The organism is uncultured Aquabacterium sp. (assembly GCF_913773725.1).
Classification (GTDB): domain Bacteria; phylum Pseudomonadota; class Gammaproteobacteria; order Burkholderiales; family Burkholderiaceae_C; genus Aquabacterium.
In genome coordinates, this window is the sequence record NZ_CAJYGK010000016.1 from 110740 (window position 1) to 167595 (window position 56856).

The 56856-nt window shown below is 69.4% G+C and carries 48 protein-coding genes and 1 pseudogene (2 of these 49 cut by a window edge); 27 read left to right on the plus strand and 22 right to left on the minus strand.

The features are described from left to right. The 5 genes in view from thiC to QZ709_RS01640 are tightly spaced (at most 19 nt apart) and all read left to right on the plus strand, a layout consistent with a single transcriptional unit that may run on beyond the window. Position 1: a 1-nt sliver of a phosphomethylpyrimidine synthase ThiC gene (gene thiC / locus QZ709_RS01620; protein WP_294635615.1), read on the plus strand. The gene continues 1916 nt to the left of window position 1, outside the view; only 1 of the gene's 1917 nt is visible here; its start codon lies beyond the left edge, outside the window; only part of the stop codon is in view: it crosses the left edge, with 1 base visible at position 1. 19 nt (positions 2 to 20) lie between these two features. Then, complete coding sequence (locus tag QZ709_RS01625) at positions 21 to 1193, plus strand: FAD-dependent oxidoreductase (RefSeq protein ID WP_294635616.1); 1173 nt, start codon at positions 21 to 23, stop codon at positions 1191 to 1193. Beyond that, on the plus strand, positions 1190 to 1420 hold the full coding sequence (locus QZ709_RS01630) for a MoaD/ThiS family protein (protein WP_294635617.1): 231 nt from the start codon (positions 1190 to 1192) through the stop codon (positions 1418 to 1420). Before QZ709_RS01625 ends, QZ709_RS01630 begins: the two co-directional genes overlap by 4 nt. 2 nt (positions 1421 to 1422) lie before the next feature. Next, complete coding sequence (locus QZ709_RS01635) at positions 1423 to 2241, plus strand: thiazole synthase (RefSeq protein WP_294635618.1); 819 nt, start codon at positions 1423 to 1425, stop codon at positions 2239 to 2241. Between the two features lie 19 nt (positions 2242 to 2260). Further along, positions 2261 to 3991: a bifunctional hydroxymethylpyrimidine kinase/phosphomethylpyrimidine kinase gene (locus QZ709_RS01640; protein ID WP_294635619.1), complete on the plus strand. Its 1731-nt coding sequence runs from the start codon at positions 2261 to 2263 to the stop codon at positions 3989 to 3991. 10 nt (positions 3992 to 4001) lie between these two features. Here QZ709_RS01640 and QZ709_RS01645 read toward each other — a convergent pair whose 3' ends face one another. Then, positions 4002 to 4487, minus strand: coding sequence for an AtaL-like protein (locus QZ709_RS01645; protein WP_294635620.1), 486 nt, complete (start codon positions 4485 to 4487; stop codon positions 4002 to 4004). A gap of 264 nt (positions 4488 to 4751) precedes the next feature. On the opposite strand from QZ709_RS01645, the pseudogene bioB reads away from it, so the two are divergent. After that, positions 4752 to 5696 (plus strand): annotated as a pseudogene (bioB, locus tag QZ709_RS01650) (biotin synthase BioB); the annotation flags it as partial. Positions 5697 to 5859: 163 nt separating this feature from the next. Beyond that, a complete protein-coding gene (gene ppk2 / locus QZ709_RS01655; RefSeq protein ID WP_294635622.1) occupies positions 5860 to 7035 on the plus strand; it encodes a polyphosphate kinase 2 in 1176 nt (391 codons plus the stop codon). A gap of 33 nt (positions 7036 to 7068) precedes the next feature. Here ppk2 and QZ709_RS01660 read toward each other — a convergent pair whose 3' ends face one another. The 9 genes from QZ709_RS01660 to QZ709_RS01695 all read right to left on the minus strand — a co-directional run bounded on the left by QZ709_RS01660 (position 7069) and on the right by QZ709_RS01695 (position 17495). Next, a complete protein-coding gene (locus QZ709_RS01660) occupies positions 7069 to 7563 on the minus strand; it encodes a DUF4442 domain-containing protein (RefSeq protein WP_294635623.1) in 495 nt (164 codons plus the stop codon). A gap of 79 nt (positions 7564 to 7642) precedes the next feature. Further along, on the minus strand, positions 7643 to 9019 hold the full coding sequence (locus tag QZ709_RS01665; protein WP_294635624.1) for a DUF1501 domain-containing protein: 1377 nt from the start codon (positions 9017 to 9019) through the stop codon (positions 7643 to 7645). A gap of 44 nt (positions 9020 to 9063) precedes the next feature. Further along, a complete protein-coding gene (locus tag QZ709_RS01670; RefSeq protein WP_294635625.1) occupies positions 9064 to 10665 on the minus strand; it encodes a DUF1800 domain-containing protein in 1602 nt (533 codons plus the stop codon). 333 nt (positions 10666 to 10998) lie between these two features. Further along, positions 10999 to 13320, minus strand: a complete 2322-nt coding sequence (gene metE, locus QZ709_RS01675; RefSeq protein WP_294635626.1) for a 5-methyltetrahydropteroyltriglutamate--homocysteine S-methyltransferase — start codon at positions 13318 to 13320, stop codon at positions 10999 to 11001. Between the two features lie 90 nt (positions 13321 to 13410). After that, on the minus strand, positions 13411 to 13611 hold the full coding sequence (locus QZ709_RS21275; RefSeq protein ID WP_366937132.1) for a PEP-CTERM sorting domain-containing protein: 201 nt from the start codon (positions 13609 to 13611) through the stop codon (positions 13411 to 13413). A 6-nt stretch (positions 13612 to 13617) separates the two neighbouring features. Continuing rightward, a complete protein-coding gene (locus QZ709_RS01680) occupies positions 13618 to 14190 on the minus strand; it encodes a hypothetical protein (RefSeq protein ID WP_294635627.1) in 573 nt (190 codons plus the stop codon). 99 nt (positions 14191 to 14289) lie between these two features. Then, a complete protein-coding gene (locus QZ709_RS01685; protein ID WP_294635628.1) occupies positions 14290 to 15006 on the minus strand; it encodes an ABC transporter ATP-binding protein in 717 nt (238 codons plus the stop codon). Next, positions 15003 to 16226, minus strand: coding sequence for an FtsX-like permease family protein (locus tag QZ709_RS01690; RefSeq protein ID WP_294635629.1), 1224 nt, complete (start codon positions 16224 to 16226; stop codon positions 15003 to 15005). Before QZ709_RS01690 ends, QZ709_RS01685 begins: the two co-directional genes overlap by 4 nt. Positions 16227 to 16235: 9 nt before the next feature. Next, positions 16236 to 17495 (minus strand): efflux RND transporter periplasmic adaptor subunit, encoded by a 1260-nt coding sequence (locus QZ709_RS01695; protein ID WP_294635630.1) that lies wholly within the window; start codon positions 17493 to 17495, stop codon positions 16236 to 16238. A 122-nt stretch (positions 17496 to 17617) separates the two neighbouring features. Here QZ709_RS01695 and QZ709_RS01700 point away from each other — a divergent pair, with 122 nt between their 5' ends. Further along, positions 17618 to 19102 carry an NAD(P)/FAD-dependent oxidoreductase gene (locus QZ709_RS01700; protein WP_294635631.1) on the plus strand — a complete coding sequence of 495 codons (1485 nt, stop codon included), beginning with the start codon at positions 17618 to 17620 and terminating at the stop codon, positions 19100 to 19102. A 12-nt stretch (positions 19103 to 19114) separates the two neighbouring features. On the opposite strand, the gene QZ709_RS01705 is transcribed toward QZ709_RS01700, so the two are convergent. After that, a complete protein-coding gene (locus QZ709_RS01705; protein ID WP_294635632.1) occupies positions 19115 to 20035 on the minus strand; it encodes a hypothetical protein in 921 nt (306 codons plus the stop codon). 57 nt (positions 20036 to 20092) lie between these two features. On the opposite strand from QZ709_RS01705, the gene QZ709_RS01710 reads away from it, so the two are divergent. Next, the gene (locus tag QZ709_RS01710) at positions 20093 to 20755 is read left to right on the plus strand and encodes a prolyl oligopeptidase family serine peptidase (protein WP_294635633.1); all 663 of its coding nucleotides are present in this window, start codon (positions 20093 to 20095) and stop codon (positions 20753 to 20755) included. Between the two features lie 54 nt (positions 20756 to 20809). Then, positions 20810 to 21721, plus strand: coding sequence for a LysR family transcriptional regulator (locus tag QZ709_RS01715; protein WP_294635634.1), 912 nt, complete (start codon positions 20810 to 20812; stop codon positions 21719 to 21721). An 11-nt stretch (positions 21722 to 21732) separates the two neighbouring features. Here the strand turns inward: QZ709_RS01715 and QZ709_RS01720 are convergent, their stop codons facing one another. Further along, positions 21733 to 22644, minus strand: a complete 912-nt coding sequence (locus tag QZ709_RS01720; protein ID WP_294635635.1) for a LysR family transcriptional regulator — start codon at positions 22642 to 22644, stop codon at positions 21733 to 21735. Between the two features lie 91 nt (positions 22645 to 22735). Between QZ709_RS01720 and QZ709_RS01725 the strand changes: the two genes are divergently transcribed. Genes QZ709_RS01725 through QZ709_RS01745 form a run of 5 tightly spaced genes read left to right on the plus strand, consistent with a single transcriptional unit; the run spans position 22736 to position 29706 of the window. Then, positions 22736 to 24856 (plus strand): 3-hydroxyacyl-CoA dehydrogenase NAD-binding domain-containing protein, encoded by a 2121-nt coding sequence (locus QZ709_RS01725; RefSeq protein WP_294635636.1) that lies wholly within the window; start codon positions 22736 to 22738, stop codon positions 24854 to 24856. Positions 24857 to 24883: 27 nt separating this feature from the next. Further along, a complete protein-coding gene (locus QZ709_RS01730; protein ID WP_294635637.1) occupies positions 24884 to 26080 on the plus strand; it encodes an acetyl-CoA C-acyltransferase in 1197 nt (398 codons plus the stop codon). Between the two features lie 24 nt (positions 26081 to 26104). Beyond that, positions 26105 to 27304, plus strand: a complete 1200-nt coding sequence (locus QZ709_RS01735; protein ID WP_294635638.1) for an acyl-CoA dehydrogenase family protein — start codon at positions 26105 to 26107, stop codon at positions 27302 to 27304. A 14-nt stretch (positions 27305 to 27318) separates the two neighbouring features. Next, positions 27319 to 28476, plus strand: coding sequence for an acyl-CoA dehydrogenase family protein (locus tag QZ709_RS01740; RefSeq protein ID WP_294635639.1), 1158 nt, complete (start codon positions 27319 to 27321; stop codon positions 28474 to 28476). 36 nt (positions 28477 to 28512) lie between these two features. Continuing rightward, the gene (locus QZ709_RS01745; RefSeq protein WP_294635640.1) at positions 28513 to 29706 is read left to right on the plus strand and encodes an acyl-CoA dehydrogenase; all 1194 of its coding nucleotides are present in this window, start codon (positions 28513 to 28515) and stop codon (positions 29704 to 29706) included. A 15-nt stretch (positions 29707 to 29721) separates the two neighbouring features. Here the strand turns inward: QZ709_RS01745 and QZ709_RS01750 are convergent, their stop codons facing one another. Continuing rightward, positions 29722 to 30372: a TetR/AcrR family transcriptional regulator gene (locus QZ709_RS01750; RefSeq protein WP_294635641.1), complete on the minus strand. Its 651-nt coding sequence runs from the start codon at positions 30370 to 30372 to the stop codon at positions 29722 to 29724. Between the two features lie 68 nt (positions 30373 to 30440). Between QZ709_RS01750 and QZ709_RS01755 the strand changes: the two genes are divergently transcribed. From QZ709_RS01755 to QZ709_RS01765, 3 genes are all read left to right on the plus strand, one after another. After that, on the plus strand, positions 30441 to 32084 hold the full coding sequence (locus tag QZ709_RS01755) for an acyl-CoA dehydrogenase family protein (RefSeq protein ID WP_294635642.1): 1644 nt from the start codon (positions 30441 to 30443) through the stop codon (positions 32082 to 32084). A gap of 144 nt (positions 32085 to 32228) precedes the next feature. Next, complete coding sequence (locus QZ709_RS01760) at positions 32229 to 32954, plus strand: MYXO-CTERM sorting domain-containing protein (protein ID WP_294635643.1); 726 nt, start codon at positions 32229 to 32231, stop codon at positions 32952 to 32954. Between the two features lie 107 nt (positions 32955 to 33061). Further along, positions 33062 to 36187, plus strand: a complete 3126-nt coding sequence (locus tag QZ709_RS01765) for a PAS domain-containing protein (RefSeq protein ID WP_294635644.1) — start codon at positions 33062 to 33064, stop codon at positions 36185 to 36187. A gap of 30 nt (positions 36188 to 36217) precedes the next feature. Here the strand turns inward: QZ709_RS01765 and dbpA are convergent, their stop codons facing one another. The 4 genes from dbpA to QZ709_RS01785 form a co-directional block, all read right to left on the minus strand. Further along, positions 36218 to 37669 carry an ATP-dependent RNA helicase DbpA gene (dbpA, locus tag QZ709_RS01770; RefSeq protein ID WP_294635645.1) on the minus strand — a complete coding sequence of 484 codons (1452 nt, stop codon included), beginning with the start codon at positions 37667 to 37669 and terminating at the stop codon, positions 36218 to 36220. 46 nt (positions 37670 to 37715) lie between these two features. After that, positions 37716 to 38594, minus strand: coding sequence for a transglutaminase family protein (locus tag QZ709_RS01775; protein WP_294635646.1), 879 nt, complete (start codon positions 38592 to 38594; stop codon positions 37716 to 37718). Between the two features lie 89 nt (positions 38595 to 38683). Beyond that, positions 38684 to 38965 (minus strand): DUF427 domain-containing protein, encoded by a 282-nt coding sequence (locus QZ709_RS01780; protein ID WP_294635647.1) that lies wholly within the window; start codon positions 38963 to 38965, stop codon positions 38684 to 38686. A 39-nt stretch (positions 38966 to 39004) separates the two neighbouring features. Continuing rightward, positions 39005 to 39286, minus strand: coding sequence for a cupin domain-containing protein (locus QZ709_RS01785; RefSeq protein WP_294635648.1), 282 nt, complete (start codon positions 39284 to 39286; stop codon positions 39005 to 39007). A gap of 94 nt (positions 39287 to 39380) precedes the next feature. On the opposite strand from QZ709_RS01785, the gene QZ709_RS01790 reads away from it, so the two are divergent. Beyond that, positions 39381 to 40136: a TerC family protein gene (locus tag QZ709_RS01790; RefSeq protein WP_294635705.1), complete on the plus strand. Its 756-nt coding sequence runs from the start codon at positions 39381 to 39383 to the stop codon at positions 40134 to 40136. Between the two features lie 30 nt (positions 40137 to 40166). Here the strand turns inward: QZ709_RS01790 and QZ709_RS01795 are convergent, their stop codons facing one another. Continuing rightward, a complete protein-coding gene (locus QZ709_RS01795) occupies positions 40167 to 40355 on the minus strand; it encodes a hypothetical protein (RefSeq protein WP_294635649.1) in 189 nt (62 codons plus the stop codon). A gap of 110 nt (positions 40356 to 40465) precedes the next feature. Beyond that, complete coding sequence (locus QZ709_RS01800) at positions 40466 to 41776, minus strand: TIGR03862 family flavoprotein (RefSeq protein WP_294635650.1); 1311 nt, start codon at positions 41774 to 41776, stop codon at positions 40466 to 40468. Between the two features lie 166 nt (positions 41777 to 41942). Between QZ709_RS01800 and QZ709_RS01805 the strand changes: the two genes are divergently transcribed. From QZ709_RS01805 to QZ709_RS01825, 5 genes are all read left to right on the plus strand, one after another. Further along, complete coding sequence (locus QZ709_RS01805; protein WP_294635651.1) at positions 41943 to 43493, plus strand: methyl-accepting chemotaxis protein; 1551 nt, start codon at positions 41943 to 41945, stop codon at positions 43491 to 43493. Between the two features lie 35 nt (positions 43494 to 43528). Then, positions 43529 to 44956 (plus strand): hypothetical protein, encoded by a 1428-nt coding sequence (locus tag QZ709_RS01810; protein ID WP_294635652.1) that lies wholly within the window; start codon positions 43529 to 43531, stop codon positions 44954 to 44956. Positions 44957 to 44964: 8 nt separating this feature from the next. Further along, on the plus strand, positions 44965 to 45777 hold the full coding sequence (locus QZ709_RS01815) for a hypothetical protein (RefSeq protein WP_294635653.1): 813 nt from the start codon (positions 44965 to 44967) through the stop codon (positions 45775 to 45777). A gap of 5 nt (positions 45778 to 45782) precedes the next feature. Then, positions 45783 to 48608: an ATP-binding protein gene (locus QZ709_RS01820; protein WP_294635654.1), complete on the plus strand. Its 2826-nt coding sequence runs from the start codon at positions 45783 to 45785 to the stop codon at positions 48606 to 48608. A gap of 210 nt (positions 48609 to 48818) precedes the next feature. Further along, entirely contained in the window at positions 48819 to 50084 is a 1266-nt protein-coding gene (locus tag QZ709_RS01825) for a pectin acetylesterase-family hydrolase (protein ID WP_294635655.1), read from the plus strand. Between the two features lie 22 nt (positions 50085 to 50106). On the opposite strand, the gene QZ709_RS01830 is transcribed toward QZ709_RS01825, so the two are convergent. Beyond that, positions 50107 to 50775 carry a LysE family transporter gene (locus QZ709_RS01830; protein ID WP_294635656.1) on the minus strand — a complete coding sequence of 223 codons (669 nt, stop codon included), beginning with the start codon at positions 50773 to 50775 and terminating at the stop codon, positions 50107 to 50109. Positions 50776 to 51039: 264 nt separating this feature from the next. On the opposite strand from QZ709_RS01830, the gene QZ709_RS01835 reads away from it, so the two are divergent. After that, positions 51040 to 52917, plus strand: a complete 1878-nt coding sequence (locus QZ709_RS01835) for a B12-binding domain-containing radical SAM protein (protein WP_294635706.1) — start codon at positions 51040 to 51042, stop codon at positions 52915 to 52917. Positions 52918 to 52998: 81 nt separating this feature from the next. Here QZ709_RS01835 and QZ709_RS01840 read toward each other — a convergent pair whose 3' ends face one another. Further along, positions 52999 to 53487, minus strand: a complete 489-nt coding sequence (locus tag QZ709_RS01840; RefSeq protein WP_294635657.1) for a PEP-CTERM sorting domain-containing protein — start codon at positions 53485 to 53487, stop codon at positions 52999 to 53001. Between the two features lie 258 nt (positions 53488 to 53745). Next, positions 53746 to 55611, minus strand: coding sequence for a phosphoenolpyruvate carboxykinase (GTP) (locus tag QZ709_RS01845; protein WP_294635658.1), 1866 nt, complete (start codon positions 55609 to 55611; stop codon positions 53746 to 53748). A gap of 483 nt (positions 55612 to 56094) precedes the next feature. On the opposite strand from QZ709_RS01845, the gene QZ709_RS01850 reads away from it, so the two are divergent. Further along, entirely contained in the window at positions 56095 to 56796 is a 702-nt protein-coding gene (locus QZ709_RS01850) for a hypothetical protein (protein ID WP_294635659.1), read from the plus strand. A 34-nt stretch (positions 56797 to 56830) separates the two neighbouring features. Then, positions 56831 to 56856, plus strand: partial view of a molybdenum ABC transporter permease gene (locus tag QZ709_RS01855; RefSeq protein WP_294635660.1) — the 5' end (the start) only. It continues 697 nt past the right edge of the window; 26 of the gene's 723 nt are visible here — the first part of the coding sequence; it begins with the start codon at positions 56831 to 56833; its stop codon lies beyond the right edge, outside the window.

Consider the following 56856-nt stretch of genomic DNA (forward strand, 5'->3'; position numbering starts at 1 on the left):
AGTGAACGCGGGGCAAGACGATGTCGAACTTCGCCTCTGACCGGCCCTGCCGCATCGGCGTGGCCGGCGCCGGCCTGCTGGGCCGGTTGTGCGCCTGGCACCTGAGCCGGCTCGGGCATGCGGTAAGCGTGTTCGATCCGGCCCCCGGCCCGGCGCCCCGGCACGATGGCCAGGGTGCTGCAGGCTTCACGGCCGCCGGCATGCTGAGCCCGCTGGCCGAGCTGGACGCCGCCGAACCCGACGTGGCCGGCCGCGGCTGGCACAGCATTCCGCGGTGGGCGGCCATCGCGGCGGAACTGGTTGCCGGAACGGCGGGCGAGCCACCCATGGCGCGCCGGGGCAGCCTGATGGTGGCGCACGGGCCGGACCTGGGCGCGGCCCGCCGGGTGCTGGCCCGGCTGGACCAGCCCATGCCGGGTCAGCCCGCCTGGGCCCACCCTCGCTCGCTGTCACCCGCCGAGCTGGCGACGCTGGAGCCGGATCTGCACGGCAGCGGCGGGCCGCTGCACGCCTGGCTGCTGCCCGGAGAGGGGCACCTGGACACCGTGACCATGCTGCAGGGGCTGCACGACACGGCCCCCTCGGTGCGATGGCACTGGGGCCAGCATGTGGCAGCCACCCAACCGGGCGCGTTGCAGCTGGCCGATGGCAGCCACCACCGCTTCGACCTGGTCGTCGACGTGCGGGGCACGGGCGCGCGGCCCGACGCGCCCGTGCGGGGCGTCCGGGGCGAGGTGGTGTGGCTGCACGCCCCGGGGCTGCAACTGCAGCGGCCGGTGCGCCTGCTGCACCCGCGTCATCGGGTCTACATCGTCCCCCGGTCGGGGCAGCGCGTGCTGGTCGGCGCCAGCGAGCTCGAAACCGAAGACCGCTCGCCCATGTCGCTGCGCACCGCTGTGGAGCTGATGGCGGCGGCGCACAGCGTGATCCCCGCGCTGGCCGAGGCCCGCATCCTGCGGCTGGACACCAACCTGCGCCCTGCCCTGCCCGACAACCGGCCGCAGGTCGTGGTCAACGACGGGCTGGTGCGGCTCAACGGCCTGTATCGGCATGGCTGGCTGCTGGCCCCCTCGGTGGTCGATGAGGCCCTGGGCCGGCTGGGCTGCCCCCCCCTGCCCAGCGCTGGCCACGAACCGCACCCGCCCGCCGCGGTTTCGGCGTCCCGCCCCCGACCCGAAAGGCTCGTGTCATGAGCGACCCAACCCATATCACGCTCCACACCGACCAGGGCCCGCTGCAACTGCCTTCGGGCAGCAGCCTGGCAGACGCCGTGGCGCGCCTGCTGGCGGGCACCGAGCAGGACCCCGTCAGTGTGGCCACGGCCGTCAACGGCCACTTCGTGCCGCGTCACGCGCGCGCCGGGCACCGTCTGTCCGACGGTGACACGGTGCTGTGCTTTTCCCCGATCACCGGAGGCTGAACGTGTCCCCCACTTCCACACTGGCTGACACCTGGCGCATTGGCGACACGGTGCTGCACAGCCGCTTTTTGCTCGGCACGGCCGGCTACCCTTCCCCGCAGACCTTGCAGGATGCCATCGAGGCCTCCGGCAGCCAGGTGCTCACGCTGGGGCTCAAGCGCACGCTGGCCGTGCCGGGCGGCGGCGACAACGGCTTCGTGCAGATCATCCGCGACACGGCGCGGGCCCGCGGCGCGCACCTGCTTCCCAACACCGCCGGATGCCGCAGTGCGCGCGAGGCCATCACACTGGCCCACATGGCGCGCGAGCTGCTGGACACGCACTGGATCAAGCTCGAGGTCGTCGGTGACGAGCAGACCCTGCAGCCCGACCCGTTCGAACTGGTGACCGCGGCACGCCAGCTGGTCGCCGATGGCTTCGAGGTGCTGCCTTACTGCACAGACGACCTGGTCAGCGCCCAGCGCCTGGTCGATGCAGGCTGCCGCATCCTGATGCCCTGGGCCGCCCCGATCGGCTCGGGCCTGGGCCTGCTCAACCCCTGGGCCTTGCGCACGCTGCGGGCCCGCCTGCCTGACCTCACGCTGATCGTCGACGCGGGGCTGGGCGCGCCGTCGCATGCGGCGGCGGCGATGGAACTGGGCTTCGACGCCGTGCTGCTGAACTCGGCCGTGTCGCAATCCAAGGACCCCGTGCGCATGGCCGCCGCGTTCCGCGACGCTGTGGCCGGCGGACGCGCAGGCCACCTTGCCGGACTGATGCCCACCAGCGACGTGGCCATCGCGACCACGCCGGTGGGTGGGCAGCCCTTCGTGCTGCTGTGACCTTTCGCCCCCTAAGCGCATGACCATTTCGCAGCCCCTCTCCGCGCCTGACGCACCGGCGCGCCCCGTTGTGTGGAGCATCGCCGGCCTGGACACGTCCGGGGGTGCGGGCCTGAGCGCCGACCAGCGCGCGGCCGACGCGCTCGGCGTGCACCTGTGCCCGATCGCGGCGGTGCTGACCGCACAGCATTCGCGCGGCGTCGAAGCCCTGTTTCCGGTTCCACCCGAGCAACTGCAGGCCCAACTCAGCGCCCTGGCCACCGACCTGCCACCACGGGTGATCAAGACCGGCCTGCTGGGCAGCGTGGCCGCAGTGCAGATCGTCGCGCGCTGGGTCGACCACTTCCGCGCCAGCACCCCACCCGGCCTGGATCCGCACCGGCATCTGGCCCTGGTGATCGACCCGGTGCTGGGCGCTTCGGCGGGTGGCACGCCATTCAGCACCGAAGCCGTGCTGGAGGCGTACCGGCAGTGGCTGTTGCCACGGGCCACGGTGGTGACGCCGAACCGCGCCGAGGCCCGCAGGCTGTTGAAGCGTCCCGGCGGACATGGCGCGCCGCGTCAGGATCTGCCCGCGCTCGCGGTCGACCTCATGGCGCTGGGGGCGCGCAGCGTGGTCATCACGGGTGGCGACGCCCCGCATCATCACCCGACGGGGCCGGCTTCCGCAAGCTGGTGCGTGGACTGGCTGGCCACCCCGCAGGCCCATGGCTGGCTGTGCGCCCCGCGCATCGACACGCCTCACCACCATGGCACCGGCTGCACCTTTGCCACCGGGGTGGCGGGCGCGTGGGCCCGGGGCCATGTGGATGCCGACGCCGTGGTGCTGGCCCACATGCTGACCCGCGACGCCCTGGCCGGGGCCCATGCGGCGGGCGCCGGGGCCGGGCCCGTGAAGGCCCGGGACGGCTTTGCTTTACCGGGCCGGGCCGGCCTGCCTTGGCTGGGGCTGGGCGACGAGTTGCCATGGCAGTTGCTTCACGGCGCACCGACCTCGGAAACAGCGCCAGCCGACGCGCTTCGCATCCCGCCGTTGTTTGCCCCATTCAGGGCCCCTTGCGACGGGCTCTACGGCATCCTGCCCGACGGCGATGAGCTGGGCCACGCGGTGGCAGCGGGCCTGCGGCTGGTGCAACTCAGGCACAAGCCCCGTGACGGCCTGGATCATCACCTGGCTCAGAGCCTGAGCCACTGCGCACAGCACGGCGCCCAGCTGTTCGTGAACGACCACTGGCGGGATGCCTTGGCGCTGCCCCCGCGGGTGTCGGCCGAACCGGGTTTTCGCCTGGGGCTGCACCTCGGGCAGGAAGACCTGCTGGCCCTGAGCCTCGACGACCGGCAGCGGCTGCTGGCCGAGCGCGACCGAGTGATGCTGGGGCTGAGCTCGCACAGCCTGTGGGAACTGGCCCGCGCGGCCGGCTGCGGCGCCAGCCTGATCGCCTGCGGCCCCGTGATGCCCACGACCACCAAGGACATGCCGTGGCGCCCCCAGGGCGAGCACAACCTGCGCTGGTGGGTGGCGCACAGCCCCGCGCCGGTGGTCGCCATCGGCGGGCTGCTGACGGCGCAGGATGTGGCGCGCTTTGCGGCCTGCGGCCCGGCCGCGGTGTGCGTCGTGCGCGGCCTGGGTCAGGGGGCGCACGACATGGCCGGCCGGATACCGCCGCTCAGGGCGGCCGCGGCCACGCCGCAGGACGGCCGGCCGGCACCGGCCTTGCCAGAGCCGGTTCTGGACACCGGCCCGGGCTGAAGCGCCAGGTTCAGCTGTCCAGCGGGCGCAATTCGCCGCCTTCGAGCCACTCGCGCAGGGTGGTCACCATGTCGCGGTCGTTGTGCAGCCAGGCGCTGTGCCGGTAATCGTTGTAATAGGCTTCCTCGTCTGTCTGCGCGCCCAGCGCCTCGTAGACGAAGCGCAGCACCATCTGGCGGGGCTGCGGCTCCTCGATGCAGATCGTCAGGCGGATGGGGGCGGTGTCGCCATGGGCTTCGGGCGTGAACACCAGGCTGTCCTCGGCGGCCACGCGAACCTGGTCTTTCAGGGTGTGCGGACCGAACCGCAGGGTGCGGGTGATGAGCCCAGGCTCGGACTCGGCCCAGTCGCACTGCTCCGGCCCGTTGGGAAAGCGCTGCGGCGCCTTGACCCGCTGCATCAGCCCGAGCCACAACTGCGCCCGGGTGAAGCTCAGCGTCATGGCGCTGTACGCGGGATCGGGGGAGTTGATTTCGATGAGGTGTTCGAATCGCATGGCCCGAGCTTAACGCCGATGCGTCAGGCAGACTAAACTTCGCCCTGGGGCCCACAAGGCCCCGCTGCTTTTGTCTGTTCACACCTGCCGCGAACCGGCGCGGCCCGCCCCATGTCCCAGTGCGCCACCTCCTCCACCGCCGCCCCCGTGTCCGAACCGGCCGCCCAGCCCGTTCAGATCGTGCCCCGCAAGGCGGTGCTCAACAGCCACGGCTGTGGCGGCGACTGCACCGACCCGAACTTCGACAACGGCCGCTGGCCGCGCTCGAAGGTGCTGGCGCTGTTCAATCTGCCCTTCAACGACCTGCTGTGGCAGGCCCAGCAGGTGCACCGCCAGCACTGGGACGCCAACGAGATCGAACATGCCACGCTGCTGTCGGTCAAGACGGGCGGCTGCCCCGAGGACTGTGGCTACTGCCCGCAATCGGCCAGCTACGACACGGGCGTGGAAGCCAGCAAGCTGATGTCGCCCGAGCAGGTGCGTGAGGCCGTCGTGGCCGCGCGTGACGCGGGCGCCAGCCGTTTCTGCATGGGCGCAGCCTGGCGTGCGCCGAAGGACCGCGACATCGAAAAAGTGGCCGAGCTGATCGGCGTGATCAAGGAAGAAGGCCTGGAAGCCTGCTGCACGCTGGGCATGCTGACCGACACCCAGGCACAGGCCCTCAAGGACGCCGGCCTGGACTACTACAACCACAACCTCGACACCGCACCCGAGCTGTACGGCGACATCATCACCACGCGTGACATGCAGGACCGCCTGGACACGCTGGCCCACGTGCGCAACGCCAGCATCAAGGTGTGCAGCGGCGGCATCGTCGGCATGGGTGAAACGCGCGAGGGCCGCGCCGGCCTGATCGCCCAGCTGGCCAACCTGCCCACCTATCCCGAATCGGTGCCGATCAACGACCTGGTTCGGGTGCCCGGCACGCCACTGGCCGACACGCCGCAGCTCGACCCGCTGGAGTTCGTGCGCACCATCGCCGTGGCCCGCATCACCATGCCCACGGCCCGCGTGCGCCTATCGGCCGGACGCCAGCAGATGAGCGAAGCGGTGCAGGCGCTGTGTTTCCTGGCCGGCGCCAATTCGATCTTCTACGGCGACAAGCTGCTGACCACCGGCAACCCCGAGTTCGACAAGGATCAGGCGCTGATGGCCAAGCTGGGCCTCAAGAGCGGCAAGGCCGTGACGGCCAAGGCACAGGCCGCCTGATCCCGACGCATCCGGCCGACATGCCCGAAAAAGGGCATCCGGTCGGATGTCACGCCTCCGATTTGATCTGGCTCAGATCGAGGGGAACATGCGGGCTGCACGCCATTGCAGCCCGGCCCGCATGAGCGTACGTTCGATTGTTTCAGAACGATGACACACGCTCATGGACAAACCCGCCAAGCCTGCCTCTTCCCGCTCTGCCGCCACACGCACCACGCCGCGCGCCGCATCCCGGCCGGCGCGCACCCCGCGTCGCGCCGTGGCAGGTGACGTCATCCACAGCACCCGCCCCGACCACATCGAAGCCGCCGTGGCCCGCGAGGCCACCGAGGCCCGCCAGTACGCCCAGGTGGCGGCGCTCGACGACATCGTGCGGCAGACCCCGCCGGAAGAACTGGCCCGCGCGATCGACGCGCTGCTGGACGGGGCCTCGCCGGACGACGCGGCCGTGCTGCGCGCCGCGCTGCAGGGGCGGCTTGACCGCCACGCCCCGCGCGTCAACCCCGACGAAGAGCTGGCGCCCACGTGGCGCGATGCCTCGACCTACCCCTACCGCAACCTCATGGCCCGCAAGAGCTATGAGAAACAGAAGTACCGCCTGCAGGTGGAACTGCTGAAGCTGCAGGCCTGGGTCAAGGCGACCGGCCAGAAGGTGGTGATCCTGTTCGAGGGACGTGACGCCGCCGGCAAGGGCGGCACGATCAAGCGCTTCATGGAGCACCTCAACCCGCGGGGCGCCCGCGTGGTCGCGCTGGAAAAGCCCAGCGAAGTCGAAAAGGGCCAGTGGTACTTCCAGCGCTATGTGCAGCACCTGCCCACGGCCGGCGAGATCGTGCTGTTCGACCGCAGCTGGTACAACCGCGCGGGGGTGGAGCACGTGATGGGCTTCTGCTCGCCCGAGGAGTACCGGGAGTTCATGCGCCAGGCGCCGGAGTTCGAGCGCAACCTGGTGCGCTCGGGCATGCACCTGATCAAGTTCTGGTTCTCGGTGAGCCGCAAGGAGCAGCGCCGCCGCTTCAAGGAGCGCGAAACGCACCCGCTCAAGCAGTGGAAACTCTCGCCGGTGGACCTGGCCTCGCTCGACAAGTGGGACGACTACACGCGCGCCAAGGAGGCGATGTTCTTCCACACCGACACGGCCGATGCGCCGTGGACCGTGATCAAGAGCGATTGCAAGAAGCGCGCACGCCTGAACGCCATGCGCTATGTGCTGCACAAGCTGCCCTACGCCAACCGCGATCTGAGCCACGTGGCCCAGCCCGACCCCTTGCTGGTGGGCCGCGCCAACGTGGTGTACGAACGCGGCGAGCACCCCGGCGAGGTGCCGGTGGAGGCCTGACCAAAGTGGCGTGGCGCGACGCCCGCGTAGGGGTCAGCGCCGGGCCTTGGGAACCCAGGCCCAGACCATGCGGGCCTCGATCGGAGTCTCGCCCGCGGCGTCGGTGATGCGCACGGCCACCGTCACCTCGCCCTTGTCCTGGGTCTGCATGGCCGCAATCTGATCCGGCGACAGGGCGGCCGTTGCGCGCAGGTCGCCCTGGGCGCGCCGGAGGTAGTCGACCTGCATGGTCTTGATCAGCGGCAGCTTGTCGTCCGGCAGGTGCATGCCCACACAGAAGCCCGTGGCGGTTTCGGCCAGCAAGGCCATGCCGGCCGCGTGCACGCCCTTGATGTGGTTCTGCACGGGGCGGCGGTTGCGGATGCCCACCACCACCTGGCGGGCGCTCACCTCCTCGAAGCGCAGCCCCGCCGTGCCCACCAGCGGCACGATGCGGCCAAGGATGAGGCTGACCAGGCGCACCCTCAGGGGCGTGGGCAGCCCTTCGAATCGGGCCAGGGTGCGGGCGAGCTGGTTGGGGCGGGACATGGGCAAACCTCCGGACTTCAAGGAGGGTGATGGTAATGAATTTGGTACCGCGAAGAACCGATGTCGTTCGCGCCCGCGCTCACGCGGCCATCAGCCCCGCCAGCGCGGCACCGTCGAAAGCCTCGATGCCCGGCACCACCTGTGGCAGCTCGGATGCGGGCACGCCGAACCAGCTGGCCAGCGAGGCCCCCAGCTGCTGCACCGCCAGCGTGGGCAGCAGGCGCCCCTGCCCCACGTGGTGCTCGCCGTCCAGCCCGGCGGGCGGCAAGGTGCCATACACCTGCCCACCCCGCACCGCACCGCCCAGCACGAGGTGATGCCCGCCCCAGCCGTGGTCCGAGCCGTCGCCATTGCTCGTCAGCGTGCGCCCGAAGTCGCTGGCGGTGAAGGTCGTGACCTGGTTGGCCAGGCCGAGTCGGTCGACCTCTGCCTGGAAGGCCACCAGGGCCGAGGCGACCTGGGCCAGCAAGGCCGGGTGACGGGCCGTCAGGTTGTCGTGCAGGTCGAAGCCGCCGAGCTGAACGAAGAACACCTGCCGCCGCAGGCCCAGGGTGCCGCGCGCGGCCATCAGCCGGGCCACCATGGCGAGTTGCAGGCCCAGCGGCTCGGACAGGTTGAAGCCAACGGGTGATGGGACATCGACCAGGGCCGACCGGAGCCGGGCATTGACATCGATGGCGCGGGCCATCGTGCGGGCGTGCTCGGCCGCAAACAGGTGGGGTTGCGCGGTGTCGGTCACCAGGCTGCGAAAGGCCTCCACGCAGGCCGCAGAGCCGAACAGCCCGCCCTCGAGCGCCGCCAGGGCAGGCACCCCGCTCGGGCTCAGCATGTAGGGCACGGCCGTGGTGCCAGCGAGGAACACCGCCTGCCCTGCCAGGTTCATGCACGTCAGGGCCGCCTGGCTGTTGCCGGAGAGCACGGCATCGGCGGCCCGTCCGCCCCAGCCCGACAGGGCCCCTTCGGGCTGCCCGCTCTGCCAGACCGACTGCTGGTCGTTGTGCGAGAACAGCCTGGGCGGCAAGGGCACGCGCCGCGCGCGGTAGTCCGCCAGGGTGGTGGGCCGCACCAGGGGGCCGATGTTGCCGAGCCAGGCCAGGCGCCCGTCGACAAACTCGGGCAGCAGCGGCGCCAGCGCCGGCGCCGTGGCCCACAGTTGCCCCTGCACGCGGGCCGGCAGACGGGTCGCAGCCAGGTCGTCCATCGGCAGCGCCAGCGCACCGCGAGCCGCCGCGTAGACGCGGTGGGCCTCCGGGTCCACCGGCACCAGGGTGTTGGCGTGGTCATTGCCACCTTGCAGGAACACGCACACCAGCGCCTTGTAGTCATCGGTCGAGGCGGCTGCGGCGGCCTCGGCGATGTGGGACAGCTGCAGCGCCAGGGGCGCGGCCACACCGGCCACCGACGCGGCCGCGCAGCGTCGCAGGAAGGCGCGCCGACTGAGGAGGGACGAGGACATGATGGGGCTTCCGGAATGAGGGGGGACGCTGACGAAACGCGGGCTCAGCGCTGCACGAGGTACTGCGGGCAGGTCATGATGAGGAAGAACGCGGCCACGACCCGGTTGCGGCGCTCCGTGTCCGACGACACCGCGATGCTGGCCACGGCGTCCCGGATGGTCGTCACCGTTTCGGGCCGCAACGTGCCGCCACTGAGGTAGCGCACCAGTTGAGCCACCAGGTCGTCCGGGGTGTCGGCCAGGGCCATCCAGCGTCGGTAGTCCGGCTCGATGCCATTGCCACCGAAGGGCAGCACCGCCAGCAGGAAGTTGGCGTAGCCCATCACGCTCGACTCGTTGGTGATCTGGAATTCGGGGGCCACGAGCCCCCGGCGGGCCATGCCGGTCTGCACCGGCACGTGTCCAGGCCGGAAGAAATTGAACACCGACGGCGCGCGCAGGGGAGCCTGCCCCATCGCATCGCTGCCCGACACATCGGGGAAGCGCCACTGCCCGTCGGTGGACCGCACGGAGGCGAGCCGCAGCCATTGCAGCAGCCTCAGCATGGGCTCGCGCAGCTTGCCGTCCGCCAGGGATGCCGGCGCCACGGGCGCCGCATGGTCGAGGGTCGGCCGGGCCTCGGGGTCGCTCAGCACGGCACGCACCACCTGGGCCAAGTTGCCCCGCTCGCCACCCGGGCCAGCGGCATTGAAGACCCGGGCCACGCGACGCACGTAGTCGGGGCTGGGATTGCTGCACACCAGCCGCTGGATCAGTTGGCGCGCGATGAAGGGGCCCACGTTGGGATGCGCGCACACGGCGTCGAGCGCACGCGCCAAGGCCACGGGGCCCGGTGTGCCCGCCGGGATGACGCTGCCATCGATGAGGCGCTTGGCCCCGTCGTCGTGCCGATCGGCATGGAAGTCCATCGGCGCACGCAGGTAGTCGAACGGGCCTTCGGGGTCCAGCGGGTTGAAGCCATCGACATCCCAGCCGGTGAAGACCCGGGCCAGCTCGCTGACCAGCGTGCCGTCGTAGGTTTCCGTCTGCGGGCGGCTGGGGGTGCCGTCCAGCTGCAGCGTGGTCAGCCCGATGCTGAACAGCTGCATGAGTTCGCGCGCGTAGTTCTCGTCCGGCTGGCGCCCCTGTCCATCGGCGCGCGCACTGCCACGCATGCTGAGGTACACGCCCATGGCCGGTGACAGCGTGATGGCCCCGAGCAGTGCCCTGAAGGAGCCGAAGCAATGGCGTTCGAGCAGCTCCCACCACGCCAGACAGGCAAACTGCTTCCAGTACGCCACCATGTTCAGTGGCGACACCACGAAGATCTCGCTGAGCGCCAGCACGACGCGCTGGCGCAGGACATCCCGCGCGGTGCACAGGCGCCACCACAGCGCGTGGTCGAGCCCGTAGTCGCCGCGCGCGTACAGGCGGTTGTCCAGGCCTCGCGCCCGGGCCCAGTCCCACACCGAGTCCTGCACGGGCAGCGCCACCTGCGCATCGAACCAGACGTCAGCGCCATCGCGCACGACCGCGTCGACCTCGTCCGGCGTGGCACCGAGACCGCCTTGCGCAAGCAGCCGCGCCGCGCGGTCGGGCGTCATCGCTTCGAAGGGGGCCACCTCGCCCGCGCAGCCGGGCTCGTTCACGGCCGCCGCCGCACTCATGCCGGCACATCCGGCAGGCAGGCGGGGGCTCTTGTCCGCAGCGGGTTGCCCCCCGCCTCCGCCGCCACAGGCCGTCAAGGTGGTGCCAAGGGCACCGGCCCATGTGGCGGCGGTCACCGCCCGCGCGGGTGCCTCAGGACGCGCGGCCGCCCGCTCGGGCCTCTGTTCGGCAGGCCGTGCCCACGTGTCTGTCATCGGTGTCTGCTCCCTGTTCGGCACGGATGCAGCACTGTAGTGGCGCCGGACACCGCGGCTCAAGCGCGCATCGGTGCCCCTCACCCGATTGGGGGACAAGAGGCGTGCATGGCCCCCCCGACCTGCGGGGCACAGTGATCAGGCTGCCTGTGCCGGCGGAGCCTCCATCCGCTCCAGCCCCCACCGCGCTCGCAACAGGCGGGCTGCCGCCACCATGTTGGCCAGTGCGGCACGGGTTTCCGGCCAGCCCCGTGTCTTGAGGCCGCAGTCGGGGTTGACCCACAGCCGCGCCACCGGAATGACATCGGCAGCCCGTGCCAGCAAGGTCGTCATGGCCTCCACGGTGGGCACGCGCGGCGAATGGATGTCGTAGACCCCTGGGCCGATGGCATTGGGGTAGTCGAACGCGCCGAAGCCATCAAGCAGGGCCATGGCCGACCGTGCCGTCTCGATCGTGATCACGTCCGCGTCCATGGCCGCGATGGCGGGCAGGATGTCGTTGAACTCCGAGTAGCACATGTGGGTGTGGATCTGCGTCTCGTCGCGCACACCACACGAGGCCAGCCGGAACGCCCGCACGGCCCAGTCCAGATAGTGGGCCCAGTCGCGCTGGCGCAGGGGCAGGCCTTCGCGGAAGGCCGGCTCGTCGATCTGGATCACACGGATGCCAGCCTGCTCGAGGTCACGGACCTCGTCCCGCACGGCCAGCGCCAGCTGCAACGCCGTCGTCTCGCGCGGCTGGTCGTCCCGCACGAAAGACCATTGCAGCAGGGTGACCGGGCCGGTCAGCATGCCCTTCATCGGCCTGTCGGTCAGCGATTGCGCAAAGCGCGTGGTCTCCACCGTCATGGGCTCCGGCCGCAGCACATCGCCGTACAGGATGGGCGGCTTCACGCACCGCGACCCATAGCTTTGCACCCATCCGTGCTCGGTGAAGGCAAAGCCGAAGAGCTGCTCGCCGAAGTACTCGACCATGTCGTTGCGTTCGGCCTCGCCATGGACCAGCACATCCAGACCCAGCGCTTCCTGCTCGCGCACCGCCTGGCGGATCTCGTCGCGGATGCGGTGCAGGTAGCCCTCGGCCGACAGCTCGCCACGGCGGTAGGCGGCGCGTGTGCGGCGGATCTCGGCGGTCTGCGGGAAAGAGCCGATGGTCGTGGTCGGCAAGGCTGGCAACGGCAAGGCCGCCTGCTGGCGTGCGGCCCGCTCGGCAAACGGACTGCCGCGCTGGGTCATGGCCGCCGACACGTCGGCCACGCGGCGCTGCACAGCACGGTAGGTGACCCGCGGCGAGGCCCGGCGCCCTGCAGCGACGGCGTCCGAATGCTGCAGGGCGGAGGCCACCGCGTCGTCGCCCTCGTCGAGGGCTTGCGCCAGCACCTTGAGTTCATCGAGCTTGTCGAGCGCGAACGCCAGCCAGCTGCGAACCTCGGGGTCGAGCCGGGTTTCCGCGGCCAGGCTGACGGGCACATGCAAGAGGGAGCACGAGGGCGCCAGCCACAGGCGATCGCCCCACAGCGCGTGGGCCGCCTTGAGCGGTGACAGCGCGCGGCGCAGGTCGGTGCGCCAGATGTTCCGGCCATCCACGACACCGAGAGACAGCACCCGGTCGCGTGGCCACGCGGCCAGCCAGGCGTCGAGCTGCTCGGGGGCGCGCACGAGGTCCAGGTGCACGCCGTCGATCGGCAGGCCGGCCAGGCGTTCGGCGTGCTCGGCGGCCGTCCCGAAACTGGTGGCCACCAGAGTGCGCACCCCGGTCGTGGGCAGGGCGGCGTAGGCCTGCGAGACGGCGGCCAGCCAGTCGGGTGGCAGGTCGGCACACAAGGCCGGTTCGTCGAACTGCACCCAGGCCACCCCGCGGGCCTGCAGGCCATCGAGCAGGCGACGGTAGCCCGACAGAAGGCGCGGCAGCAGGCTCAGCCGCGGGTCTTGGCCGGGCTGACTGTCGCCGTACCAGCGCGACACCCACAGCAGCGTGATCGGCCCGGGCAGCACGGCCTTGACGGGATGGCCCAGCGCCTGCGCCTCGTCCACCTCGTCCCACAGCCAGGTGACGCCGCCATCGAAGCGGGTGTGCGCATCCAGCTCGGGGACCAGGTGGTGGTAGTTGGTGTCGAACCACTTGGTCATGTCCATCGCTGGCTGGTCGGCATTGCCCCGCGCGAGGGCGAAGTACTCGCTCAGGCTGAGCTGCCGGGCGTCGAAGCCGAACCGGCGTGGCAAGGCCCCGAGCGCCACACACAGACTCAGGATGTGGTCGTACCAGGCAAAGTCCCCCACCGTGACGAGGGTCTGGCCGGCATCGCGCTGAGCCTGCCAGTGGCGTGCCCGCAGCATGCGGCCGGTGTCCACCAGCCGGGCGGCATCGGGGTCGTCACCGCGCCAGAAGGATTCGAGGGCGTGCTTGAGCTCGCGCTGGGCGCCAATGCGCGGAAAGCCGAGGATATGGGTCTGGGTCATCGCAGGATTCAGGTTGGTCGATGGCCGGCAGTCTGGCCGGCACGAAACCATGAATCAAGCGATATGTTTTCAACGAGACATGAATGGAATTCATCCATAAAGCGAGCGCTCGGGCCACCCCAATAAACAAAAAGGGGGCCTTCGGCAGGCCCCCTTTGGAAGTGTCCATCGTGGCCCGGAATCGGGCCTGGCGTCACCGCGCGCGCCGCGACGCCGCACTGCGGCCACGCCCAGCAGACCCAGCGCCATCAGCCCCACCGAGGCCGGCTCGGGCACGGCCGTCACGCGCACCAGATCCTAGTAGCTGCTGTTGCTGAGCTTGTCCACCTTCACGAGCGACGGGCCGGTCCAGTTGGCCGCGGCAGTGAGGTAGCTGTTGGCCAGGTTAGCGAGGCTCACACCGGCCGTCGTGGTGTCGTTCACGTAGAAGCTGCCCATGCCGTAGCCCAGGCTCAGCTTGCTGTTCGACTCGTGCATGATCTCCCACACAGCGAGCTGCACAGCGGCGTACTCGGTGCTGGAGTCGACCTTGGTGGAGCCAGTGAACGTGGCCACCGACGAGAACAGGCCCTCAAGCAGCTTCTGGTCGGCCAGACCGAAGGTTCCGACCGTGTAGGTCTGGAAGCTGCTGCTGGTGTACTGGGTGATCTCGGCGCAGTACACCATGAAGCTCGCGCCCAGGTTGGTCGACACCTGGAAGGTGCCTGCGTCCACTTTCTCGGTGTTCCAGCCGTTCGTCACGGTGGTGACGGCATGCGTGCCGGTGCTGGTGTAGCCGTCCGTTTTCAGCGTGAGCGTGGTGCCGGTGGCGTGGGCGAGGCTGACGCCGGCCAGAAGGGCGAGCGCTGCAGCGCGTTGCGCGTATGCCATGTGAGTACTTCCCGAGATGACTGCCAATACCCCACAAATGTAAGGGGCAGAGCTGTCGGGGAACCATCCCTCAGGCCCGGGTGCGACCTAAACACAGGGTCAGGCCGCCGGTTTCGTGCGTTCGTCACGGGCCAGCCGGCCGTCCACCAGTTCGATGACCCGGTCACATCGGGCGGCGAGCCGCGGGTCGTGTGTCACGATGAGAAATGCCGTGCGGCCCTGGCCGTGCACCTGACGCAGCAGCCGGAACACCTCATCGGACGACGCGGTGTCGAGGTTGCCCGTGGGCTCGTCGGCCAGAATCAGCGCGGGCTCGAGCATCAGCGACCGCGCGATCGCCACGCGTTGCTGCATGCCACCCGACAGCTGGGCGGGGCGACGGTCCATCGCGTCCGCCAGCCCCACGGCCTCCAGCAGGGCCTGACCGCGCGCGCGCTGTGCCGATCCCACGTGGCCATCGCGCACCAGGGCGGGCATGGTGACGTTCTCCAGCGCGGTGAAGGCCGGCAGCAGGTGATGGAACTGGAAGACGAAGCCCAGGGCCTCGCGGCGCAGGCGCGTGAGCTCATCGTCGCCCAGATCCTGCACGGCCTGTCCGAGCAGGTGGTGTTCACCCCCGGTGGGCCGTTCGAGCAGCCCCAGGATGTTGAGCAGCGTGCTCTTGCCCGAGCCAGAGGGGCCGATCAAGGCAACGAACTCGCCCTGGTCCAGGCGCAGGTCCAGGCCGTGCAGCACCTCGACCTCGTTGGGCTGCCCCACGTTGTAGGCCTTGTGCAGACCGCGCAGGCTCAGCAGTTCGGTGGTGTGCATCGTCATAGCCGGATCGCCTGGGCCGGGTCCATGCGGGCGGCACGCCGCGCAGGCGCAATGGCTGCCAGCACCCCCGCCACCAGCGTGATGCCCACCGCCTCGAACGCCATGCCGGGCGGGAGCGTGATCGCGAACAGGGGCAGGCCATCGGCCCCGCGCACAAAGGTGGTGAAGGCCTTGATCATCGCCATGGCCAGCACGACGCCGGCCATGGAACCCAGCGTGCCCACCAGCGCGCCCTGAAGCAGGAACACGCGCAGAGTCTGGGACCGCGTGGTGCCCATGGCCCGCAGGATGCCGATCTCGCGCTGCTTCTGCACCACCGAGACCACCAGCACGCTGGCAATGCCCATCACGACGACCACCATGACCACCCCGCGGATCAGCCGGGTGCTGATGGTCTGCGCATTGAGCGCGGTGACCAGCTGCGCGTTGGTCTCCTGCCAGCTTTCGACCTTGTAGGGCAACTCGCGTGCAAGCTGCGCCGACAGCGTGGTGGCGGCCCAGACATCGTCCAGGCGCAGGTCCAGCTGGGTCGCGCCACCGGCCAGGTCCAGCAGGCTTTGCGCCGCACGCAGCGGCATGATGACGACACGCCGGTTCAGGTCCTTCACGCCCAGGTCCACCAGACCGCTGATGCGCACCGTGTCGCTGCGCGTGCCCGTGGAGACGGTCAGGCGGTCACCCACCCGGACGCCCAGGTCGCGCGCGAGCGTCTGGCCCACGATGGCCTCGCCCGGCCCCAACCGCAGCGCGCCGTCGACCAGCTTGTCACGCAGGTTCACGATGCGGTCGTACAGCGCCAGCTCGACGCCCGTGATGGCCACCGCGCGCGTCGCCTCGCCGCGCCGGGCCAGGGCCGGTCCGGCGGCCATGGGCGAGACGGCCTCGATGCCCGGCCGCTGCGTGAGCGCGCGCTGCAGCGCCGGCCAGTTGGCCACGGTGCGCAGGCGCTGGGCTCGCGCCTGCGTTTCGCTGAGCACCTGCGTGTCGCCGTCACGCGGCCACACGGGCGCCACCACCTCTTCGGGCGGCGCCACCACCACATGGGCCTGGGCCCCCAGGGTGCGGTTCAGCGTGTTGGACTGCAGCCCCGTCACCAGCGCCGAGATGTAGGCCACCACGGCCACACCGGCCGCCACCCCGGCGATGATGAGCACGCTCTGGAAGCGCCCTTCACGCAGAAAGCGCACCGCCACCTGCCATTCGAAGCCGATGCCACGCATGCGCATGCCTCAGCGCGCAGCGGGCGACGGCGCAGCACCCGCGGGCTGCACGCGCGTCCGCACACGGGTGCCTGGCGCAAGGGTGGCATCCAGCAGGACCAGATCCCCCTCGTTCAGGCCGCTGCGCACCTCGGCGGCATCCAGCGTGCGCAGGCCCAGGGTGACCTCGCGCACGGCCGCACGGCCCGACTCGGCCACGAGCACCGTGGCTCGCTCACCCGATGAGCCGGCGGCCGGTTCGCGCAGGGCCTTCAACGGCACGGCGCGCGCCGATTTCCGGGTTCCGGTGCCCACCTCGATGGACAAGGTCATGTCTTCGCGCAAAAAGGAAGGGGCTTGCGACGGCACGACGAAGGTGACCTCGACCGCCCCGCTCTGCGCATCGACAGAAGGCGCCAGCCGGGCCAGCCGGGCTTCGAACGGGGCATCCGGATAGGCATCGGCCAGCACGCGCGCCACCTGGTCGGCCTGCAGTTGCCCCAGAAAACGCTCGTCGACCTGCGCCACCAGCTCCAGCGGCCCTTGCACCGCCAGCGTCAACAGCCCCTTGCCAGCCTGCACGATCTGACCGGGCTCGACCTGGCGCAGCAGCACGCGGCCCGGCCCGGGTGCGCGCACCACCAGCTGATCGAGCCGGGCCTGCGCCACCTGCAGCGCAGCCTGTGCCGTCGCCACCTGGGCCTGCGCAGCACTGCGCTCGGCGCCCCGGCCCTCGTTGGCCTGCACCTGGGCGCGGGCGGCGTCCCGTTGGGCCCGTGCGACCTCGGTGGCACGGCGGGCCTCGTCCAGCCGGGACTGGCTGAAGAACTGCTGCGCCACCAGCGCCTGTGTCCGCGCCAGGTCGCGTTCGGCCGCGCGCAAGGTGGCCTCGGCCTGGCCCAGCGCCGCCTCGGCGTTCGCCAGGGCCAGGGTCTGCTGGCTGCCCAGGCGGGCTTCGGCCTGCGTCAGGCTCGCGCGGGCCTGGGCCACGGCAGCACGCGCCTCGTCCGGTTCCAGCAGGATCAAGGGCTGCCCCGCGCGGACCGCATCGCCCTCGTCCACGCGCACTTCGGCAACCCGCCCCGTGAGGGTGACGCCCACCTCCACGCGCGCCGGGGTCTTGACCCGCCCGGTGAACTGCAGCGTGCGCACCAGGTCGCGCGCCTGCACGGGCACGGCGTCCACCGCCACCGGCCGCAGCTTCACCCAGCCCAGCCCACCCAGTGCGAGGGCCGCCAGCACGATCCACACGACATGGCGCCGCCACGCAGGGCGTCGAACAACAGACATGAATCCGACTCCGATCAAGACACCGCAGTGTGCCGCATCCTCGAGACCACACCGGCCGTCACCCACCGGGCGAAACGACGACAATCCCGGGTTTCCCCGCAACCCCTGATTGTCCTTCGAACATGGTTTCTGAGCGCCTTGATGTGCTGATCGTGGGCGCCGGCCTGTCCGGCATCGGCGCTGCCGCCGAGATCCTGCGCGCACTGCCCACCACCCGGCTGGCCGTGCTCGAAGCGCGCGAGGCCCTGGGCGGCACCTGGGATGTGTTCCGCTACCCCGGCATGCGCTCGGACTCCGACATGCACACGCTGGGCTACCGCTTTCGCGCCTGGACAGGGTCGGGGCGCACCGCGTCGGGCGACGAGATCCGGCGCTACCTGCAGGACACCGTGGCCGAGCACGACCTGACGCGTCACATCCATCTGCGGCACCGGGTGGTCGCCGCACACTGGCACACCGATGAGGCCTGCTGGCATGTCGAGGTCGAAGTGAGCGGTGGGGACGACGAACAGCCCCTGCGACGCACCGTCCGCACGCGCTTTCTGTACGCGTGCACGGGCTACTACCGCATGGACCAGGGCCACCGACCTGCTTGGGAAGGCGAACACGCATTCACGGGCACCTGGGTGCACCCGCAACACTGGCCAGCCGCACTGGAAGTGAGCGGCCGGCGCGTGGTGGTGATCGGCTCCGGCGCGACGGCGGTGACGCTGGTGCCTGCCCTCGCGGCCCGGGGCGCCCGCGTGACGATGCTGCAACGCTCGCCCTCGTATGTGGACGTGCGCAGCCAGCAGGATCCCGTGGCCCGCGCGCTGCTGAACGGGCTGCCGCCCCGCATGGCCGGCACGCTGCTGCGGCATCTCCATGCGGCGCGTCAGGTGCTGGTGCACCGGCTGTCGCGCCTCTGGCCCGAGACCGCCCGCCGGCATCTGCTGCGCGGCGTGTCGCGGGCGCTGGGCCCCCGGCAGGATCTGCTGCCGCACTTCACCCCGAGCTACCGCCCCTGGGATCAGCGCGTGTGTCTTGCCCCGGACGGCGACCTGTTCACGGCACTGCGCGAAGGCCGGGCCGAGGTGATCACCGACCGGATCGCCTGCGTGCGGCCCGACGGGCTGGAGCTGGCGTCGGGGCGCCACCTGCCCGCCGACATCCTCGTGACGGCCACCGGGCTGGATCTGCTGGCCCTGGGTGGCATGAGCCTGACGGTGGATGGCACGCCAGTGGTCTTGCGCCGCACCTTCAGCCACCGAGGCATGATGCTGGCCGGCGTGCCGAACTTCGCCTATGCCTTCGGCTACACGCATGCGTCGTGGACTCTGCGCGCAGAGCTGGCGACCGATCAGGTCGTGCGTGTGCTGCGCCACTTGACGCGCACCGGCCTGCGGCAATGCACGCCCCGCGCCCCGGCCGACCTGCGCACCGACCGCCGCCTGGACTTCACCCCCGGCTATGTGCTGCGCAACCTGCACTGCTTCCCGAAGGCCGGCGATCAGGGCCCGTGGCGCACACCGGACAACGCGCTGCTCGACCGCTGGCGCCTGCGGCTGGCGGGCGTAGACGACGGCGCCCTCGTGTTCGACAACCCTACGCCCCGCACGTCGCGCTGAGCGCCGGAGGCGTCAGCCTTCCAGCGCGGTCACGCGCGCGGCCAGCATCGCATTCTGGTTGCGCAGCGTGCGCACGGTGTCCACCAGCCGGGCAATGGTCTCGTCCGGGGTTTCGCCCGGGCGCGGGCCATCGTCGGCAGCATCGATGGCCTCCCACGAGGCAGCCTGCTCGGCAGGCGGTGCTGCACCATCGAGCATCTCGTTGACCTCGGCATGGCGGCCCTCGCGGGCCTGGCGCCGGGCCTCGCGCACCTGGCGCGCCGCCTGCTGCAGCTCCTTGCGCCCGCCCGCGGCCGCGGCCACCTGCTCCTCAATGGGCAGCGTGGCCACGGTGGCTGCGGCATTGATCGAAATCGTGCCCTGTTTGACCGCCTCGACCAGCTCGGGCGCAGCGTGCTTCTGAATCTTCTCGATCTGGGCCACCGTGGTCGGGCTGATGCGGGCGGCCCGCGCCAGGGCCTCGCGGCTGGCCAGCGCTTCGGCGGCCGCGCGCTCTTCTTCCGTCATGACCGCAGGTGCGGCCGAGGCCGCGCCATCCGTAGGCACGCCAGCCACATCGTCCGGCGATGCGGCCACCGCCTGGGCGGCAGGCTGCGCCGCGGCTTCAGCCCGTGCCTGCAGGATGGCCTTCTTGCGCAGCGCCAGCACACCGCGCTGGAAATCGGACACGCTGCGCCGCCCCAGATGCTGGTCGATCATCCACAGGTGCACGTCTTCCATCGACTTGAACCGCGGGTTCTGCACCGTCTGGAACGGGATGCCGTGCTTCGTGCAGATGCCGTAGCGGTTGTGCCCATCGACCAGCACATTGCCCCACAGCACCAGTGCGTCGCGGCAGCCTTCGGCCAGGATGCTGCGCTCGAGCGCATCGTGCTCTTCAGGCGTCAGCGGGTCGATGTAGGCACGCAGTTCCTCTTTGACGATGATGTCCATCTGGGGCTTCTTTCGGTCTGTCCCACAAGGGGATCGGGGGGCGCTATTCTAGGCAGCATGCTCGAGACGCTTGAACTGAACCCCGCCGACGCCCCGCGCGCCACGCTCATCATCCTGCACGGCCTGGGCGCCGATGGCAGCGACTTTCTGCAACTGTGCCGCGCGCTCGACCTGTCGGCCGTGGGGCCGGTGCGGTACGTCATGCCGAATGCGCCGGTGCGGCCCGTCACCATCAACAATGGACACGTGATGCCGGCCTGGTACGACATCATCGCCACGCCGGGCGGCGGTCGCATTGAAGACGAACCGGGACTGCGTGCGTCACAGACGCAGATTGCGGCGCTGATCGACCGCGAGGTGGCGCGCGGCGTGCCCGCCGAACGCATCGTGTTGATGGGCTTTTCGCAAGGCTGCGCGATGACCTTGTTGACGGGGCTGCGTTACCCGGCGCGACTGGCTGGGCTGGCTGCGCTGTCGGGCTACCTGCCGCTGCCTGACACGACCGAGGCCGAGCGGCACGCGGCCAACCTGAGCACGCCCATCTTCCTGGCGCACGGCGATGACGACGACGTGGTGGTGCCGGCCCGCGGCGCGGCTGCGCGCGACCGGCTGCGTGCCTTGGGCCACACAGTCGACTGGCACACCTACCCCATGGGACACAGCCTGTGCATGGAGGAGGTCGAGGACCTGAATGCGTGGTTGCTGAAGACACTGGCCTGAGCATCCGGGTATGAATCCTTCACATGAGAGGGGCGCCATGCGATCATTCGGCTCATGCTCGACCTGCGCCACCTCCGCTCGCTTGCCGCCATTGCCGACACCGGCAAGCTGACCACCGCCGCCGAGCGCGTGCATCTGACCCAATCGGCGCTGTCGCACCAGATCCGCGCGCTGGAAGACCACCACGGCCTGACACTGTTCGAGCGTACGCGTGAAGGCCTGCGCTTCACACCTGCGGGCGAGCGGCTGCTGGCCCTGGCCCGCACGGTCCTGAACGAGGTGGATGCAGCCGAGCGCGACCTGCAGCGTCTGAAAGGCCAGACCGGGGGCGAACTGCGCATCGCGCTCGAATGCCACACCTGCTTCGACTGGCTGATGCCGGTGATGCACACCTTCCGCCAACGCTGGCCCGAGGTCGAAGTCGATCTGGTGGCGGGCTTTCACGCCGACCCGCTGGCCCTGCTCAAGGAGGGCAAGGCCGACCTGGTGATCGGCTCGAAGCCGCGTGCGATGCGGCCGTGGTCGGTGCAGCCGCTGTTCCGCTTCGAGATCCTGGCCGTGGTGGCCAACGACCACCCCCTGCGCCACAAGCGCAGCCTGAGCGCGCGCGATTTCGCCGACGAGACGCTGATCACCTACCCGGTGCCCGAGCAGCGCATCGACCTGATCCGCGAGGTGCTGCAGCCCGCTGGCGTGGCGCCGGACCGCCGCACGGCCGAGCTCACCGTGGCCATCGTGCAGCTGGTGGCCAGCCGCCGCGGCGTGGCCGCCCTGCCCAGCTGGGGTCTGCAGAGCTACCTGCAGCATGACTATGTGCAGGCCGTGCGCATCGGCCCCAAAGGCCTGTGGAGCGAGCTGCACGCGGTGTGCCCGAAGGCGCTGGCCAATCGGCCTTACATGCAGGACATGGCGCAGATCATCCGCACTGAATGTGCGCAGCTGCCGGGCATCGAGTGGCTGGCGTAAACCACGGCCAGTCAGGCCGGCTCGGTGTCGTCCTGAGCCTGCCGCGCTCGGCCCAGCATGAACTCGATGAACGTGGCCGCCGCCCGCGTGTGATGGCGGTTGGGCATGTAGAGCATCTGCATGCGCATGCCGAAGATGCGCAGCTTCCAGTCGTCGAGCACGGTGATCACATGGCCGCGCGTCACCTCGTCGTGCACGACGTAATCGGGCACGATGCCCACGCCCAGACCGGCCACGATGGCCTCACGCAGGAAGAGGAAGTTCTCTGACGTGAGCGTGGGCCGCAGCGGCACCTCGTGGCGCTCGCCATGCAGCGTGGCGGCCAGACGCAGCTCGCGCCCCACCACCGCCGACGTGATCACGGGGGCCTCGGCCAGGTCCGTGAGCGCATGCGGCACGCCGTGGGCCTCGGCATAGGCTGGCGTCATGCAGGCCACATAACGCACCGGCCCCATGTCGCGGGCCACCAGGTTCTCGGGCGGGTCGCTGATCACGCGCACGGCAATGTCGACCTCGTCGCGCAGCAGGTCGACCACGCGGTTCTCGAACACCACATCGAGCACGACGCCCGGGTGGGCACGCTTGAAGTCGATCAGCCACGGTGACATCACCAGCTGCCCATAGCCGCTGGGCACACTGAGGCGCACGCGCCCTTGCAGATGCTGGCTCAGCGCGGCCACCGAATCCCGCGCGGCCGTCAGTTCGTCGCGGATGGCGCGGCCATGCTCGTACAGGCGCAGGCCGATCTCGGTGGGCTCGATGCGGCGGGTGGTGCGGCGCACCAGCTGCTGCCCCACCGACCGCTCGAACTGGTTGAGGTGGTAGCTGACGTTGGCCCGGCTCATCTTCAGCCGCCGGGCGGCCTCGCTGAGGTTGCCGGCATCGAGGATCTCGACCAGCAGGGTGAGGGCTTGCAGATCCATCGCAGCACGGGTCGATTGTCAAAAAGTGCTTGACAGTCTGTCAATGCCACCCCGGATTGTCAAGAACAGAGCCGGTGCCAAGAATGAGGCCATGCCCGCCCATACCGACTCCCTCCCGGCCGTTCGCGTCCAACGCGACGGCGCCATCGCCCTGGTCACCCTGCACAACCCGCCGGTGAACGCGCTGAGCACCGCGGTGCGCCAGGGCCTGCAGCAGGCCTTTGCCGAACTGAGCCACGACGCCGACGTGCACGCCATCGTGATCGCGGGCTCGGGCGCCAACTTCATCGCCGGCGCCGACATCCGCGAGTTCGGCCAGCCGCCCCAGGCGCCTTCGCTGCCCGAGGTCTGCAACCAGATCGAAGCCAGCGACAAGCTGGTGATCGCGGCCATCCATGGCGCCGCGCTCGGTGGCGGCCTGGAGATCGCGCTGTCAGCCCATTACCGCGTGGCCGTCGACACCGCCAAGGTGGGGCTGCCCGAAGTCGCCCTGGGGCTGCTTCCCGGCGCGGGCGGCACCCAACGCGCGCCCCGCCTGATCGGCGCCGCCGCCGCGCTCGACCTGATGCTCAGCGGCCGCCACGCGAGCGCCAAGGAAGCGCTGCGCCTGGGCCTGATCGACCACATTGCGACCAGCAACGACATCGCCGCTGAAGGCGTGGCCTACGCCCGCAGCCTGCTGGCCGACGGCGCCCCGATCCGCCGCACCGGTGAACAGACTGCGGCGCTGGCCGACCGGGCTGCGCAACAGGCCGCGATCGACGCGGCCCGCGCCGAGGTGGCGAAGAAGAAGGGCCTGTTCTCGCCGAGCAAGATCGTCGACTGCGTGCAGGCCGCGCTGGACCAGCCCTTTGCCGACGGCCTGGCCACCGAGCGCGACCTGTTCACGCAGTGCCTGCACAGTCCGCAGCGCGCCGGCCTGGTCCACCTGTTCTTTGCCGAGCGTGAAGTCACCAAGTCGCCCGAGACCCAGTCGGCCAAGCCCCGCCCCTTCGAGAAGGTTGGCGTGATCGGCGGCGGCACCATGGGCGCCGGCATCGCCGTGTCCCTGCTGGATGCGGGCCTGAACGTGACGATGATCGAGCGCGATGACGCGGCCCTGGCCCTCGGCCAGTCGCGCGTGGCCAAGGTGTACGACGGGGCCATGGCCAAGGGCCGCCTGACCGAAGAGGGCAAGGCCGCCATCCTGACGCGCTTCCAGGGCTCGACGCACTACGACGCGCTCGCCGATGCCGACCTGGTGATCGAAGCGGTGTTCGAAGACATGGCCGTGAAGAAGGCGGTGTTTGCCGAGCTGGATCGCGTCTGCCGACCCGGTGCCGTGCTGGCCACCAACACGTCCTACCTGGACATCAACGAGATCGCAGGCAGCATCTCGCGCCCGCAGGATGTCCTCGGCCTGCACTTCTTCTCGCCGGCCAATATCATGAAGCTGCTGGAGATCGTGGTGCCCGCCAAGGTGAGCGCCGACGTGGTCGCCACCGGCTTTGCGCTGGCCAAGAAGCTCAAGAAGGTGCCGGTGCGCGCCGGCGTGTGCGACGGCTTCATCGGCAACCGCATCCTGGCCGTGTACCGCACGGCGGCCGACCACATGATGGAAGACGGGGCCTCGCCGTTCGAGATCGACGCCATGGTGCGCGCCTTCGGCTACCCCATGGGCCCGTACGAGATGAGCGACCTGGCCGGGGGCGACATCGGCTGGGCCACGCGCAAGCGCCGTGCCGCAACCCGCGACCCGAAGGCCCGCTACGTGCACATTGCCGACCGGCTGTGCGAGCGCGGCTGGTTCGGCCAGAAGACCGGCCAGGGCTGGTATGTGTACGAAGCCGGCAGCCGCAGCGGCAAGCCCAATCCGGCCGTCGAGCCCCTCATCGCCGAAGAGCGCGCCAAGGCCGGCGTGACGCCGCGCCCCTTCACCCGCGAAGAGCTGGAGCGCCGCTATGTGGCCGCCATGGTCAACGAAGGCGCCCGGGTGGTCGAAGAGGGCATTGCCTTGCGGCCGCTCGACGTCGATGTCACGCTGGTGCACGGCTACGGCTTCCCCCGCCACAAGGGGGGCCCGATGAAGTACGCCGACCTCGTCGGCCTGCCGCAGATCCTGGCCGACATCCAGTCGTTTGCCAAAGAAGACCCGCTGTTCTGGCAACCGGCCCCGCTGCTGGTCAGGCTGGTGCAGGAAGGCAAGAACTTCGACAGCCTCAACCACGGCTGACCCGACCTCATTTCAGGAGACAACCCCATGCGTGAAGCCGTCATCGTGTCCACCGCACGGACCCCGCTCACCAAGTCGCACCGCGGCGAGTTCAACATCGTGCCCGGCCCCACCCTCGCGTCGTTCGCCGTCCGGGCGGCCGTCGACCGCGCCGGCATCGAATCCGACCTGATCGAGGATGCCATCCTCGGCTGCGGCTACCCCGAAGGCCGCACCGGCCGCAACATCGGCCGCCAGGCCGTGCTCCGCGCGGGCCTGCCGCTGTCGATCGCCGGCACCACGGTCAACCGCTTCTGTGCATCGGGCCTGCAGGCCGTGGCCATGGCCGCCAGCCGCATCATCGTGGACGGTGCCCCGGCCATGATCGCCGGCGGCATCGAGAGCATCTCGGGCATCCGCACCCGTGAAGACGGCGACAGCGGCATCGACCCATGGATCCAGGCGCACAAGCCGGCGCTCTACATGACGATGATCGAGACCGCCGACATCGTGGCGCAGCGATATGGCATCAGCCGGGAGGCCCAGGACCGCTTCTCGGTGGAGAGCCAGCGCAAGACGGCCGAAGCCCAGGCAGCCGGTCGGTATGCCGACGAGATCATCCCGGTGACCACGACGATGGCCGTGGTCGACAAGGACACCAAGGCCGTGTCGCACCGCGACGTGACGGTGGACCACGACACCTGCAACCGCCCAGGCACCACCTACGAATCGCTCGCGAAGCTGGAGCCGGTGCGGGGCGCCGAACAGTTCATCACCGCGGGCAACGCCTCGCAGTTGAGCGACGGCGCCTCGGCCTGCGTGCTGATGGACAGCCGGGAGGCCGAGCGCCACGGCCTGCAGCCGCTGGGTGCCTTCCGCGGCATGGCCGTGGCCGGCTGCGAGCCCGATGAAATGGGCATCGGCCCGGTGTTTGCCGTGCCCAAGCTGCTGGCGCGCCACGGCCTCACGGTCGACGACATCGACCTGTGGGAGCTCAACGAGGCGTTTGCATCGCAGTCGGTGTACTGCCAGCAGCGCCTGGGCATCCCCGACGAACGCCTGAACGTCAACGGCGGTGCCATCTCGATCGGCCACCCCTTCGGCATGACCGGTGCGCGGCTGGTGGGCCACGTGCTGCTGGAAGGCCGCCGCCGCAAGGCGCAGAACCCGAACGTGAAGTGGGCCGTGGTGACGATGTGCATCGCGGGTGGCATGGGCGCCGCCGGCCTCTTCGAAATCTTCTGAAGCCCCTCAACCGAGAACGACCCCATGGACCTGAACCTGACCCCCGAAGAGCAGGCCTTTCGCGCCGAGGTGCGCCGCTTCATCGCTGAGAAGGTGCCGGCCCGGCTCACGGACAAGGTGCGCCACGGCCAGCACCTGACCAAGGCCGATTACGAAGAATGGCACGCCATCCTCCATGCGCAGGGCTGGCTGGCCAACCACTGGCCCCAGGCATGGGGCGGCACCGGCTGGAATGCCGTCGAGAAGTTCATCTTCGAAAACGAATGCGCGCTGGCGTGGTGCCCCCGCACGGTGCCCTTCGGCGTGAACATGCTGGGCCCGGTGCTGATCAAGTACGGCAACGAAGCGCAGAAGCGGTACTGGCTGCCGCGCATCCTCAGCGGTGAGGACTGGTGGTGCCAGGGCTATTCCGAGCCCGGCGCCGGCTCCGACCTCGCCTCGGTCAAGACCAGCGCCGTGCGCCAGGGCGACCACTACATCGTCAACGGCCAGAAGACCTGGACCACGCTGGGCCACCACGCCAACATGATCTTCTGCCTGGTTCGCACCAACCGCGAAGCCAAGCAGCAGGAGGGCATCAGCTTCCTGCTGATCGACATGACCAGCCCGGGCATCGAAGTGCGCCCCATCATCACGCTGGACGGCGAGCACGAGGTCAACGAAGTCTTCTTCACCGACGTGAAGGTGCCGGTCGAGAACCTGGTCGGCGAAGAGAACAAGGGCTGGACCTGCGCCAAGTACCTCCTGACCTACGAGCGCACCAACATTGCGGGCGTGGGCTTCTCGGTGGCTGCGCTGGCACGCCTGAAGGTGATTGCGCAGAAGGTGATGAAGAACGGCCGCCCGCTGGCCCAGGACCCGCTGTTCGCGGCCCGCCTGGCCAAGGTCGAGATCGACCTGGAGAACATGAAGACCACCAACCTGCGCGTGATCGCCGCGGTGGCCGGCGGGGGCGCGCCTGGCGCGGAAAGCTCGATGCTGAAGATCAAGGGCACCGAGATCCGCCAGGAGATCAACGCCCTGACGCGCCGCGCCATGGGCCCGTATGCCCTGCCCTTCCTGCCCGAGGCGCTGGAGGGCGGTGCCGATGACGACGCCCGCGTCGGCCCGCGCGATGCCGCCTACGCCGCGGCGCAGTACTTCAACAACCGCAAGCTGTCGATCTTCGGCGGCTCCAACGAAATCCAGAAGAACATCATCTCCAAGATGATCCTGGGCCTGTGAGCTCGGAGGCGAACATGAACTTCATCCACACCGAAGACCGCCGCATGCTGGCCGACCTGCTGGACCGCTATGTGGCCGAGCAGTACCCGATCGACACCCGCCACGCCATCACCGCCTCGCCCACGGGCTACAGCGCCAGCCACTGGGCACAGTTCGCCGAGCTGGGCGCCATTGGTGCGTTGTTCTCTGAAGCGGATGGCGGCTTTGGCGGCACCGGCTTCGACCTGGCGGTCGTGTTCGAGTCGCTCGGGCGCGGCCTGGTGGTCGAGCCCTTTCTGGCGAGCGCCGTGCTGGCCGGCAGCGCCCTGGCCCACGCCGGCAACGCCGCCCAGCGCGAGCAACTGGCCAGTCTGATCGACGGCAGTCTGGTCGCCACGCTGGCCCACGAAGAGGCCGATGCTTATTACGCACCCAACCATGTCTCGACCACCGCCACCCGCGATGCCGAAGGCTACGTCCTGAACGGTGCCAAGGCGGTGGTTCCGTTCGCCGACCAGGCTCACACGCTGATCCTGTCGGCCCGCACCGCCGGCCACGTGGCCGACGCGGACGGCATCTCGCTGTTCATCGTGCCGTCGCAGACCCCCGGTCTCACGCTGCGCGCCTACACCAACATCGACGGCACCCGCGCGGCTGAAGTGACGCTCAACCAGGTTCGCCTGCCGGCCACCGCGCTGCTGGGCGCAGAAGGCCAGGGCCTGGCCACGCTGGAGCACGCCATCGGCCGCGGCATCGTGGCCCTGTGCGCCGAGAGCCTGGGCGCGATGGAAGTGGCCAAGCGCCAGACCATCGACTACCTGCAGACCCGCAAGCAGTTCGGCAAGCCCATCGGCAGCTTCCAGGCGCTGCAGCACCGCATGGCCACCGTGCTGCTGGAGATCGAGCAGGCCCGATCGGCCGTGATCAACGCCGCGGCGGCGCTGGACAACCCCGACCGCACCGAGCGTGAACGCGCACTGTCGGCCGCCAAGTACAGCATCGGCCGCATCGGCACCCTGGTGGCCGAAGAGGCGATCCAGTTGCACGGCGGCATCGGCATGACCTGGGAACTGCCCTTGCCGCACTACGCCAAGCGCCTCATCATGATCGACCACCAGCTGGGCGACGAGGACCACCACCTGGCGCGCTTCATCGCGTTGGGCCAGCAGGCCGACGCCACACTGGCCGCCTGAAGCGGGCACGTCCCAGCATCACCACGGGATCACGACATGAGCCAGAACAAAGCCACCTTCAACTGGGCCGACCCGCTGCTGCTGGACGACCAGCTGACCGACGAGGAACGCATGGTGCGCGACGCCGCGCGCGCCTATGCGCAGGACAAGCTGCTGCCCCGCGTGCTCGAGGCCTTTCGCCACGAGCGCACCGACCCGGCCATCTTCCGAGAAATGGGTGAGCTGGGCCTGCTTGGCCCCACCATCCCGACCGAGTACGGCGGCGCCGGCCTGAACTACGTGAGCTACGGCCTGATCGCGCGCGAGGTGGAGCGCGTGGACAGCGGCTACCGCTCGATGATGAGCGTGCAGTCCTCGCTGGTCATGGTGCCCATCAACGCGTTCGGCAACGAAGCAACCAAGCGGAAGTACCTGCCGAAACTCGCCACGGGCGAATTCATCGGCTGCTTCGGCCTGACCGAGCCCAACCACGGCTCCGACCCGGCCAGCATGCTGACGCGCGCCACCCGGGTGGACGGCGGCTACACGCTGCGCGGCAGCAAGATGTGGATCAGCAATTCGCCGATTGCCGACGTGTTCGTGGTGTGGGCGCAGTGTGAAGAGAACGGCAAAGACCAGATCCGCGGCTTCGTGCTGGAGAAGGGCTGGAAGGGCCTGAGTGCGCCGGCCATCCACGGCAAGGTGGGGCTGCGTGCCAGCATCACCGGTGAGATCGTGATGGACGACGTCTTCGTGCCGGAAGAAAACGCCTTCCCCGAGGTGCGTGGCCTCAAGGGCCCCTTCACCTGCCTGAACAGCGCACGCTACGGGATCTCGTGGGGCGCGATGGGCGCGGCCGAAGACTGCTGGTTCCGCGCACGCCAGTATGTGCTCGACCGCAAGCAGTTCGGCAAGCCGCTGGCGGCCAACCAGCTGATCCAGAAGAAGCTGGCCGACATGCAGACCGAGATCGCGCTGGGCCTGCAGGGCAGCCTGCGCCTGGGCCGCCTCAAGGACGAAGGCAAGGCCGCGGTCGAGATCACCTCGATCATGAAGCGCAACAACTGCGGCAAGGCGCTCGACATCGCCCGGCTGGCGCGCGACATGATGGGCGGCAACGGCATCAGCGACGAGTTCGGTGTGGCGCGGCACCTCGTCAACCTCGAGGTGGTCAACACCTACGAAGGCACGCACGACATCCACGCGCTGATCCTGGGCCGCGCCCAGACGGGCATCCAGGCCTTCTTCTGATCGGCCCCGCGAAGGTCAGCCCCCGCGCAGATAGGCGCTGACCGCCGCCTTCACCTCATCCCGCAAGGCTTCGCCATCCACCGCTGGCCCTTGGGTGATGAGGCTCTGCGTCATCCAGCCATAGACGATGGCGTGGATCATCCGCGCCTTCTGCGGCTGCAGCGCCACCGGCATGGCGTCGCTGGCCGACGCCAGAGCCTGCTGCCACAACGACACGAACTGCTCGTAGTGCTTGCTGTAGGCCGTGCGGCTGGACACCTGGCGCTCCAGCACGAACAGTTCGGCCCACCGGGGGATGTCACTCAGGATGCGATCGACCTGATCGTCTATCAGGGCAGCCGCCAGCACCTGCGTCGGCACGCCACGGTGCCGCTCGGCACACGCCGCCATCGCGATGGCGAGCTGCTTGACGTGCATGTGGATCGTCAGAGCCGCCAGCGCGTCCTTGTTGGCAACGTAGTCGTAAAACGTGCCGATGCCGACACCGGCCACCGCCGCGATCTCGCGGATCGTCGCCTTCGCGTAGCCCTTGTCCATCAAAACCCGAACAAAGGCCTCCTGCAGCGCCTCGGAGCTCAGGTGCGCGCGCTGCTGGCGCGGCTTGCGGCGCGTGGGGCCCGAAAGCCGAACACCTGACTCGGTCGCCTTTCCTAGAATTTTTGCCATGACAACAAGCCCGATCGGAGGGATGCGCGGTGTGCAGGCCCCGATCATGAAGCAAGCCGGAGACAAGCATGGATTGGCACACACACGAAGTCAGCAACCAGTTCGACGAGTGGACGGACTACAACCTGCTCACCACCGACCGCCCCATGCTGGACGCGCTGGAGCGTGCCGGCGCGCAGGCCTTCACCGCCGACCTGACGCAGTACGCCGCACGGCTCGGTCAGGCCGACACCTTTGCACTGGGTGACGAGGCCAACCGCCACACGCCCGAGCTCAAGGCCTTCGATGCGCGCGGCCGCCGCATCAACCAGGTCACCTTCCACCCCAGCTGGCACGCGCTGATGGCGATGTACCGCGAGCAGGGCCTCATCGCCATGCCCTTTGCCAGCGGGGCCCGAGGCCGCTGGACGGCCTGGGCGGCGGGCTTCTACCTGCACACCCAGGTGGAAGCGGGCACCCTGTGCCCCGCGACGATGACCCAGGCCGCCATCCCGCTGCTGGCGCGCGAGCCCCTGTTGCGCGACACCTGCCTGCCCTTGCTGATGAGCACCGCCTACGACCCGCGCGACCTGCCGCTGGCGCAGAAGCAGTCCATCTGGATCGGCATGGGCATGACCGAAAAGCAGGGCGGCTCCGACGTGCGCGCCAACACCACGCAGGCCACGCCCATCGGCACGTCTGAGCGCGAGTTCACGCTGCGCGGGCACAAGTGGTTCTTCTCGGCGCCGATGTGCGATGCCCACCTGGTGGTCGCCAAGACCCCGGACGGCAGCCCCTCGTGCTTCTTCGTGCCGCGCTGGCGCCCCGATGGCACGCGCAACGCGGTCGAGGTGCAGCGCCTGAAAAGCAAGGTGGGCAACCGCAGCAACTCGAGCAGCGAGGTCGAGTTCAAGGACGCGTACGGGGTGCTGATGGGCGAGCCGGGCCGTGGCATCCCGACCATCATCGAGATGGCCACCTACACGCGCCTGAACTGCGTGGTGGGCAGCGCGGGCATGGTGCGGCAGGGCCTCGTGCAGAGCCTGGCCTACACACGGCGGCGCCGTGCCTTCGGCCGCCTGCTGGCCGACCAGCCGCTGATGCAATCGGTGCTGACCGACCTGGCGCTGGAGAACGAGGCCAACGTGGTGCTGATGACGCGGCTGGCCCAGGCCTACGAGCGGGACGACACGCCGCTGGACAAGGCCTGGAAGCGCATCATGACGCCGGCCGCCAAGTTCTGGGTCTGCAAGCGCGCCGTCGAGGTCACCGGCGAGACCATGGAGGTGTTCGGCGGCAACGGCTACGTCGAAGACGGCCAGATGGGCCGGCTGTTCCGCGAGGCCCCGGTCAATTCGATCTGGGAGGGCTCGGGCAACGTGATGTGCCTGGATGTGCTGCGCGCGATTGCCAAGGACCCCGCCTCGGCGCAGGCCCTGCTCGACGACCTGCTGCGGATGGCGCACGACGACCGGGCGCTGAGGCAGGAGCTGCGCGCGCTGCAGGCCCTGCTGCAGACCGATCCCGCACAGCTTGAGGCCCTCGGCCGCGTTCTGGCCCAGCGCCTGGCCGTCGCGGCGCAGGCCTGCCTGCTGCGGCAGCACGCGCCCGGCTTCGTGGCCGATGCCTTCATCGCCACGCGGCTGGGTGAGCGCTGGGGCAGCGTGGTCGGCAGCATCGACACGCGGAGCCTGGCTGTGCGCGAACTGCTGGAGCGCGCGCTGCCCGCCTGAGGAGGCCGTGTGCAGGCGGTGGTGGCGCCTGGGACGCGCGCGGCGACCAGACCGCTCTGGCAGTGGGGATGATGAAGGCGATTCAGCGGCACAGGCCCACACTGCCAGGTGGTTTTCAACATGAACTCACCTTCAGGGCCCGCCATGAAACCTCTGCTCGCCACCCTCACCCTCTGCCTGTCCACGCTCCCTGCCATGGCCACCACGACCCTGGCCCGCTGGGACTTCAACAGCGACGACGGACTCGTCAACACGGGCTCGCTCACACCGTCCGAAGGCGCCGGCACGCTGTCGCTGACGGGGGGCACGAGCGGCCTGTTCACCTCCGGTTCACCGATCGACCCGGCCGGCTTCCCGCTCGACAGTGGCGGGTCTGTCGGCGGCTATCCGGCACAAGGCACGTTGTCGGGCACGGCCGGGTTCGAGGGGCGCGTCTCCTCGGTCGGATACCAGCAGCTGACGCTGTCGTTCGATTACAAGACGCAGCCGAGCGGCAACAAGTGGTTTCTGACGCAGGCCACCGCCGATGACGGCATCTCATGGACCGACGTGGCCACCTTCGGCGTGGCCGCGGCCGACCAGTGGTTCACGGCCAGTTTCGACGTGTCTGCCGCATTGCCGGCCATGGCAAACCAGGCCGGCTTCGGCTTCCGCGTGGTCGCGGTCTTCGAGCCCGGCACCCTGGCGTACGAGGCCGCAGAGGCCGGCTACAACGGCGACTTCGGGCTGGTGATCGACCGGCTGACCGTGCAGGCCACGGCGGTGCCGGAAAGCCAGGCCGCCTGGATGGCCCTTGCGGGGCTGGGCCTGGTCGGGGGCCTGCGCCGGCGCCGGCATGCAGCTCCCGCGCCGGCACCGACCTGCGCTTGACCTTGCCCGTGGTCGCCTTTGGAGGAGAATCGCGATATCGCCCACCCAACCGGCATCGAGTCAAGGACCTTTCCTGGACGCGACCTGTGGCACACGGACATCGCGACATGGAAATCCATGACATACCGGGCTCGGTCACGCCGGACTTCACTGGTCAGCCGCCAGACTTGTCTGCGCTCTCGCTGGCCGTCTTCGAATCCTCCTCGGATGTCATCTACGCGAAGGACCGTGCGGGGCGCATGCTGTACGCCAATCCCGCGGCGCTGGCCCTGATCGGGAAATCCGCCAGGCAGGTGGTCGGGCGGACCGACCGCGAGTTTCTGGAAGATGCCGCGGCCGCCGAGCTCGTCATGGCGAACGACCGGCGCATCATGCTGTCCGGTGTGGCCGAAGAGGTCGAGGAAACGGTGCCGCTCCCCGATGGGACCGTCCGGATATGGGCCTCCCGCAAGGTGCCTTATCGAGACAGCCAGGGCAAGGTGATCGGCCTGCTCGGCATCTCGCGGGACATCACGGCACGCAAGCAGCTGGAAGCCGAATTGCGCGCCTCCCGCGACCGCCTCAGCGAGGTCCTCAGCAGCATCACCGACGGCCTGGCCGTCATCGACACCGACTGGCGCTGCACCTACCTGAACGCGGCCGGAGCCGACCTCCTCGGCGTCGCGCCAGATACGTTGGTGGGCCAGGTCGTCTGGGATCTCTACCCCGAGGCCGAAGCCCTGAACTTCGGGCCCGCGTATCGACGCGCCATGCAGACCCAGCAGGCCGAGCACTTCGAGGCCTTCTATCCCGCCCCGTTGAACAAGTGGCTGGAGTGCCATGCCTATCCCTCACCGAACGGCGTGTCGGTGTTCTTCCGCGACGTGACCCATCGGCACCGCGACCGGCAGGCCCTGGAGCGAAGCGAAGAGCGCTTCCGCCGGATGTTTGCGCGCAACCCGATCGGGGTCGTCACGGGCGATTCGTCCGGCCAGCTGCTGGACGCCAACGAGGCCTTCCTCCGCATCATCGGGCGCACGTCGGACGAGCTACAGGCGGGCCGCATCCGCTGGGACGAACTCACGCCGCCCGAGCACCTGCCCCAGGACGCCAAGGCGATCGAAGAGGTCCGCGCGCAAGGCGTCTCATCGGTGTACGAGAAGGAGTACCTGCGGCCGGACGGCACCCGCGTGCCCGTCATGCTGGCGTGCACGCAGTTCGGCGGGGACACGGAAGAACTGCTGGCGTTCGTGATCGACATCTCGGAGCGCAAGCAGGCCGAGGAGCGACTCCGCCAGCGCGAAGCCGAGGCCCTGTCGGCGGCCCGGCGCCTGGCCCTGCAGCAAAAGCAGATGGCAGCGGTGATGACCGCCGCGCCAGTGGGCATCTATCTGGCCGACCGGGACGGTGCACTGCTGTTGAGCAGCGCCGAGAACAACCGCCTCTGGGGCGAGCACCCGATGTCCCGCAGCGTGGCGGAGTACCGCGCGTGGAAGGGCTGGTGGGCCGACGGCAGCGAGCGCCACGGCCAGCCCGTGCAGCCGCATGAATGGGCCCTGGCCCGCGCGCTTCAGGGCGAGCACGTCATGCACGATCTGGTCGAAATCGAGGCCTTCGGCTCCTCGCAGCGCAAGACCGTTCTGCTGCGGGCGCGGCCCATCCACGACGAGGATGGCCGCATCGTCAACGCCGTCGTCACCCAGATCGACATCACGCCGCAGGTCGAAGCCGAGCGGGCCCTGCGCGACAGCGAGGCCCGCTTCCGCGCCCTGGCCGACAACCTGCCCCAACTCGCGTGGATGGCGGACCGCCACGGCGAGGTGTACTGGTACAACAACCGCTGGCTGGACTACACCGGCGCGACAGCAGAGACGCTGCGCAACGGGGCCTGGCGGCAGCTGCATCACCCGGACCACGTCGAGCGCGTGGCCGACAAGCTGCAACGGCATTTCGAGAACGGCGAAGTCTGGGAAGACACCTTCCCTTTGCGCGCTCGCAGCGGCGAGTACCGGTGGTTCCTCTCCCGCGCCGTGCCCATCCGGGATGACGAGGGGCAGGTCGTGCGCTGGTTCGGCACCAACACCGACGTGACCGAGCAGCGCGCGGCGCAGGAATCGCTGCGGGACATGGACCGCCGCAAGGACGAGTTCCTCGCCATGCTGGCCCACGAGCTGCGCAACCCGCTCGCGCCCATCACCTCGTCGGCCTCGTTGCTGCCCCTGGTGGCCGACGACGCCGACCGGGTGCGCAAGCTGGCCGAGGTGATCGGCCGTCAGGCGGGCCACATGCGTGAGCTGATCGACGACCTTCTGGACGTGTCGCGCGTGACCCGCGGCCTGGTCGTGCTCGAGTGCGAACGCGTGGACCTGCGCCGCGTGCTGACCGAGGCCATCGAGCAGACGCGCGTGCTGATGGAAGCGCGCCAGCACCGCCTCCATGTGTCCACGCCGCTGGAGCTGCCCGTCGTGATGGGCGACGGCAAGCGCCTGGTGCAGGTCTTTGCCAACATCCTGTCGAACGCTGCGAAGTACACGCCCGTGGGCGGCGAGGTGACGGTCACGGTCGCGTGCACCGCGCAACACGTCGAGGTCGCCGTGCAGGACAACGGCCAGGGCATGTCACCGGCGTTGCTGGCCCACGCCTTCGATCTGTTCGCCCAGGGCGAACGCACGCCCGACCGCAGCCAGGGCGGACTCGGGCTGGGCCTGGCCCTCGTCAAGCGGCTGATCGAGCTGCACCACGGCCAGGTCATCGCCAGCAGCGCCGGGGTCGGCCTGGGCAGCGAGTTCAGGATCACCCTGCCGCGGGTTCCAGGAAGCGCGGACAGCATGGACCCGACGGGCGCGATGGCGCACGAAGCGGAGGCGGCCACCCGCATCCTCATCGTCGACGACAACCAGGATGCCGCCTCGGTGCTGGCCATGCTGCTGCAGGCCATCGGTCACCAGGCGCACGTCGAAGACTCGGCCTTCAACGCGCTGAAAGCCGCCCGGGTCATGCAGCCCGGGGTCTGCCTGCTGGACATCGGCCTGCCCGACATGGACGGCCGGCAGCTGGCGGCCGAGCTTCGCCGCCTGCCCGGCATGGAAGGGGCCCAGATGGCCGCCGTCACGGGCTACGGCCAGCCCGCCGACATCGAGGCGGCGCACCAGGCGGGCTTTGCCCGCCACTTCGTCAAGCCGGTGGACATTCAGCAGTTGTCCGCGTGGCTGGCGGAGGTACAGGCCGGCGCACGGAAGGACGCGCCAGCATGAGCCGCGGTGCGCTGCCCGCCCGCCCGTGGATTACAGCGCCCGCACCTTCACCGACTTGCCCTTGACCTTGCCGCCCTGCAGGCCCTTCAAGGCCTTGTCGGCAATGGCCCGGTCCACGGCCACATAGGTCGAGAACTCGTTGACGTTGATCTTGCCGATCTGGGCACCATCGAAGCAGAGGTCCTTGGTCAGCGCGCCCAGCACGTCGCCCGGGCGGATCTTTTCCTTGCGCCCGCCGAGGATCTGCAGGGTCACGCGCGGCGGGCGCAGCGGCTCGCGCTCCGTCGAGGGTGTCAGTTCGCTCAAGGGGTGCCATTCGCTGGCACGGCCTTGCATCTCGTCGATGCGGCCCACGCGGCCCATCTCGTCCATGCTGGCCAGGCTGAAGGCCCAGCCCGATTCACCGGCGCGGCCGGTGCGGCCCACGCGGTGGGTGTGCACCTCGGGGTCGGGCGTGATGTCGACGTTGATGACCGCTTCCAGCTGGGCGATGTCGAGCCCGCGCGCGGCCACGTCGGTCGCCACCAGCACGCTGCAGCTGCCGTTGGCGAAGCGCACCAGCACCTGATCGCGCTCACGCTGGTCGAGGTCGCCATGCAGCTCAAGGGCCACGATGCCCTGCGCCTGCAGCACGTCCACCAGGTCGCGGCACTGCTGCTTGGTGTTGCAGAACGCGATGGTGCTGGCCGGGCGGAAATGATCGAGCAGCAGGCCCACAGCGTGCAGGCGCTCCGAATCCTTGACCTCGTAGAAGCGCTGGCGGATGCGCGACGTGTCGTGTCGCTCGGCCAGCTTCACCTCCTGCGGATCACGCATGAAGCGGCGCGCCAGCTTGTCCACGCCCTCGGGGTAGGTGGCCGAGAACAGCAGCGTCTGGCGCTGCTTCGGGGCGTGCGCCACCACCTGCGCGATGTCCTCGGCAAAGCCCATGTCCAGCATGCGATCGGCCTCGTCCAGCACCAGCGTCTTCAAGGCATCGAGGTTCAGCGTTTCGCGTGCCAAGTGATCCAGCACGCGGCCGGGCGTGCCCACCACGATGTGGGCGCCGTGCTCGAGGCTGGCCAGCTGCGGTCGGATGGGGCTGCCACCGCACAGCGTCACGACCTTGATGTTGTCTTCGGCGCGCGCCAGGCGGCGAATCTCGGTGGTGACCTGGTCGGCCAGCTCCCGCGTGGGGCACAGCACCAGCGCCTGCACGGCAAAGTGCCGCGGGTTGAGCGAAGTCAGCAGCGGCAGGCCGAAGGCCACCGTCTTGCCACTGCCGGTCTTGGCCTGCGCGATCAGGTCCTTGCCGGCCAGCGCCAGCGGCAGGCTGGCCGCCTGGATGGGCGTCATGGCCAGATAGCCCAGCGTCTGCAGGTTGGCCTGCATGGCCTCCGACAGGGACAGTTGCTGGAAGGAGGGGCCGCTGACGGCGGCGGGCGTGGCCGGATGGGCCGACGCCGGGGCCGCCGGGTTGGCCGGCGAAGAAGAGGAGTTCATGCGCGATTATCCGGGATCGGGCGCCGCGCAGGGGGCCCGCGGCGATTCACCCCCAATGCGCCGGCGCGTCGGTCGAGATCGCCTCGGTGCGGTGCCGCGGCATCTCGCACACTCCCTCGCCGTCGAGCAGGGCCCGCACATGGATCACCGGCGGCTGCGATTGCACTGAACCGAAGATCGTGGCGAACGACACGTCGGCCGCGTCGCGCCCGGTGCCGAATCGCACGAAGCCCATCGGAATGGCCGTGCCCGAAGGGTCGAAGATGTACCAGCGCCCGCCGAGAAACACCTCGACATAGGCGTGGAAGTCGGTCGGCCCCAGCGCCGGGTCGGCCCCAAAGTCGATGCCAGTGGCAAAGCGCGCCGGGATGTTGAGGGCCCGGCACAGCGCGATCATCAGGTGCGCAAAATCACGGCACACCCCGCGGCCTTCGTTGAGCGTGTCCATGGCCGAGGTGGCGCTGGTGGTGGTGTTGCCCTCGAAGCGCACGTGCTGGCGCACCCAGTTCTGGATGGCCACCACACGGGCATGGCCCTGCGGCAGGTGCCCGAACTCCCGCATCACCAGGGCGCCCATCAGGTCGGACTGGCAGTAACGGCTGGGGTAGATGTAGCCCAGGGTCTCGGGCGGCAGGCTCGCCACCGGCGTCTCGGCAATCAGCTCGGGCGCGCACAGGTGGTGATGCAGGTCGACCACCGCGCTGTAGCTCACCTTCAGCGGGCCGGCGGCGGCACCCAGCCGCAGGTAGCGGTTGTGGCTGACCGGGTCGGTGAAGATCTGCGGCAGCAGCGGCTGGCTGATGTCGAGCCGCTCACTGCGAATCACCTGGCAGCGGGTGTGCGCGCCATGGATGTTGAAGATGAAGTCCGCCCCCGGCGGGGTCACCTCGTATTGCAGGTCGACGGACAGTTCGATGCGGACCACGGGAATCTCCAGGGCCACACGGGATCGCGACCAACTTTGTCAGGCCATTGTGGGGCCTCATGGCTCCCCGCGGGGGCATCCCCCGCCTGTCAGCCCGAGATCTCGACGCCCGGCATGAAGGCCACGCGCCCCTTGATCTCCTGGGCGGCCTCGGTGGGCTCGGGGTAGAACCACACGGCGTCGGGCTTCATTTCGCCATTGACGAACAGGCTCAGCCACAACGCCTGACCCTTCCAGACGCAGCTGCTGCGGTGGTTGCTGAAGGTCACGTAGGCCTCGTTCAGGGCCTCGCGTGGGAAGTAGTGGTTGCCTTCGAGGGTGACGATGTCGTCGCTTTCGGCGATGACGACGCCGTTCCAGATCGCTTTCATGGGGGCCCTTGAGATGAGTGGAAGCGCAAGGGCCCCATGCTACGCCGGATGGCGCCGCGCGACCCAGTAGGTGGCGCCGGTCGGGCCATAGCGCTCTGCATGCGGAACGCCGGCCTCGAGCGCGAAAGTGTCGCCGGGTTTCAGATGCCGCGTGCAGCCGTTCACGATCAGCGACATTTCGCCTGCGACCACCAGGGCCTCCAGCCCGAACTCGTGCGTGTGGGTGGCCAGCGTCGTGTCGGGCGCCCAGGTGCGTGCAATGACCTCGTCAAAGCCACGGGACCGCATCTCCGCCTTGTAGGCGTCAAACTCAGGCTGCATGATCGAAGATTGTTGCCGGCGCTCCCATCTTCGCACGCCCGCGCTATCCTAGAAGACTTTGACCTGGCCGCGCCTGCTGCCGCTGCTCCACACCATGGAATTCCTGCTCGACCCCAACACCTGGATTGCCTTTGCCATGCTCACGACCCTGGAAATCGTCCTGGGCGTGGACAACATCATCTTCATCTCGATCCTGGTGGGGCGACTGCCTGCCGACGTGCGCGACAAGGCTCGCCGCCTGGGCCTGGGTTTCGCGATGCTTTCGCGCCTGGCGCTGCTGTTTTCGCTCAGCTGGGTCATGGGCCTGAAGGCCGACCTGTTTCACGTGTTCGGTCAGGGCATCAGCGGACGCGACCTGGTGCTGCTGAGCGGTGGCCTGTTCCTGCTGTGGAAGGCCTCGCACGAAATCTTCGTGGAGGTCGAAGCCCGTGACATGGATGGCCCTCCCGCGGCCGACCCTGCCGCCTTGAAGGCTGCCGGCCAGCGCCTGTTCTGGGCCACGATCGGTCAGATCGCCGTGATCGACATCGTGTTCTCGCTGGACTCGGTCATCACCGCCGTCGGCATGGTGGACCACCTCGGCGTGATGGTGGCCGCCGTCATTGCGGCCGTGGGGGTGATGCTGTTTGCCGCGAAGCCCATCGGCGAGTTCGTGGATCGCCATCCGTCGGTCAAGGTGCTGGCCCTGGCCTTCCTTGTGATGGTCGGCATGGCCCTGACGGCCGAGGCCTTCGACGCCCACGTGCCCAAGGGCTACATCTACGCCGCGATGTCGTTCTCGCTGGTGGTCGAGGCACTCAACATCCGCGCCCGGGCCAAGCGCATTGCCGCGCAGCCTGAAGAGGCCTGAGTCACACGCCCGCCCCGGGGCGGGACCGCGTCAGTTCGGCAACCCGCCTTCGACGTCCACGTCCATCAACAGACTGGCCATTTCGAGGGCGCGCCACAGGTGGGGCGGCATGCCCATGATGCGCTCTGGCGTGCGGGCACCCCGCACCCAGCACCGGATCTCGGCGTGCTGCTCGGGCGTGAGCAGCTTGAGTGACAGCATTTCGTCCAGCAGCATCATGACGGCCTCCTGTCGGTGATGGGCCACACCGTGGCCTCGCCTTCAATATGGCACGTCGGCTCGTCGCATGGGCGAGAATCTACCCCTCACCTGGGGGCCAGTCAGACCGATCAGCCCGCGCTGTGGCGGCCAGCCGACGCCCACCACGCCAGCACACCCTGCCCTGCCACCCGACCGCTTGCCATGCTGGCGGTGAGGAGATAGCCGCCCGTCGGTGCTTCCCAGTCCAGCATCTCTCCCGCACAGAACACGCCGGGCACATCGCGCAGCATCAGGTGCTCGTCCAGCGACTCCAGCCTTACCCCACCAGCGGTGCTGATCGCCTCGTCGATGGGGCGCGGCGCTGTCAGGGTCAGGGGCAGGCATTTCAGAGCCTGGGCCAGGCGCTCGGGCTGGGCCAAGGCCTCCGGGCTCAGGCATTCGTGCAACAACGCCAGCTTCAGGCCCGCGATGCCGAGACGGCTCTTGAGGTGGGTGGCCAGGCTGCGGGGGCCGCGCGGCCGGCAGACCTCGGTGCGCACCTGTTCGGCCGTGTGATCGGGCAGCAGATCGAGCGTGAAGGTGGCGTGTCCCGCAGCCTCGATCTGGTCACGCAGGCGCGCCGAGAACGCATACACCAGGCTGCCTTCGATGCCGGTGTCCGTGAGCACGAACTCGCCCTGCTGGCGGTGAACCTGCCCCTGCGCATCGGTGACGCTGGCCACGACCGGCTTGACCGGCTGCCCGGCAAAGCGCTGGCGCAGGTAATCGCTCCAACCCGCGCGACCAGGTGCGGTGGGGGCCACGTCGAACCCGCAATTGGCCGGCCGCAAGGAGGCCAGGGCCACGCCGCGCGCAGCGAGCAGCGGCACCCAGGCGCCGTCCGACCCGAGGCGGGCCCAGCTGGCTCCGCCCAGCGCCAGCACGGTGGCATCGGCCCGCACCGCCTGCTCGCCGTCCGGCCCGTGCAGGCGCAAGTCGCCTTCGGTCGTCCACCCCAGCCAGCGGTGTCGCCCATGCACCGCGACGCCGGCCGCGCGCAGCCGGTGCAGCCACGCCCGCAGCAGGGGGGCCGCCTTCATGTCGGTTGGAAACACCCGCCCGGAGGACCCCACAAAGGTCTCGACGCCCAGGCCCTGGGCCCAGTCGCGCACGGCCTGCGCGCCAAAGGCTGTCAGCCAGGGTCGCACGGCGTCGGCTCGATCGGCATAGCGGTGAACAAAGGGTTCGAACGGCTCGGAGTGGGTGAGATTGAGCCCCCCGCGACCGGCCAGCAGGAACTTGCGCCCGACGGAGGGCATGGCGTCATAGACCGACACGCGGGCGCCGCCGGCCGCCAGCACCTCGGCAGCCATGAGTCCGGCAGGGCCGCCGCCGATCACCGCCACGCGGGGTCCGGTCGGGCCTGGCTGGGCGGCGGGGTGAGAGGCGGACTCGGGCATCGGGCGGCTTTCAGGTGTCGGCAAGGCGGGTGGCGATGGTAGTGGGATTTTCCGTCTCCCGTGACCGCTTCACGCTTTGAACGATCAAGCGCATTGCGCACCGTGCCGACAACACGGCATTGAATCGGCCCGCCAGACGGAGCGGGCCCTGCACCGAGGATCCCTCATGAGTCTGGATCACCTGTCCATCGGACAACGCATGACCGTGGGCTTCGGCCTGCTGCTGGCCTGCCTGCTGGGCACCATCGCGCTGTCCTTGTGGCAGCAGATGCGGCTGGCCGAGCTGACGACCATCCAGTACGAACGTCCTTTCATGGTGGCCACCGCCGTGGCCCATGCGGACGCGAACATCGCCCGGATGAACCGAGCCCTGCGGGACGTGGTGCTGGCCGAAACCCCACAGGCCGTGGACGAGCGCGCCACCGAAATGGCCGCACTGGACGAGGCGGTCCGCAAGGACCTGATGCTGGCCCGCGCTCGTATTCCGGCCATGCAAAAGGATGCGGACACGCTGCTTGCCCGGCTCGATGGCTGGCGCCCCCTGCGCGACGAGGTCGTCCGACTGAAACGCGACGGGGAATACCAGGATGCCGTGGCCCTGGTGCAGGGGCGTGTCGCGGCGGCCGCCGCCGACATGGCGACTGCGCGCAAGGCCCTGTCGGCCCATGCCGAAGCGGAGGCCCTGCACTTTCTGGAAGAGGCCCGGCACACCCAGCGCACCAGCCTGCTGTGGACCATCACGCTGGGCCTGGCCACCTGCGGGCTCGCGCTGTTGGCAGCCTGGCGGATCACCCGGTCGATCACGCATCCGCTGCGCGAGGCCGTGGCCGTGGCGCGTGCCGTCGCAGGGGGCGACCTGCAGGCCCCGATCCCGCCGGCCAGCCGAAGTGAAACCGGCCAGTTGATGCAGGCGCTCGCCGACATGCGAGACGGTCTGGTCGGCGTGGTGTCCCAGGTTCGCGACAGCGCCCAGAGCGTCGCGCTGGCCAGCGCCGAGATCGCCCGCGGGAACATGGACCTGAGCCAGCGGACCGAGCAGCAGGCTGCGGCGCTGCAGGAAACGGCCGCGTCGATGGAGCAACTGGGCTCGACCGCTCACCACACAGCCGACCACGCCCGCGAGGCCGACCAGATGGCCAAAGGCGCGTCCAGTGTGGCCGGCGTCGGGGGTGCGGTCGTGGCCCAGGTGGTCGACACCATGCAGGGCATCCACGACAGCTCGCGCCAGATCGCCGACATCATTTCGGTGATCGACGGCATTGCGTTCCAGACGAACATCCTGGCGCTGAACGCCGCCGTCGAAGCTGCGCGCGCCGGTGAGCAGGGCCGCGGCTTTGCGGTCGTCGCCGGCGAGGTGCGCACCCTGGCGCAGCGCTCGGCCGATGCCGCGCGGGAAATCAAGGCGCTGATCGGCAACAGCGTCGACCGGGTCGAGCAGGGCGCGGGGCTGGTCAACGAAGCCGGCCGGACCATGCAGGACATCGTGCAGGCCATCGAGCGCGTGAGCCGCATCGTGGGCGACATCAGCGCCGCCAGCAGCGAGCAGAGCTCGGGCGTCGGGCAGGCCAGCCAGGCGCTCTCGCTGATGGACCAGGGCACACAGCAGAACGCCGCCCTGGTGGAGGAGAGTGCCGCCGCTGCGGCAAGCCTCCGTCAGCAGGCCGAGCAACTGGTGTCCGTGGTGGCCGCATTCCGTCTGCCCCACCACGCCGGCTGAGGGCGGGGCGGTGCCATCCGGCACAATCCACCCCCATGATGGAGGCTTCCCCGCCCGATGCTGCCGAAGCCGGCAGCTTTGAAGGCTATTTCCGCGATCCGGGCCTGGCCGCCGAACAGCCCCTGGCCTGGGCCCTGGGCCGTCGGCTCGACGCCCTTGACGCCCTGCGCGGCCTGTTCAACGGCCCGCAGGCCTTGGTGCAGCTGCGCCTGTGGTGTTTTCTGGAGTTGGCCGGCCAGCCCCAGGCGCGCCTGAGCCGCGACGACCTCAACCGCCTGTTCCACACCCTGCGCCCGGAGGCGCTCGACCTGGCCCTCAAGCGCCTGCGCGAGCTGAACCTGCTGGTGTGGGATGCCACCGCGCAGGACCACCACCTTTCGCCCCTGGCGCAGCAGGTGCTCGCGCTGCTGGTGCCGCTGGGCACGCCGCCCGCCACCGACGGCAGCGAGGCCGACGAGGAAATGGGCGCCTTGCTGGCCCAGGTGGCCGGCGCACAGCAGCTCGGCCTCGTCAACGCCAGCCAGCTCAAGCACCTGCATGCGCAGCTGGCCCGCCTGCACGACGAGTTTGCCGAAGCCATTGCCAGCGGCTCGGAAGCCCGCCTGCGCCTGGCCCAGCCGCGCTTCGACCGCGCGCTGCAGCTCGTCGACCGTGCCGGCCAGGCCCTGACGGCGCTGATCCGTGCCGATCACCTCGACCCGCGCCTGGAACGTGAGGCCCGCGCCATCGGCCAGGAGCAGGCCCGCCTGCTGGCCATGGCCAGCCAGTTCACCCGCGCCCTGCAGCAGGCCGACCGCCAGCGCGTGACGCTGGGCAGCACCGGCCTGACGACCTCGGACGTGCGCGCCTGGCTGCAGGGCCACCCCGCGCTGTACGAACTGCTGGGCGATGCGCTGCACACGCCCGTGCGCCCGGTCATGGTCAGCCAGCACGACCTGGTTGACGTCGCCGAAGGCGAATTCGAACGCGACCGCCCGAACGCGGGCGAGGCCGCCGGTCTGCCGCCCCCGGCCGAGGCCGCCACTGGCACGCTCGATGTGCTGAGCCTGCCCGCCGAACTCGGGGGTCTGATCGACCTGTTCGGGCGCTGGTCCGAACTGGCCACCGAGGCCGCGGCCGCCCAGGCGGCGTCCGGCGAGGCGGAGGACCCCAATGCGCCACCGCCCGGCACCCGCCCCCTGGCCGAGGCCGTGCTGGGCGGTCGCTTTGCGCAGGCCGCCTACCGCCTGCAGCTGCTGCCGCTGCTGGGCGATGCGCAGGCGCAGACCCTGAAAGGCCTGACCGGCGACCTGGCGCGCAGCCCGTGGCGCTGGGCGCCCACGCCGCGGCATGTGGCCACCGACGACGAGGCCGTGGCGCTGATCAGCGAAGGCCACCTGCGGCCCGATGCGGCCCTGCTGGCCACCGCGCCCTCCCCTGCCGCCTCGGACGCCATGCCGTCCGAGGCCCCCACCGCATCCTGATCCACCCGATGAGCACTCTGGACGACGCGGCCCTGCTGGCCGCCGAACTGCTGGCCCGCCGATGGCTGCCGCGCCAACACCCCAAGGTCAAGCGCGCGCTGATCGATGCCGACCTCTGGCAGGCCACGCAGGAGCGCCTGGCCCAGGTGGGCCTGCGCCTGATCGACAACCTGTATGCCGACCACGTCAGCGTGGCGCTGCTGCGCCCGGCCGAAGCCAGCGTGTTCGGCGAAGCGGGCCTCAACAGCCACAACAACATCGACCTGCCGCGCGACGCGGTGTCGCTGCTGGTGGTGCTTTGGGCGCTGATCGTGCTGCCCAAGCGCGAACGCCAGCAGGCCCGCGCCGCGAGCGCCGACGGCGAGCAGCAGAACGACATGTTCGGCAAGGAGCGCCCGCTGCCCACCGCCGCCAGCGTCAGCCCGCTCGTGTCCTACCGCGCGCTGCTGGCCGACTTCGGCGTGCAGCTGGGCAAGAAGACCCGCATGGACGCCAACCTCAAGCGCCTGGAGAACCACGGCTTCATCACGCGCAAGGGCGAAGACATCGCCGAAGGCCCGCTGCTGGATCTGCTGCTGGATTACGACGCGCTGGCGCCGCGCATCCTGCAGGGCGCGCTGGGCGATGTGCTGGCCCAGGCCAAGCAGCTGGCCGGCGCGCTACCGTTGGCGCTCACGCAGCCCCCGCTGGAGGAGATCCCCGACGAGGACGAGCTGGCCGAGGACGCGCTGCTGGCCGCCGACGCCCCGGCGGCCATCGATGCAGCCCCGACAACAGGCTCACCCGATGAGCCTGCCGCCACCCCTGACACCCCGGCCTGATCGCGATGTTTCACCTGCAAAGCCTTGAACTGCTGCACTGGGACTACTGCCAGCGCCTGACCCTGCCGCTCGACGGCGCCATCATCACCGTGGCCGGGCCCAACGGCTCGGGCAAGACCACGCTGCTCGATGCCATGCGCACGCTGCTGGGCCTGGATTGCTCGGGCGGCCGCAACTACAAGACCTACGCCCGCCACGCCAACGCCGACAGTGCCTGGCTGCGCGCCACGGTCGACAACCGCCCGCGCAACCGCCAGTCGAGCAACCGGCCGTTTGCGCGCTGCCTGCTCTACAGCGACGTCGTCACGCTGGTGTGCCGCATCGATCGCAATGGCGGCGACTGGACGCGCCGCTACCTGATGGTCGAAGACGACGTCAGCATCGAGCAGCTGATCGAGCGCGGCAGCCCCGGCGACCGCGACTGGCTGGGCATCGACAACTGGCGCAAGCGCCTCGAAGGCGCGGGCCTGTCGCGCGCCATCGCCAAGGTGCTGGCGCTTGAGCAGGGCCAGACCGACCGCCTGTGCGAATACAGCCCGCGTGAACTGCTGCGCCTGGTCTTCGACGTGTTCGGCGACCAGGAGGTGCTGGACCGCTACGACGAAGCCCGCAACCACCAGAAGCAGCTGCTGCAGGAAGTGGAAGCGGCCGAGCGCGAGCTCTCGCACGGCAAGGCCCAGCGCGCCGAGCTCGAATCGCGCGTGAACCTGTTCCGCCAGTACGAGCTGAAGTGCCACGAGCGTGAAACGCTGGCCACCGAGGTGGTGCCCGTGCTCAGCAGCCACGAAACGCGCAGGAGCCTGGCCACCAAGCTGCGCGACCTGCACCGCCAGCGCCTGCAGTCCAGCGCCGACCGCCGCGCCCACGGGCAAGTCAAGGCCGAACTGCTGCAGCGCCTGCAGGACCAGACCGACGCCGCCGCACGCGTCGAGGCCATCGAAGCCCAGGTGCGCACCGCCCGCCGCCTGCAGGAAGAAGCCCGCGATGCCGAGCGCCCCATCGAGGCCCTGGTCAAGCGCGCCGACGAGCTGGCCGGCCTGGCCGTGGTCGAGGGCGATGCCGACAAGCTCACGCTGCGCATCACCGAACTGAGCGAGCACAAGCAGAAGCTCTCGGCGCAATGGCAGCGCCTGAAGGACCAGCGCGACGACGCCCAGCGCGCGTACGACGCCCTCAAGGGCCAGCGACAGGCCCCGCCGCCACCCGACGTCAGCCGCTTCACGCGCACGCTGACCGAGGCCGGCATCGCGCACCACCTGATCGCCGACATCATCGAGATCACCGACGAGAAGTGGCGCGCCGCGGCCGAAGGCGTGCTGCGAGGCAGCCGCTGGGTGGTGGTGCTGGCCAACCCGCGCCAGGAGGCTCAGGCCATGAGCCTGGCCGAGAAAGAGCGCTACCGCCACTACATCGTGGCCGATGCCGAAGACGCGCCCGCCAAGCCGGATGCCGAGAGCCTGCTGGCCGTGCTGAAGTTCAGCGCACCGGCCCCGCGCTGGTTGCTGCACCAGCTGGAGAACATCCAGCGTGTGGCCAGCACCGAAGCCGGCGTCAAGCTCAAGGGCGAGTGGATCACGCCAGAGGCCTATCACCGCGATGGCCGTGGCGGCCGCTCGGTCTGGGTCGACCCGGGCCAGCACCAGTTCGGCGCCTCGGCCGTGGCCGCGCGCCGCGCGTCGATCGAAGCCCGCCTGGCCCAGCTCGATGAAGACATGACCCGCGTGGTGCGCGACCAGGCCTTCTTCGACCGGCAGTTGCAGGATGCCCGCAAGGCCACGCAAGGCTTCACCGCCGCGGCCGAGCTGGCCGAGCGCGAGGCCGAGTTCAGCGAAGCACGCCGCCAGCTGCCCATGCTCAAGCAGGCGCGCCAGGAAGCCGGCGAGCGCTGGCAGCAGGCCGAGGCCCAGCTCAAGCGCGCCGTGGTCGAGCAGACCAACGCGCAGCATGCCTACCGCCAGGCCCAGGAGCGACTCGCCCACATCGAGCAGCGCAGCGCCCAGCACGAGCGCGAATGGCAGGTTCGCTTCGACGACGTCATGGCCCAGGCCGTGATGGCGCGCGAGGTCAAGCTCTCGCTGCCCGCCGCGTGGCGCCGCCCGGCCCGCATCGCCGACATGCAGGCCCACTACGGCAACGCCACCCAGGCCCGCCTGCGCGCCGAGGCCGTTGAGCGCGAACTGAACGAAGGCCAGTGGGAGACCGATGGCACCGTGATCGAGCAGCTCACGCTGATGAACGCCAACGTGCTGCGCCAGGAAGACGAGCTGGGCCAGCGCAAGGCCAGCAACGTGGCCGCCGGCATCGCGGTCGACAACGCCCGCGCGCGCTACACCGACGTGCTCAAGGCCACGGTGCGCCGCTACCGCAAGAACATCATCGAACTGGGCCAGCTGGCCGGCGTGGAAGTCAACGCCGAACTGCCCCACCTGGATGGCGACGACAGCGTGCTGCGCCAGGCCGAGCTGCGCGTGCACTTCAACTTCGACGGCAAGGGCGCCATCGGCCTGAACGACGGCGAGGCCTCGGGCGGGCAGCAGGTCATCAAGTCGCTCATCCTGCTGGTCGGCCTGATGAAGGACGACGAGACGCCGGGCGGCTTCGTCTTCATCGACGAACCCTTTGCCCACCTCGACGTGCGCAACATCCAGCTGGTCGGCCACTTCCTGCGCAGCACACGCGCCCAGTACGTGCTGACCACGCCGATCACGCACAACGTCGAGGTGTTCGAGCCCGCCGACATCACGCTGGTGACGGCCAAGAAGCCCAAGGGCGCACGCTGGGCGCCGCCGATCGGCGTGCTGCAGCGGCGCATCCCGGCCGACGTGTACTGACGCGGCCACCAGCCGGCTGACGCCTCTCCGTGACGAAGCCCGCGCCCTGCGGGCTTCGCGCTTTTAGGCCAGACGCGCCAGGCACGGCCCGCGGTGTCGGCCAATGCGCCCCTGCGTCGCCACGCGCAGCGCGGTCGCCCGCGTTTCCCCTGAAGGCAGTCCCGCAGGCGCCTCGGACACTCGCTCCAAACGACACCTCAGGAGCGAACCATGATCCGCCTCATCTCTGCCCGCATGGCCGCCCGGGTGCTGGCCCTGGGCCTGCTCGGCGCCTCGGCCGCGCACGCCGGCTTCTTCCAATGGGAGGCCGTCGAACTGCCCGCCAGTTCGGGCGCCAGCTGCGGCAACGGCACGCCCTACCGCTTCTTCGTCAACCGCACGCCCTTCACCAGCAAGACCGTGGTGATGTTCGAAGGCGGTGGCGCCTGCTGGGACCAGGCTGCGTGCAAGGGCGGCACGCTGCTCGATGCCGTCAACCCCGACGGCATCCCCGCGAATTACATGAGCGACTTCAACCGCCAGGCGCACTGGGGGCTCGTCACCCCGTTCACGGCACGCATCCACCCGCTGCAAGCCGTGCAGACGCAAAGCTGGAACATCGTCTACCTCACCTACTGCACGGGCGACGTGCACACCGGCAACAAGGTGGCCGTGTACGACAACGTCAACCCGAGCCAACCGCTGGCCTACTACCACCGCGGCGCCGTCAACGCCAAGGCTGTGGCCGCATGGATGGCCAAGAACATGAAGCAGCCCGAGCACCTCTTCCTCACCGGCTTTTCAGCAGGGGGCGTCGGCTCAGCGGCGCTGTACCCGGCCTTCCGCACTGCGCTGAACCCCAGGAAGATGGCGCTGCTGTCCGACTCCGGCCCGCTGTTCGATGTCCCGAAGAACGCCACGCCGGCCCAGGCGCCGTCCGTGCTGCTGCACAACAAGATCCGCACCGTGTGGGGACTGGACGGCCCGCAAGGCCTGGTCACCGAGCTCATTGACAAGTACCCGCAGGCGGGCTCGGCCGACAACCTGGGCAGCATCACCGCAGGCCTGGGCAAGATCTTCCCGAAGGACCGGATCGGCTACGCCAACTTCCAGGAGGACACGAACTTCTCGGCCTTCTCGTACCAGAAGTTCTACCCGGAAATTGCGAATGCGCCGGACGAGGCCACGCGGCTCAAGCTGCTGAACCAGAAGTGGCGCCAGGAGTTGACGCCCTGGGTAGCGCAGATGGAGACGCAGCCCAACATCGGCTACTACATCCCCAACAAGCGCGAACTCAATGGCTCGCACTGCCTGACCATCGTGACCTTCGGGGGCACCAGCATCGTCGAGCGCGGCCTGAGCTCGGTGAAGTCCTTCGTCGACAACCTGCTCGATGGCACCGGGCCGGTGATGCGTGCGTGGGAATCGAATCCCACTTCGCAGCGCGTGCTGCTGTCCGACTGGTTCGCCGACTGGCTCGCCCCGCTGATTCCCTGAAACGCGACGCAGCGGGCAAGCTTCAGTTGGCTGCCCGCTTCACGAACACGAGCGAGGCGCCCAGCGCCATCAGCACGCCGCCGAACAGGCGATCGCGCACGCGGCGTGCCGAGGGGCGCTTCATCAGGCGCTGCAGGCCGGCCGCCACATGGGCATAGCCCAGCCGCATCACGATGAGGTCGATCACGACGCTGGTGGCTGAGCAGATGAGCAACTGCAGCCACAGCGGCCGGGCCGGGTCCAGGAACTGCGGCAGCACCGCGACCATGAAGACGATGCCCTTGGGGTTGGTGACATTGGTGAGCACCCCCTGCGCGAAGCACACGCGCGCCGGCGTGGCCGCCGTCACCGCCATGCGCCAGGTGGCACCGGTGGCCGGCGTGTCGGCCACCACCTCGGGCTCGCGGGTGGCCGCGCGCCACTGGCCGATGCCCAGCCACACCAGGTAAGCAGCGCCGGCCCACTTCAAGGCGGTGAAAGCCTGCTCCGAAGCCAGCAGCACCGCGCCCAGCCCGACGCCCGACACCAGCAGCACGGCCACCAGCCCCACCTGCAGGCCCAGCACCCCGGGCATCACACCGCGCACGCCGCGCGCCATGCTGTGCGTCATCGTCAGCAAGGCGCCCGAGCCGGGCGACACCGAAATCAAGGTCATGGCCGCGACATAGGCCATCCACACGTGCAAGTCCATGCCCGCACTCTAACCCGCCAGCGCCGGAAACGCAGGACAATGCGGGCCTGCCCGTGCGGCCCGCGCGCCTCCGCGCGACCGACACGGCGCAGCCCCCGCCGCCTCCGTCTGCCTCGCCTCGTGTCCACCGCCCTGCCCTCTCGCTCCGCCGCGCCCCAGATCCCCATCCTGCCTGCAGCCCCGGCAGGCAACGCGGCGCCCGGCCCGGACACTGGCACACTGAAGGCCGGGCAGCACCTCCGCGTGCTGGCGCTCATCCCGCCGATGACGCAGCTCAACACGCCCTACCCGTCGACCGCCTACCTGACCGGCTTTCTGCGCTCGCGCGGTGTGGCCGCGTTCCAGGAAGACTTGGCGCTTGCGCTGGTGCTGAAACTGCTGTCGCCCGACGGGCTGACCCGGCTGCGGCCGCTTGCCGAGGCCGTGCCCGAGCGCCGCCGCAGCGCCACCCTGCAGCTGTTCCTGGCCGAGTTCGACCGCTATCACGCCACCATCGGCCGCGTGATCGCTTTCCTGCAAGGCCGCGACCCCACGCTGGCGCACCGCATCAACACCCGCGGCTACCTGCCCGAAGGGCCGCGTTTCCAGAGCCTCGACAACTACGTCGACGACGAGGGCGGAGACCCGCTGTCGTGGGCCTTCGGCGCCCTGGGCCTGCAGGACCGTGCCCGGCATCTGGCCACGCTGTACCTCAACGACCTGGCCGACGTGCTGAAGCAGGCCGTCGACCCGCGCTTCGAGTTCGTGCGCTACGCCGAATCGATTGCCGCCAGCCAGCACAGCTTCGACCCGCTGGCCGAGGCCCTGGCCACCCCGCCCAACCTGATCGACACGACGCTGGCCGCGTTGACGCTGGACGCCGTGCAGCGCCACCAGCCCGACCTGGTGCTGCTGTCCGTGCCCTTCCCGGGCAGCGTGTATGCCGCATTGCGCATCGCGCAGACCATCAAGGCGCACCATCCCACAGTGCGCATCGGCCTGGGCGGCGGCTTCGTCAACACCGAGCTGCGCGAGCTGGCCGAGCCACGCCTGTTCGATTTCGTCGACTTCGTGACGCTGGACGCCGGCGAGCGCCCGCTGCTGGCCCTGCTGGAGCACCTGGCCGGCGCCCGACCCACCGAACAGCTGGTGCGCACCTTCGTGCGCGACGAGACGGGGGCCGTGCGGTTGATGCGCCACCCGGAGCCGGACGTGCCGTTCGAGCACGTTGGCACACCCACCTGGGACGGCCTGCCGTTGCACGACTACCTGTCGCTGCTCGACATGCTGAACCCGATGAACCGGCTGTGGTCGGACGGGCGCTGGAACAAGCTCACGGTGGCGCATGGCTGCTACTGGAAGAAGTGCAGCTTCTGCGACGTGAGCCTGGATTACATCTCGCGCTACGAAGCGGCTTCGGCCGCCGAACTGGCCGACCGCATCGAGGCGATCGTGAAGGAGACCGGCCAGACCGGCTTTCACTTTGTGGACGAAGCCGCGCCCCCCAAGGTGCTGCGCGCACTGGCTCATGAACTGATCCAGCGCCAGCTCGGCATCTCGTGGTGGGGCAATGTGCGCTTCGAAAAATCGTTCACGCCCGAGCTGTGCCAGCTGCTGGCCGACAGCGGCTGCATCGCCATTTCCGGCGGGCTGGAAGTGGCCAGCGACCGCCTGCTGCAGCTGATGAAGAAGGGCGTCTCGGTGGAACAAGTCGCGCGCGTGACCCGGGCCTTCAGCGACGCCGGCATCCTCGTGCATGCCTACCTGATGTACGGCTTTCCGACGCAGACCGTGCAGGACACGGTCGATGCACTGGAGTACGTGCGCCAGCTGTTCGAGAACGGCTGCATCCAGTCCGGCTTCTTCCACCGCTTTGCGTGCACCGTGCACTCACCGGTGGGGCAGGACCCGGCCGCCTATGGCGTGACGCTGCAGCCGCTGCCGGCCGGTGGCTTCGCGAAGAACGACGTGGCCTTCATCGACCCCACGGGCGTCGACCACGACGCGCTGGGCAAGGCGCTGAAAAAGGCCATCTACAACTTCATGCATGGCATCGGGCTGGACGCCGATGTGCGCAGCTGGTTCGATGTGCGCGTGCCGAAACCCACGGTGGGGCGACACCGGATTGCCAAGGCGCTGACCCAACGCAGCGGGGGCCGCTGACAAGAAAAAAGCGGACCCGAAGGTCCGCTTTGGAGAGAGGGCGCTGCGGGACGATGCCCGCGTAGGCGCACAGCGCGTCGATCAGGCCGACTTGCGGCGGCGGGCCATCAGGCCGACCACGCCCAGACCCGCCAGCGTCATGGCGACGGAGCTGGCTTCCGGGACGGGGGGGATGTCCGGACCGACGTAGAACGTCAGGAACTGGGCCTGGGCCACCGAAGGCACAGACACCGACAGGGTGTACGCGCCAGAGCCCAGAGAGTACACATAAGCGCCAGAAGCCGCTGGCGTGGCCGCGATGACCGTGCTGGAAGCGTCGGTGAGGGTGTGGGTTGCTGCGAACGACAGGAACGTCACCGTCGAGGCATCCTCGGCAGCAATCGTGAACGTGTAGTCGTAATCACCCACCCCGATGAAGCTGGCCGGGGACGAGGAGGCGCCCGAGCCGGTCAGGTAAAAGGTCCCGAGGCCCAGTGTGCCCAGATTGACCGTCACAGCGGCCGACGCCGTGCCAGCCATCACGAAGGCTGCCGTGGCGGCCGCGTGCTTGATAAAAGATTTCACACTCATCTTGAACTCCAGCAAAAGGTTGTTGCATTGAGACGAGCACCACCCTTGATTTAATTCGTTACTGCCTGTCAGGGCGCTCGCTGAGTGTGAATCTACGCCGCCCACTTCCCGGCACAACCCCCTAAGGGCTGAGACCCCCCTGTTCTGGTGGGTCAACCGGGGAACCTGGGCGTCTGAACCCCAGCGTGCAGGCATGAAAAAAGGGGGCTGACGCCCCCTTGGTTTGTTCAGTCATCCGACTCAGTCGGATACCGCGTCTCACGCGGCCAGACGCTGCTCGAGCTTGGCCTTGGTGGCCGGCATGGCGGCGGGCAGGTTGTACGACAGCTGGGTGAACAGCTCGTCGTGCAGCTTCAACTCCTGCTGCCAGGCGGCCTTGTCGATGCCGATCACCGACTGGAACTGCTCCTTGGTGAAGTTCAGGCCGTTCCAGTTGATGTCTTCGTAGGTGGGGCTCACGCCGAAGGCGTTTTCCACGCCGCCGGCCTTGCCTTGCAGGCGACCCAGCATCCACTCCAGCACGCGCATGTTCTCGCTGTAGCCCGGCCAGACGAACTTGCCGTCGGCGCCCTTGCGGAACCAGTTCACGCAGAAGATCTTGGGCAGCGCGTGGCCGGCCCCCTGCAGCTTGGCGCCCAGGTCCAGCCAGTGCTGGAAGTAGTCGCTCATGTTGTAGCCCATGAAGGGCAGCATGGCGAACGGGTCGCGGCGCACCACGCCTTGCTGGCCGAAGGCCGCGGCGGTGGTTTCCGAACCCATGGTGGCGGCCATGTAGACGCCTTCGGTCCAGTCACGGGCCTCGGTCACCAGCGGCACGGTGGTCGAGCGGCGGCCGCCAAAGATGAAGGCGTCGATCGGCACACCGGCGGGGTTGTCCCATTCCGGGTCCAGCACCGGGTTGTTGGTGGCAGCCACGGTGAAGCGGGCGTTCGGGTGCGCAGCCTTGGTGCCCTTTTCCTTGGCGATGGCCGGGGTCCAGTCGTTGCCCTGCCAGTCGATCAGGTGAGCCGGGGCCTCGTCGGTCATCGACTCCCACCACACGTCGCCGTCGTCGGTCAGGGCCACGTTCGTGAAGATCACGTCGCGGTCCAGCGACTTCATACAGTTGAAGTTGGTCAGCGTGTTGGTGCCCGGGGCCACGCCGAAGTAGCCGGCTTCCGGGTTGATGGCGTAGAGCTTGCCGTCGGCACCCGGCTTGATCCAGGCGATGTCGTCACCGATGGTGGTGACCTTCCAGCCGTTGTAGCCCTCGGGCGGAATCAGCATCGAGAAGTTGGTCTTGCCGCAGGCAGACGGGAAGGCGGCGGCGACGTGGAACTTCTGGCCTTCAGGGTTGGTCACGCCCAGCAGCAGCATGTGCTCGGCCAGCCAGCCCTGGTCGCGGCCCATGGTCGAGGCGATGCGCAGCGCGAAGCACTTCTTGCCCAGCAGCGCGTTGCCGCCGTAGCCCGAGCCGTACGACCAGATCTCGCGCGTGGCAGGGTAGTGGACGATGTACTTGGTGTCGGGGTTGCACGGCCAGGCCACATCCTTCTGGCCTTCTTCCAGCGGTGCGCCCACGGTGTGCACGCACGGCACGAATTCGCCGTCGGTGCCCAGCACGTCGATCACGCCCTTGCCCATGCGGGTCATGAGCTTCATGTTGACGGCCACGTAGGCGCTGTCGGACAGCTCGACGCCGATGTGGGCGATGTTCGAACCCAGCGGGCCCATCGAGAAGGGCACGACATACATCGTGCGGCCCTTCATGGCGCCCTTGAACAGGGCGTTTTCGCCGGTCTGCAGCTTGGCGCGCATCTCGGCCGGGTCGCACCAGTTGTTGGTCGGGCCGGCGTCTTCCTTGCGGTCGGAGCAGATGAAGGTGCGGTCTTCCACGCGGGCCACGTCGGACGGGTGGGTCCAGGCCAGGTAGGAGTTGGGGCGCAGCTCGGGGTTCAGCTTCTTGAACGAACCGGCTTCGACCAGCTTGGCGCACAGGCGGTCGTATTCTTCGGTGCTGCCATCGCACCAGTAGATGTCCTTGGGCTGCAGCAGCGCAGCCATGTCGGCCACCCAGGCGACCAGTTTGGCGTTTTTGACGTACGCAGGTGCATTCACCTGCACGGCTTGTGCGGATGTGGACATGAAGAAGCTCCGAAGTAAAAGACAGGGTCTCGACAACGCAAGCGGGCTCAGGCCAGGCCTGGCGGAATTGCGCTCTCGACACCCTGCTGGATCTGTGGCGTCCAGCAAGCAGCCGGCGGGTGGCCGGCACCCGGGGCGCGGCACGTAGGCACTCCGGGGGGGTTCATGTCCTTCATCCGGGCAGGGTCGCCGCCAGGAGTCCAGCAAATCCGTCTCGCCGGTAGGGCTCGACAGGGCGCTCAGTGTAGTCCACTTGGCTCCATCTTGCTCCCCCCCTGGCGCGTGGGGTCATCCCCTACAGAACGAGAACGACGTCACAGCGACGACAGTCTTTTGTATGCTGACAAGCTCCATGAACATGACGCCCCGATGTTTCCCCTCGATCGCCGAGCCGTTTTAAGGCGCCTTCCCACCCTCTTCTCTCCCTGCCTGGTGCCGGCGTTGGGGCAGGCCCGTCCAGCCGACAAGGCGCAGGACCAAGCGATGCAAATCGGGGTCGATCCGGCTCTGGCAGCAAGCGGCGTGCCTTCGCGCTGGTCTCAGGCACTGGCGCGCGACCTGGGCTGGACACCGAAGTGGCACGCCGAGCCCGCCGCGCGTCTGCTGGAACGGCTGGGTCAGGGCCAGCTGGATGCCGGGGTGTTTCTGTCCCATCCGATGGCAGACGTTCTCGTGCAGCAAGGGTTGGTTCACAACCGGACGCCGCTGGCCCGCACTGCGGTGTACCTGGTCGGCCCCCAGGCTGATCTGGCAGGCCTTCGACAGCAGGACGACCTGGCCGGGGCTCTCGCACAAGTTGTGCTGGCCCATCAGGCCGGCGCCGCGCGGTGGGCACCACCCGCTGCAGGCTCTTCGCTCGAGGCGCTCTCCAGCCGGTTGCTGCAGGGGCACGTCGTGTCGCAGTTGAGGGCCTCGGCCCCTCCCTCACGCCCGCGCAGCGACGACATCGACCGTCACCCGGCCTACCGGCTGACGACCCGGGCGGAATGGGAGGCCGGAGGCGGCGCGCAGGCCGGCACACGGGTGTGGGTGGCCGGCGACGAAGAAGCGGCGTTGCTCGCTGAATTCGCGCTGCCGATGCGCCGCCGCCATCCTGCCGCCCGCTTGCTGTCCCAATGGCTGCAGGGTCGGATGGCAGAAGGCGCCTGGCGCCAAGGGCGCCCCGGCTGGGTGCCGGTGCGGTGATGCAGCCTCGTCACCCACCCGGACGCCCGCGCCCATGACGCCGACCGAACTGGCCGCGCT

Coding starts and splice junctions, on each gene's coding strand:
- QZ709_RS01625 (WP_294635616.1), top strand. CDS start 21: ATGTCGAACTTCGCCTCTGACCGGCCCTGCCGCATCGGCGTGGCCGGC.
- QZ709_RS01630 (WP_294635617.1), top strand. CDS start 1,190: ATGAGCGACCCAACCCATATCACGCTCCACACCGACCAGGGCCCGCTG.
- QZ709_RS01640 (WP_294635619.1), top strand. CDS start 2,261: ATGACCATTTCGCAGCCCCTCTCCGCGCCTGACGCACCGGCGCGCCCC.
- QZ709_RS01645 (WP_294635620.1), bottom strand. CDS start 4,487: ATGCGATTCGAACACCTCATCGAAATCAACTCCCCCGATCCCGCGTAC.
- ppk2 (WP_294635622.1), top strand. CDS start 5,860: ATGGACAAACCCGCCAAGCCTGCCTCTTCCCGCTCTGCCGCCACACGC.
- QZ709_RS01660 (WP_294635623.1), bottom strand. CDS start 7,563: ATGTCCCGCCCCAACCAGCTCGCCCGCACCCTGGCCCGATTCGAAGGG.
- QZ709_RS01665 (WP_294635624.1), bottom strand. CDS start 9,019: ATGTCCTCGTCCCTCCTCAGTCGGCGCGCCTTCCTGCGACGCTGCGCG.
- QZ709_RS01670 (WP_294635625.1), bottom strand. CDS start 10,665: ATGAGTGCGGCGGCGGCCGTGAACGAGCCCGGCTGCGCGGGCGAGGTG.
- metE (WP_294635626.1), bottom strand. CDS start 13,320: ATGACCCAGACCCATATCCTCGGCTTTCCGCGCATTGGCGCCCAGCGC.
- QZ709_RS01680 (WP_294635627.1), bottom strand. CDS start 14,190: ATGGCATACGCGCAACGCGCTGCAGCGCTCGCCCTTCTGGCCGGCGTC.
- QZ709_RS01685 (WP_294635628.1), bottom strand. CDS start 15,006: ATGACGATGCACACCACCGAACTGCTGAGCCTGCGCGGTCTGCACAAG.
- QZ709_RS01690 (WP_294635629.1), bottom strand. CDS start 16,226: ATGCGTGGCATCGGCTTCGAATGGCAGGTGGCGGTGCGCTTTCTGCGT.
- QZ709_RS01695 (WP_294635630.1), bottom strand. CDS start 17,495: ATGTCTGTTGTTCGACGCCCTGCGTGGCGGCGCCATGTCGTGTGGATC.
- QZ709_RS01700 (WP_294635631.1), top strand. CDS start 17,618: ATGGTTTCTGAGCGCCTTGATGTGCTGATCGTGGGCGCCGGCCTGTCC.
- QZ709_RS01705 (WP_294635632.1), bottom strand. CDS start 20,035: ATGGACATCATCGTCAAAGAGGAACTGCGTGCCTACATCGACCCGCTG.
- QZ709_RS01710 (WP_294635633.1), top strand. CDS start 20,093: ATGCTCGAGACGCTTGAACTGAACCCCGCCGACGCCCCGCGCGCCACG.
- QZ709_RS01715 (WP_294635634.1), top strand. CDS start 20,810: ATGCTCGACCTGCGCCACCTCCGCTCGCTTGCCGCCATTGCCGACACC.
- QZ709_RS01720 (WP_294635635.1), bottom strand. CDS start 22,644: ATGGATCTGCAAGCCCTCACCCTGCTGGTCGAGATCCTCGATGCCGGC.
- QZ709_RS01725 (WP_294635636.1), top strand. CDS start 22,736: ATGCCCGCCCATACCGACTCCCTCCCGGCCGTTCGCGTCCAACGCGAC.
- QZ709_RS01730 (WP_294635637.1), top strand. CDS start 24,884: ATGCGTGAAGCCGTCATCGTGTCCACCGCACGGACCCCGCTCACCAAG.
- QZ709_RS01735 (WP_294635638.1), top strand. CDS start 26,105: ATGGACCTGAACCTGACCCCCGAAGAGCAGGCCTTTCGCGCCGAGGTG.
- QZ709_RS01740 (WP_294635639.1), top strand. CDS start 27,319: ATGAACTTCATCCACACCGAAGACCGCCGCATGCTGGCCGACCTGCTG.
- QZ709_RS01745 (WP_294635640.1), top strand. CDS start 28,513: ATGAGCCAGAACAAAGCCACCTTCAACTGGGCCGACCCGCTGCTGCTG.
- QZ709_RS01750 (WP_294635641.1), bottom strand. CDS start 30,372: ATGGCAAAAATTCTAGGAAAGGCGACCGAGTCAGGTGTTCGGCTTTCG.
- QZ709_RS01755 (WP_294635642.1), top strand. CDS start 30,441: ATGGATTGGCACACACACGAAGTCAGCAACCAGTTCGACGAGTGGACG.
- QZ709_RS01760 (WP_294635643.1), top strand. CDS start 32,229: ATGAAACCTCTGCTCGCCACCCTCACCCTCTGCCTGTCCACGCTCCCT.
- QZ709_RS01765 (WP_294635644.1), top strand. CDS start 33,062: ATGGAAATCCATGACATACCGGGCTCGGTCACGCCGGACTTCACTGGT.
- dbpA (WP_294635645.1), bottom strand. CDS start 37,669: ATGAACTCCTCTTCTTCGCCGGCCAACCCGGCGGCCCCGGCGTCGGCC.
- QZ709_RS01780 (WP_294635647.1), bottom strand. CDS start 38,965: ATGAAAGCGATCTGGAACGGCGTCGTCATCGCCGAAAGCGACGACATC.
- QZ709_RS01785 (WP_294635648.1), bottom strand. CDS start 39,286: ATGCAGCCTGAGTTTGACGCCTACAAGGCGGAGATGCGGTCCCGTGGC.
- QZ709_RS01790 (WP_294635705.1), top strand. CDS start 39,381: ATGGAATTCCTGCTCGACCCCAACACCTGGATTGCCTTTGCCATGCTC.
- QZ709_RS01795 (WP_294635649.1), bottom strand. CDS start 40,355: ATGATGCTGCTGGACGAAATGCTGTCACTCAAGCTGCTCACGCCCGAG.
- QZ709_RS01800 (WP_294635650.1), bottom strand. CDS start 41,776: ATGCCCGAGTCCGCCTCTCACCCCGCCGCCCAGCCAGGCCCGACCGGA.
- QZ709_RS01805 (WP_294635651.1), top strand. CDS start 41,943: ATGAGTCTGGATCACCTGTCCATCGGACAACGCATGACCGTGGGCTTC.
- QZ709_RS01810 (WP_294635652.1), top strand. CDS start 43,529: ATGATGGAGGCTTCCCCGCCCGATGCTGCCGAAGCCGGCAGCTTTGAA.
- QZ709_RS01815 (WP_294635653.1), top strand. CDS start 44,965: ATGAGCACTCTGGACGACGCGGCCCTGCTGGCCGCCGAACTGCTGGCC.
- QZ709_RS01820 (WP_294635654.1), top strand. CDS start 45,783: ATGTTTCACCTGCAAAGCCTTGAACTGCTGCACTGGGACTACTGCCAG.
- QZ709_RS01825 (WP_294635655.1), top strand. CDS start 48,819: ATGATCCGCCTCATCTCTGCCCGCATGGCCGCCCGGGTGCTGGCCCTG.
- QZ709_RS01830 (WP_294635656.1), bottom strand. CDS start 50,775: ATGGACTTGCACGTGTGGATGGCCTATGTCGCGGCCATGACCTTGATT.
- QZ709_RS01835 (WP_294635706.1), top strand. CDS start 51,040: ATGACGCAGCTCAACACGCCCTACCCGTCGACCGCCTACCTGACCGGC.
- QZ709_RS01840 (WP_294635657.1), bottom strand. CDS start 53,487: ATGAGTGTGAAATCTTTTATCAAGCACGCGGCCGCCACGGCAGCCTTC.
- QZ709_RS01845 (WP_294635658.1), bottom strand. CDS start 55,611: ATGTCCACATCCGCACAAGCCGTGCAGGTGAATGCACCTGCGTACGTC.
- QZ709_RS01850 (WP_294635659.1), top strand. CDS start 56,095: ATGCAAATCGGGGTCGATCCGGCTCTGGCAGCAAGCGGCGTGCCTTCG.